This window comes from Pseudomonas sp. Irchel 3A18, assembly GCF_900187465.1.
Taxonomy (GTDB): Bacteria; Pseudomonadota; Gammaproteobacteria; order Pseudomonadales; family Pseudomonadaceae; genus Aquipseudomonas; species Aquipseudomonas cichorii.
In genome coordinates this window covers 653,569-696,139 of sequence record NZ_FYDI01000001.1, presented here as the reverse complement: position 1 = coordinate 696,139, position 42,571 = coordinate 653,569, and the positions used below count along the sequence as shown (strand labels likewise).

Below are 42,571 nucleotides of genomic sequence, written 5' to 3'. Positions count from 1 at the left end.
CGTTGCGCAATGCACCAGGCTTGCGTTCGATGAGTGGGATGTAGTGCTGCCAGTCAAAACTGACCTGATCTCGATCAAAGAGGCGCTCGTGACTGGCGATCACCGTTTCGTCGGCAATGACCACGATCCGCGAAGGGTACAAACGGCTGCTGACCCACTGGCCGACTCTCTCACATGGCACTGAATAGCGATTTCGCGCCACGCTGATCAGACAGGTGCTGGAGACCCGCACGGTACGCTCGACGTAGCCATCAAATACCGTCGGCATTGGCATCATTTCGACCTGCTCCAGCTCCAAGACCTCGGCCACCGTCAGCCCGTTGTACTGCGGATGCACCAGTTCGCTCCAGAGCGACCGGCAACGTTGGCCGAGCCAGACATTCAGCTCCTCAAAGGTATGGAACATGCAATTTTGAGCATCGAGCCAGATTCGCCTCCGGCTGTCCTGCACGTTCTTTTCGACGATGCCTTTCTCCCAGCCAGAGGCCACGTTGCAGAAGTCCGGATCGAACAGATAGTGCGCGCACATCACGGAAAACCGGGCGTTGACCGTGCGGCCTTTACCTTTGTTGACCTTGTCGACAGCCGTTTTCATGTTGTCGTAGATGCCGCGACGTGGCACGCCACCCAACGCTCCAAACGAGCGCGTATGGGCATCAAATAGCATCTCGTGGCCTTGGCTGGGGTACGCAACCAACCAGAATGCGCGGCTGGCGCACAGCTTCATGTGGGAGACCTGGACACGTCGAAAAAGACCACCGATCAGCAGACCTTCTTCGCTCCAGTCAAATTGAAAGGCCTCACCGAGGGCAAAAGTCAGCGGTACAAAAGCGCGTACAGACTTGCCTTGCTCGCACCGCCAAGAGCGGACAAACGCCGTGAGCTGGCTGTAACCGCCGTCATAACCCTCGGCCTTGATCTGCTCAAAAAGTGCCTTGGCGCTCCTACGGTTGTGTTTTGGCCGGAACGAATCAGCCTTGAGCGCCTGCTCTAAGGTCTCGTGAAAAGGGTTGAGCTTATTGAAGGATGCGCACCGTTGGTACGCTGGTTGATTGGCTTCGGGCGCTCTGACCCATTTTCGGATGGTGTTTCTCGACAGCCCGGTACGCTTGGCTATCTGATGCAGCGAGAGCTTGTCGCGGAAGTACATCCGCCGGATTTTTCCCAACATTTCCATGCTGATCACCCTGTGTTCTCCTGCTCAAAAAGTGAGCAGAAGCAGTTGAACACCTGGGTCAGTTTTCAGTCGGCAGAACAGCCTCTACTGGGTCAGTTTTCGGTCAGCGGCAACATCCTGCCCCACTTACCGGCTCGACAAGACGTCCCCATCGGTACTTTCCTGCCGACTCGCCTGCCCCAACGCCGCCCACGCGAACGCTGAAGACGCGAGCAGGACCACCACGCCCAGAGCAAACGGACTCCACCAGCCCAGGCTGTCGAACAACGTGCCTCCAAACCCTGCACCGGCAGTGATCGCCATCTGAATGGTAGCGACCATCAGGCCGCCGCCCGCCTCGGCATCGTCCGGCAGGGTCTTGCTCAGCCACAGCCCCCATGCCACAGGCGCCGGCGTGGCAACCAGGCCCCATACCGCGAGCAGGATTCCCACTGCCCACATTGAACTGCCCATCTCGACCAGCAGTGCAGCGAGAACAGCCATCGTCAGTGGAATGGCGATGAGGTAGGCATACATGCGGGTTTGCAGCAGTGTGCCAATCAAGTAAGTGCCGACGACGCCGCTCGCCCCCAGCAATAGAAGCATGAACGACAGTGTCGTAACGCTCACGCCGGTGATGACTTCCAGAAACGGGCGCAGGTAAGTGAAGACCGCGAACTGCCCCATGAACAGCAGCATGATTGCCAGCATCCCGAGCGCAACCTGGGGATTACCCAGCAGGCGGAAAGGGTTGCTGGAACGAGTCGTCGCCTCACTGCGCATCGCGGGAATGCTCAGCCATTGCCAGATGAAGGCAAGCACGGCCAATGGCACCACGAGGAAAAACGAGCCCCTCCACCCGATGAATTGCCCCAGATAACTGCCCAATGGTGCAGCAACAGTGGCCGCCAGTGCGTTGCCGCCATTGATGAGGGCCAGGCCTTTTGCAACGGAGTCCTTGGGCACCAGTCGCATGACGGTCGCGGTCGACATGGACCAGAAACCGCCAATTGCGATACCCAGCAGAGCACGCCCGGTCATGAAGAGCATGCCGTTGTGAGCCCAGGTAACAATTGCGCCTGAAATCACCAGCAGCAGGCTGAAGCCCAGCAGTACTTTGCGGCGATCGAACCGACCGGTCAGCGGCGTATTCAAGAGGCTGGTAAGGACGGCAAAAAAGCCGGAAATAGAGATCGCCTGACCTGCCTGGCCCTGGCTGATCCCGAGATCCTGGGCAATCGGCGTAAGAAGGCTGACCGGCATGAATTCCGATGCAATCAGTACAACGACACAGAGCGCCATTGAAAATACGGCTCCCCATGCAGGAGGATGGCCGGAAGTCGTTTGTTGATCTGGACGGGTTTCCAGTGTGTTCATATGTCTCTACCTGTAAAGCTGATGCATGTCGAGCACGCCCCAAAATGTGGAGCCCAGCTTAAGGCAGGTGGATTAGAATGATTAGTCGACGTAATTTCCATGCAATCATGAGAAAAGCTCAACAATGAGCGCACCCAAAGTCAATGACTTACAGCTATTCCTTGCCGTAGCTCGCGACCAGAGCTTTACCAAGGCCGCTGCGAAACTCGGCGTCACTCCTTCTGCCCTGAGCCATACCATCAGGGCACTTGAGGAAAGACTGGGCATCCGTTTGCTGGCTCGCACCACTCGCAACGTGGCGCCGACTGAAGCCGGCGAAAAGCTGATGCAGTCCATAGGGCCGTTGTTTGATCAGATAGTCGCGGAGGTCGAAAGAGTCACCGAGCTGCGTGACAAGCCTGCCGGTACAATCCGGATAACCTGCTCCGATGATGCGGCCGAGAGCATTTTAAGGCCCATGCTTGCCGACTTTCTTGCGGCGTATCCGGATGTTCAGGTGGAGATCGGTATCGATTACGGCTTCACCAATATCGTGACCGACCGCTTCGATGCCGGTATCCGGCTGGGTGAATCCATCAGCAAAGACATGATTGCCGTGCGCCTGGGCCCTGACTGGCGACTTGCCGTGGTGGGCTCACCGCTCTACTTTAAAAAGCATGTTGCCCCTACCCAACCCCAGGACCTTACGCAACATAACTGCATCAATATTCGCCACTCGGCAAATGGCAGTTGCTATGCATGGGAATTTGAAAAAGGTCAGCGAAAACTCACTATCCGGGTCAGCGGCCAATTGACCGCCAACAGCATGATCCACGTGTTGAACGGCGCTCTGGATGGCCTCGGCCTGGCCTATGTTCCCGACTTCATGGCCAAGCCTTACCTGGCAAGCGGTCAGTTGAAAGAAGTGCTGGCTGACTGGAGCCCTTATTTTCAGGGCTTTCACCTGTATTACCCCAACCGCCGCCAGGCATCTTCGGCGTTTACAGCCTTTGTAGACGCGGTCAGGTATCAGGGTTGATTCAGTCGACGCGGTTCCACCAGGGCTCGAAGGACTGAGCCCTGCCGTCGACATGAACGGGCTGACCGATCATCGGTGTCCACAGGGCATAGCCGCGCCCTTCACTGGCTGCAGTCAGGCGCCGGAAAGGATCATTCCAGTCATGGGACGCGAGGGAGAAGCGTCCCACATGCCCGGGAGTCAATACGCGGGTGCCCAGATCGACAGCAGCTTGAGCAGCCTCTTCGGGGTTCATGTGCAGGTTCGCCCAGCGCGGGTCGTACTGGCCGCTGTCGAGGGACACCCAGTCGAACGGCCCGAAGCGCTTGCCAATCTCGGCAAAGTGGCGTCCATAGCCGGAGTCACCGCTGAAGAACAGCCGACGCTGCGGTGATTCCAGCACAAACCCTGCCCACAACGCCTGATTGCGGGTCAATGTGCGTCCGGAGTAATGCCTGGCAGGCGTGGCATGCAACCGCAGGTCCATGCCGACTTCATGACGCTCATACCAGTCCAGCTCGTGAATCCTGGCAGCGTCATAACCCCAGGACTCGAAATGTGCTCCGATTCCCAACCCGGTAACCACCTGTTTGACCAGCGGCTTGAGGGCAAGAACCGTCGGGTAATCGATGTGATCGTAATGGTCGTGGGTGATCAGGAGCACATCGATCCATGGCATGTCCTGCGCCGAATAGATAGTCGTGCCGTCAAACGCCGTCACGAATCCGGGCAACGGAGCAGCATGGTCGCTGAATACCGGGTCGATCAGGATGCGCTTGCCGTTCAGTTGCACATACCACGAGGAATGACCGAGCCAGATCACCAGATCATCCTGCGGATTCAGGGAGCGCAGATCTGTTTTCTGGGTGGGAATGCTCTGAGTTGGACGTGGCTTGCCCTTTTCCGCGAAAAAGTTGTCGATGCGAATCGACAACTGGGTAGCGCCATTGGTCAGGAAAGGCGTGTCCTCCTGATTCTGAAAAGCACCGTTCACGTAGTTCGGTGATGCCTGGATACGGGCAAGCCGCTCTCCCTGCGGCAACTGGCCGAAAACCGGCTGACGCATATAGAAGAAGACCGCTGCAACCAGCACGGCAACGATAGCCGTGAGCACAGCCAATGTTCGCAACAGGATTTTTCTCATCTTGGCTCTGGCCACATTCAAAAATTGCCCGCGATGTTAGGGGGAGAACGAGTATCCAACTAGACCCGCATTACTTGATACGGTTATGAATGAAGTTCAGCAATGACGCTCGACAGAAGGCTGTGCAACCTATGGTCAGAAGCACTCGCAAATGGCTATGCTGCGTCCATGAACACCTCGCCCCCGATCCGCAACCCATGCCCGCCCGGCGCTTGTAACTGCGAGCGTGAACGGCTGGACGCTCCCGATGCCGATCGGCGCATTCTACTTCTGACACGTGAGGAAGAAAAACGCCTGCTTGAGCGGCTGGAGCGTATCGAAAGCCTAAGTGACCTTGAGCGCTTGCAGGGCAAGATTCACGACCAGTTGGGTATCAGCGTAGAGATCGCACCGGGTTTCAATGAGGTGCGTACCATGCGTGGTATCAGCATCTCTGTCACCGAAAAGACCGGCCTGTGCCGCAAGACCCGCCAGTCGATTCCGGCGGCCATTCGCCGTGGCCTGGAAAATCGCCCGGAAATCGCCTGGGAACTGCTCAACGCCCATGACTTGTTGCGTGATGCCTGAGCTATGATGCCGGCTCATACCAATAAGGAAGAATCGTTGTGCCGCTCGAAATTCGCCCTGCCCGCCCCGACGACGCCAGCCAGATCCTTGCCTTCATCACTGAACTGGCCATCTATGAACGCGCCCGCCATGAAGTGATTGCCACTGTCGAAGACATTCATCGCTCGCTGTTCGCCGAGAATGCACCTGCCAAGGCCCTGATCTGCCTGTATGACGACAAGCCGGTCGGTTTTGCCGTCTATTTCTACAGTTACTCCACCTGGCTGGGCCGCAACGGTATCTACCTTGAAGACCTGTATGTCTCGCCGGAAAACCGCAGCATCGGTGCCGGACGTACCTTGTTGCGTCATATCGCCCGTGAAGCCGTCGCCAATGGGTGCGGACGCTTCGAGTGGAGCGTGCTGGACTGGAATGAACCGGCCATCAAGTTCTACAAGGCACTGGGTGCGGCACCTCAGGACGAGTGGGTGCGGTATCGCATGGAAGGCGACGCGCTGCTGAGTTTTGCCAAGGGTGACGAATAACCCCCGTCATCACGCTTGAAGCAGGCCCGACGCAATGTCGGGCTTTTCAATGGAATACAGGCTCATGCCCGAGCTATGGCGGCTTGTTGCAATCAATGCAGCGAATCGGCATCATTTGATAATAATTTTCATTAGCCTTCGTAACATGATCCCGACCTCCCCCGATGCCCGACGCTTGAGCGTGCGTAATCGTGTTCTGCAACAGTTGTTCGGCGACCATCATGGCTGGTTGCAGGAGCGATTGCGTGCACGTCTGGGTTGTCATCACGATGCGGCGGACATGGCGGCCGAAACCTTCGCCCAAGTGGTCGCCCTGCCCGAGCCTCAGGCCATTCGTGAACCACGGGCGCTGCTGACCACCATTGCCAAGCGGCTGGTCTTTGCCTCATGGCGACGCCGGGATCTGGAGCGGGCTTATCTGGAAGTGCTGGCCCAGCAGCCTCAGGGCTACGAACCGTCTGCCGAAGAACAGGTACAGGCGCTGGAAGCCTTGAGCACCCTCGATCAGATACTGGATGGCCTGTCGCCCATGGGCCGCAGCGCCTTTCTCTATAGCCAGCTAGACGGCATGACCTATGCCGAAATCGGCCGTACTCTGGGTATCTCTGCGCCACGGGTTCATCAATACGTCGTCAAGGCATTGGGGCTTTGCTACCTGGCACTGGAGCAACGATGAGCACTCAGCGACTGTCACCCTCTGTCGCCGAAGCCATCGAGTGGCTGGCCCTGCAACGCTCCGGCAGCATCAGCAACACCCAACGCCAGCGCTTTCAGCAATGGCTCCAGAGCAGTCAGGAAAACCGCGATGCCTGGGCTCAGCTTGAGCAGCGTGTCGGACAGGCATTCACCGGGCTTCCGCCATTGTCGCGTCAGGTCTTGAGCCAGTCCGGGCAAACCCGCCGTCAATGGCTGCGCGGCGCATTGGGGCTGACCGGTTTGGGCATCGGCGGCTGGTGGCTGCAACGCAACGGGCTGCTGCCATGGAGTCGCGGGGATCTTTACACCGGGCTGGCCGAACGTCGTCCCTTCTCTCTGGAAGATGGCAGCCAGATTTTGCTCAATGCCAAAAGCCGTGTGGATATGGCCTTCGATGAGCGGCAGCGCACCCTCATTCTGCATGAGGGTGCTCTCAGTATTCAGGTCGCCTTCGACCCGCAACGTCCCTTGGTCATTCGCACCCTCTTCGGGGAAGCCAGAGCATTGGGCACACGCTTCACAGTCAGCCTGCACGAACAGGGTACGCATGTCTGGGTGCAGGAATCCCGCGTGCAACTCACGACGCCCGACGGTGCGACTCAAACGCTTGGTCCGGGCCAGGGCGCTCGACTACATGCTGGGCGCACTCACCCTCTGGACCCACGCCTGTCGAGCGAAAACGCCTGGAAAGATGGCTTGCTGGAAGTTCATGACCAGTCACTGGCCGATGTCATCGAAGCCTTGCAGAGCTATCACCCCGGCCTGCTACGCATCGAGCCGGATGCCGCAGCGCTGCGGGTCACCGGCGTCTTCACGCTGGATGACAGTGGCCAAACCTTGCGTTCATTGCAGGAAGTGCTGCCGGTCAAAGTCGAAAAACGCTTCGGCTGGTGGACGCACATCAGCCTGCGCTGAAAATATTTTTCATACCCCCTTAATTTCCAGGCCGCTCGCGTCACATAGCTGGCATCGACTACCCAAACGGGAAATGCTGCCATGCACCGACCACTGCGCTTGACCCTGACACCGCTGGCATTTGCCCTGGCGTTCACCACCCTGGAGAGCGCGGCCGATGGCGCTGCCCAGCCCTCGACCGCCCGCCAGCAACTCATGGATCTGGACCTGCCAGCCGGCCCTCTGGATGCAACCCTGACCAGCATCGCTCGCCAGAGCGGGCGCAACATTGCGTTTAACGCAACGCTGACTCGCGGCCTGACAGCCGCGCCATTACGCGGTCGCTACAGCGTCGAGCAGGCGGTGAGCGAGGTGCTGCGAGGTTTGCCCCTGCAATTGAGCATCACCCCCAGCGGCACCTTGAGCATTGAGCGGCGCCCCGAGACTTCGGCCATGGAACTCTCGGATATCACGGTGAGTGCGGCCAGCCATGAACAAGACGCCTGGGGACCGGCTCACAGCTGGGTCGCACAACGCAGTGCAACCGTGAGCAAGACCGACACCTCCCTGCTGGAGATTCCCCAGTCGGTGTCGGTGATTACCCGTGAAGAAATGCAGTCGCGCAAACACGACAGCCTTGCCGACGCCCTCAACTACAACACCAGTGTGATCAGCCAGCCGAACGGCTACAGCCGCGTGGCCGACGACTACCGCATGCGCGGTTTCGATATCGGCCCACGCACAGGCGGCGTAATGCGCGACGGCATGAAAATGCAGAGCACCCAGTTTGAAGGGGGTCAGGAACCTTACGGGCTGGAACGTGTGGAAGTGCTCAAGGGCGCATCCTCCGTACTGTATGGCCAACTGGCGCCCGGCGGGCTGATCAACGCCATCAGCAAGCGTCCCACGCTCGACCCGTTGCATGAAATCAATCTGGAATACGGCAATCATGATCGACAGCAACTCTCCACCGATCACAGTGGCCGCATCGATGACGAAGGCCGTTTCAGCTATCGGCTGACTGCCCTGGTGCGCGACAGCGGCACCCAGTACGACGCCATCGACGATGACAAGCACTACATCGCCCCCGCGCTGACCTGGCAGATCAACGACGACAGCCGCCTGACCCTGCTCGCCAGTCATCAGCGCACACAGACCAGCCTGACGCCGCCCATGCGCTATGACATCACCACCTTTAGCTCAACGCCGGGCTACAAAGTGCCCTATGACCTGTTTGCGGGCGAGCCGGATTTCGACGATTACGATGGCACCTTGCAGACCTTCGGCTATCTGTTCGAGCAGCGCCTGAACGACAACCTGCAATTGCGTCACGCGGCCCGCTACTTCGAGTCCCGCACCGACTATGACTACATCACCCTGAACAACAGCCGGATCAGCGGCGCGAATCTGTCGAGCCTGTCGCGCACTTACAACTCACGCGAAGACATTGCCACCGGCTGGACCTCTGACACCAGCCTGCAACTGGATCTGGAAAACGGGCGCTGGAAACATACCCTGCTGGGCGGCCTGGACTACTACCGCAAGACCTACGACAGCCACCGCTTCAGCGGCAGCGCACCGGCGCTGGACCTTGCCAACCCGGTCTATGGCAACCTGCCTGCCGTGAACCGTAACATCGACAGTGGCTCCGACCTGCACAGCCATCAACTCGGCATTTACCTGCAGGAACAGCTGAAACTCGATGACCGCTGGCTTCTGATGATCGGCATGCGCCAGGACTGGGCTGACAACAGCACCCGCAACTACCGCAACGACTCGCGCAGCAGCACCGACGACAGCAAGGCCACTGGGCGCATCGGGCTGGTCTATCTGGCCGAAAACGGTCTGGCGCCTTATATCAGCTATAGCCAGTCCTTCCTGCCCTCTTCCGGCACCGATGCCAATGGCGATGCCTTCCTGCCCACCGAAGGCGAGCAATATGAAATCGGTATCCGCTACCAGCCTCCAGGTCGCGAGATGATGATCAGCGCGGCGGTCTATCAGTTGACCCAGAGCAACGTCATCACCTCCATTGCAGGCTCGGACTTCGACGAGCAGACCGGCAAGGAACGCAGCACCGGTTTTGAAGTGGAAGCCAAGGCTCAACTGACGCCACAACTGGCCATGAACGCCGCCTATGCCTATACCGACGCCCATATCATCGAGGACAACGATGAAGTGCTCGAAGGGTCGCGCATCGAAGGCACGCCTTATCACAATGCCTCGCTGTGGCTGGATTACCGTTTCGCCTCGGCGGGCCTGAAGGGCCTGTCAGTGGGCAGCGGCGTGCGCTATGTCGGCACCACCCACACCACGCCCAGCGTCACGGATCGCAAGATCCCGGCCTACGCCTTGTTCGATGCACGAATCAGCTATGACCTGGACGACAACTGGCAAGTCAGCGCCAAGGCACAGAACCTCACCAACGAGAAATACCTGTACTGCGCCAACTCATGCCGCTATGGCGATACCCGTAGTGTGGTGGGGGCGGTCAGTTATCGGTGGTAAGTCTTCGCGAAACCCCTAACGCTCGACCAACATCAGCCATTGACGCTTTCCAGCTTCAATGATTTGATGCGCGCCAGTTTCAGGTGTCCCATGCCGCCGTGCATGGGATTAAACGGGAAGCCGGTGCGTCACTCTCTGTGATCAGTCCGGCGCTGCCCCCGCAACGGTAAGCGAGCGAAGCATTCGAAATACCACTGTGCCAAGGCATGGGAAGGTGAATGTTTCATGACCCTCGCAAGCCCGGAGACCGGCCTGCAACCTTGTTTGGCAAACCCGCGGTGGGCGGGCGCAGGCCGGTCTTCGCGGGCTTTTTGCGCCTGCGATTCCCTATGCGTTGTTCCCTCCGGGATTCATTCATTCCTGATTGGCTGGAATCGCATGTCCCGTTCTTTTCTGCTTCAATCCCTGAGCCTGCTTCCCTGTCTGGCGCTTTCGTCCCATGCATTGGCCGCTGACTCACAAACCCTGGCACTGCCCTCGGTCGCAATCACTGGCAGCGCCGATACGCCAGTAACCGATCTGGCAACCCCGACACCCAGCGGTTCGCGCCTGAACCTTACGGCGCTGGAAACACCCGCCAGCACCAGTAGCCTCGACAGCCAGACCCTCGAAAGCCGCAATAACCTGACCGTTCAAGATGCAGTCAGCCGCTCGCCGGGCATCACCAGCATCGCAACGCCCGGTGATGGCAATACAGCGCTATCCGCTCGCGGCTTCACCGGGCATTCCTCGGTCATGACCCTGTTCGACGGCTCGCGCCTGTACACCGGCGCCGGCACTCAGACCTTCCCGGTCGATCCGTTCATGGTCGAGCGTATCGACGTGATCCGTGGCCCGGCTTCGGTGCTTTATGGCGAAGGCGCAACCGGAGCCGTTATCAACGTGGTACCGAAAAAGCCTTTCGAGGGCGAAATCCGCAATCGCCTGCGCCTGGGCTACGGCTCCAATGACCGCCAGCAACTGGGCCTCGACAGCGGCGGCTCGCTGAGCGATACCCTGAGCTATCGCCTTACCCTGAACCAGCAGGAAAGCAATGGCTGGGTCGATAACGGCAATTCCCGCAGCCTGGCCATGAGCGCAGCCCTGCGCTGGCAAGCCACCGACGACCTGAGCTTCACCCTCGCCCACGAACGTGGCGACAGCGAGCCGATGAACTACTTCGGCACACCGCTGATCGATGGCCGATACCGCGACAGCCTGCGCGACAAAAACTACAACCTGCGCAATGCCGTGCAACGCTACAACGATGAATGGACCCGCCTGAACACCGACTGGGCCATCAACGATAACGTCAGCGCCAGCAACCAGCTCTACTACATCAAGAGCCGCCGCCACTGGCGCAACGCCGAAGTCTATAGCTGGAGCAGCGCTCAGGGTCAGTTGTTGCGTGGCGACTACCTGGAGATCAAGCACGACCAGGAGCAGATCGGCGACCGCCAGAGTTTCACGTTCAACCATTCGCTGTTCGGCCTGGACAGCCGCACGGTGATTGGAGCCGAGTACAACAGAATCCGCTTCGACGTCAGCAACAACTCGCCTTACAACGATGTCGGCGGCGACTTCATCGATCCATGGAGCCCGGCATCCGGCGACTTCCAGAGCCAGTCGGCATTCCGGCCACTGGCCGAAAGCACCACGCGCACTTTTGCCGTGTTCGCCGAAAACCGCCTGCAACTGTCCGAGCGCTGGTCGCTGGTGACCGGCGTGCGCCGCGACCAGAACCACATCGACCGCTATGACCAGCGTGCCGACAGCCGTAGCGACCGGAGCCTCACCGGCGGCAACTGGCGCGCCGGGCTGGTGTTCGCTGTGACCAATCAACTGTCCCTGTATGGCCAGTACTCCACCAGTGAAGACGGCGTCAGCAACCTTATCAGCATGAACCCGACCCAGCAGCAGATGGACCTGACCGAAGCGAAACAGACCGAGTTCGGCCTCAAGCAGCAGTTCTGGGATGGACGTGGCGAATGGACCCTGGCGGCCTATCACATCGTCAAGAAAAAACTCCTGGCCATCGACCCGGTGACCCGCCTGACCCAACAGGTCGGCCAACAGTCATCTGACGGCCTGGAAGCTTCTCTGGAACTGGCCCTTGCCAATGACTGGCACGTGTCGGCCAACGCCTCGGTGGTACGTGCCGAGTACGATGATTTCGATGAGACGGTTTCTGGGCAGGTCGTGTCCCGCGCCGGCAATCGCCCCACCGACGTCCCGCGCCGCACCGCCAATCTGTGGCTGAACAAGGCGCTGAACGAAACGCTGGATGCCGGCATGGGCCTGCGCTATGTAGACGAGCGTTATGCCAACACCGCCAATACCACCTCAGTGCCAGGCTACACGGTGCTGGACGCCAATCTGGGCTGGCAGGTGCAGCGCGATGTGCGTCTGGGCCTGCAACTGAACAACCTGCTCGACCGCCGCTACGCCGCGTCGCAGTACAACAACGGGCAGCAGTGGCTGATGGGCGAACCTCGCTCCTTCTTCGTCACGGCTGATTACAGCTTCTGATCCAGTTGGCGGCAAGCATACAACCTGTCGCCAGCCAACCCGGAAATCGAGCATGTCCACCCTGAATATCAACCGCCTGAACTGGACTGCGCCACAGGGCCAGGGCCAACACTGGCAGCTTGAAGGCATCGACCTGCACATCGGGCAAGGCGAATTCGTCGGGCTGATCGGCCCCAATGGCAGTGGCAAGACCAGTCTGTTGCGCTGCGCCTACCGTTTCAACGAACCGGACAGCGGCTCGCTGCACCTCGACGGGCAGGATATCTGGCAACAGACACCCCGCTGGAGCGCTCAGCGCATGGCCGTGATGATGCAAGAATTTCCTCAGGAGTTCGGCCTGACCGTGCAGGATGTCGTGGCCATGGGGCGTACACCTCATCAGGGCTGGTTCGACGGCGAAAGCGCCGAAGACCTTGCCCTGATCGACAAGACCTTGAATCAGGTGGGCTTGCAAGGGCTCAGCGAACACTCGTTCGTGTCATTGTCGGGCGGCGAAAAACAGCGCGCATTGCTGGCCCGCGCACTGGTGCAACAGCCCGGTCTGCTGATCCTCGACGAGCCCACCAACCATCTTGATCCGCGCTACCAACTGGAGCTGCTGCACTCTTTGCGGCGACTGAAACTCAGCACGCTGGCCAGCTTTCATGACCTCAATCTGGCTGCGGCGTTCTGCGACCGGCTGTATGTCATCGAGCACGGCCAGATCGTTGCCAGTGGCACGCCGACCGAGGTTCTGACCGAACAACGACTGCTGCACGTATTCGGCGTCCACGCACTGGTGGATACCCATCCACTGGCACCTCATCCACGCATTACCTGGATCAGCCCATCATGACCCGAGCCCTGGCCTGCCTGATGCTGCTTGCCGCCCTGCCACTGGCCGCTGCTGCCGATAATTTCCCCCTGACCGTGCAGAGTTGCGGGCGCGAGGTGACGTTCGATCATCCACCACAGCGGGCAGTCAGCCATGACATCAACCTGACCGGCATGCTGCTCGCCCTCGGCCTGCGCCCCCGCATGGTTGGCTACACCGGCATCACCGGCTGGAAAACCCTCGACCCGGCCCTGCGCGAGGCGCTGGACGGTCTGCCCGAGCTGGCAGAGCGTTACCCGTCGGTGGAAAACCTGCTGGATGCCAATGCCGACTTTTTCTTTGCAGGCTGGAGCTACGGCATGCGCGTCGGAGGCCCGGTGACGCCACACACACTGCAACCGTTCGGCATTCCCGTGTATGAACTAAGCGAATCCTGTTCGCGGATCATGACTCAGCGCGAAGCCAGCCTGGAGGATCTGTACCGCGACCTGCATAACCTGGGGCGAATCTTCGATGTCCAGCAACGCGCCGATGCCGTAGTCGAGGGCCTGCAACAACGGGTCGCGCAGACAACGGCCCGACTGGGACAGGTCCGGCAACGCCCGCGAGTGTTCCTGTATGACAGTGGCGAAGACAGGCCCGCGACCTCAGGAAAACTGGGGATGCCACACGCCTTGATCGAAACGGCTGGCGGGCAGAACGTCATGGACGATATCGCCGCCAGCTGGACTCAGGTCAGTTGGGAAAGCGTGGTGGAGCGCAACCCGCAGGTGATCGTGATCGTCGATTATGGGCCGACCTCCTGGCAGCACAAGCGCGACTTCCTTTTACAGAACGCAGCCTTGAGCAGTGTCGAAGCCATCCGTCAGAAACGATTCGTGGTACTGCCCTATGTCGCCGTGACGCCTTCGGTCGATAACGCTGAAGCCATCGAAAAACTGGCCGCTGCGCTGCATCCCGAACGGTTCGACGGAGCCCGGCAGTGAAGCCTGTACGCAGCGTGGCCGGTTATCGCTGGCTGATCGGCACCCTGTTCGTTCTGCTGGCGCTGTCGTGCCTGATATCACTGGGCTTCGGTCCGGCGCGAGTGCCCTTGGCCAAGGTACTGGGCATTGTTTTGCAACAGGTCGGCTTCGATGCCGTGGTGGACTGGAGCAAGGGCCAGGCACAGATCATCTGGCTGATCCGCGCCCCCCGGGTATTGCTCGGTGCGCTGGTGGGCGCGGGGCTGGCACTGGTCGGTACGGCACTCCAGGCGGTGACCCGCAATCCGCTGGCTGACCCGCACCTGCTGGGCGTCAGTTCCGGCGCTGCTCTTGGGGCAGTGGTCGCGGTGTTGTATCTGGGTGAGTTCATTGGCGTATTCAGCCTGCCGCTGGCCGCCTTCATCGGCGCACTGGGCAGCATGCTGCTGGTCCTGGCCGTCGCCAGCAGGCACGGACGTCTGGAAAGCGAGCGCCTGTTGCTGGCTGGGGTCGCGGTGTCATTCGTACTGATGGCCCTGGTCAATCTGCTGCTCTACACCGGCGATCAGCATGCCGCCAACTCCGTGATGTTCTGGATGCTCGGCGGCCTTGGGCTGGCGCGCTGGGAGTTGCTATGGCTGCCGGTCGCTTGCGTATCGGGTGGTTTCATCGTGCTGCTAAGCCTGAGCCGTGCCCTCAATGCCTTGATGAGTGGCGAACAGACTGCCGTGAGCCTGGGGTTCAATACCCGGCATGTGCGCTGGCAGGTGTTTGTCAGCACTTCGTTGCTGACCGGCGTACTGGTGTCGCTCTCCGGTGCCATCGGTTTCGTCGGCCTGATGTTGCCGCACATGGCGCGTCGTCTGGTCGGAGCCGAGCACCGCAGGCTGCTGCCGGTCAGCGCCCTGCTTGGGGCGCTGTTCATGATCTGGGTGGACGTCGCAGCCCGCACGCTGATTGCGCCACAGGACCTGCCCATCGGCATCGCCACGGCGGCCATTGGCGGTGTGTTTTTCATATTGCTGATACGTCGATAGGGGTTGAGCAAACGCCTTCTCTCCCCTCACCAGATCATGCGTTTCATGCTTCAATAGCCCGGCAGCAGAGAACAGGCAGCTACCTCTGTTCAGATTTACTGAACAGAGGTCATGTGGTGTACATGCGGGATTGCCCGCGCAAGGTTGTGACCTTCATGAATACACGATTCGTTGAAACCTTCATCCTGTTGGCCCATGTGGGCAGTGTTCGTCAGGTTGCAAAGCAGATGCACACCACACCGGGTGCTATCTCCATGCGTGTGCGCAAGCTGGAAGCCGAACTGGGTATTGTGCTCTTCAACTGGGACCACAAGACCCTTCAGATAACGCCTCAAGGCGCCAGCCTGCTGCCTCATGCCGAGCGTCTGGTGGAAGCCACACAGGCCTTTCAACGTGCGGCCAGCTCTCCAGCGAAAGAACAAGGCCGAATCCGGATTGCGGTAATCGAGACAGTCGTTCACACATTTCTACCGGACTTCATGAAACTCATGAGCCGGACAATGCCCGATGTCACCATAGACCTGTCCGTTGAACTGACTTCAAACTCGAAAGAGCAGTTGATGCGACGTGAAGTCGACCTGATCATCCGGGTCATCGCCGATGACGGCGACAATCCGTTTGCGATTACCAAACCGATTGCAGAGCTGCCCATTCATTGGGTTGCACGCCCACGTGCTGTGCCGACACGGGATATGGTGCGTAAAGTGCTGAGCAAGCAAATGCTGACGCAGATGCGAGGCTCGGCCCCCTATGAGTCCGCCGTTACCATCGCGCAACAGTTGGCATCGGAGCACGGGGTATTGGCCAGTGAACTGCGCATATCCGGTTCCCCTTCCCTGGCAGCGCTGGTATCGCTGGTGAAAGAAGGTGTAGGCGTGGCGATCATGCCGGGCATTCTGGTCAAGAACAGCCTGCAACATGGCGAACTGCAAGAACTCCCGCTGCCCAGCCCGCCCTCGTTCAAGATCGCGACATCCCATATGAAAAATGCGCCTGCGCTGGTATCAGGGGTCGCAGACATCGTGCACAAGGTCTGCCGCACGTACTGTAAACGCCAGGGGGAACACTGGATCATCAGTCACGGCTAAATCACCTGTTCAGTTAAATTGAACAGGCATGGCGATTATTGTTGGATAGACACTGCCTGCAAGCTGTTCAAAGAATGACTCCCCTACTTCGTAATGCTGGAGCCTTCACGATGAGCACGCCCTGGACCAACCCCGCCGAGTTTCGCGCAGCCGTCAGAGCTGGCCTTCATACTGGCCCCACCGCAGACGTCTGCCCTGGCTACACCCAGGGAAACCTGGCCATTCTGCCTCGTGAATACGCAGACGAGTTCTTGCGATTCGCCTGCCTCAACCCGAAGTCCTGCCCGATTATCGGCATGACCGAACCGGGAGACAGCCGGGTTCCTGAACTGGGCGGCGTGGATTTGATGGCCGACGTCCCGGCTTATTGCGTATTCCGCGACGGTGAACAGGTTGATGAAGTGTCGGATCTCAAAGGGCTGTGGAACGATGATCTGGTAGGTTTTGTCATTGGCTGCTCCTTCTCCTTTGAAGGCGCGCTTCTAGATGCAGGCGTACCGATTCGCCACATCGAACAGGGCTCCAATGTCCCGATGTACGTTTCCAATATTGCCAATGGCAAGGCAGGACGTTTCGGCGGGACCACCGTGGTCAGCATGCGTCCGATGACTCCGGCACAGGCCATCCGGGCGGTGCAGGTCACTTCCCGCTTCCCGAGTGTCCATGGAGCGCCTGTTCACTTGGGTGACCCGTCCCAGATCGGCATCCGCGATGTCGATTCGCCCGACTTCGGCGAACGCTCGATTATCCGCCCAGGCGAAATCCCGGTGTTCTGGGCCTGCGGCGTAACCCCCCAACAAGCGATCCGCAGCGCACGCCCCTCATTCGCCATCACCCACAAACCTGGGCATATGGTGGTGACCGATATTCTCAATAGTCATCTTGCGGTGTTTTAAGAATGACGTACTTGCAGGAGGCAGCTTGCTGGCGATAGGGCCTGTTGCAGTTTGACAACACCGCAGTAGTAGCGAATTCATTCGCGAAGGGCCAGCACATCCGACAGAGATATGTCGTTTGATATGCCGTTTTCGCGAATAAATTCGCTTGTGCCAGCTTTAGAGGATATCCAGCGGATAAGTCACAATCACCCGATGCTCATCGCTGTCACGCTGGGAGGCGACTTCGCTGCGCAGCGAGGCATGTCGCAACTGGACGCCTAGCTTCTTCAGCGGGCCGGATTGCACCACGTAGCCCAGGGTCAGGTTGCGTTCCCATTCTTTCTGGTCGCCATTGGCCGTGCGAATGTTCGAGCCGCTTTCGTACATGCCCATGAAAGTCAGGCCCGGAACGCCCACCTGAGCGAAGTCGTAGCCATAGCGAACCTGCCAGGTGCTTTCGCCGGCACGCTGGAATTTGCCGATCATGGATTCGGTCATGAAGTACGCCGTAGAGCCATCGCCCTGGTTGAGCCATACAGCATCGCTGTCGCCGCTGACCTGCTGGAAACCGGCCGCAATGGTGTGGCCGCTGACCAGATAGGTGAACAGCGCGCTGGACAGGCGGCTGTCTACCTTGCCTTTCACCACACCGCCGCCGTAATAGCCGTTGGTGTAGAACGCCGGATCATTGCCATTGGCGCCATCGGACTTGTTATCGAAATAGCGCAGGTCGGAACGCAAGGTGCCCGGCCCGACAGCAATATCGTATTTCACACCCAGGAAGTTCTGTTTGTAGAAGTCTTCCAGATGGCCGTAGTAATACTGCAAGGTCAGGTCTTTAGTGACTTTGTAATCGACACCACCGTAATAGAACTTGTTGACGAACTCGCCAGTACGGGCGTTGTTCGCGCCAGGAATGGACATGCCCATCTGGTTGCTCGACCCGCGCCCTTTTACATGTTCCAGCTGGCCCAATGTAAAGGTGAAGTTATCGATATCCCTGGACTGAACCTGGCCACCATTGAAAGTCTGTTGCAACATGCGATCGGTGGACATCACTACCGGCAACATCGGCACCAGCGTGCCGTAACGGAACTCGGTCTTGGAAACCAGTGCCTTGGCGGTCAGGCCAACACTGCCGAATTCATCGACGGCACGACCATCGCCGTCGGTAGGGAACACGTTACCGTTGAACGCTGAACTGGTCGGGTTGTAATGACGGCCCTTGCCGGAGTCCAGACGAAAACCGGCCATGCCCAATGCGTCGACACCAAACCCTACAAGCCCCTGGGTATAACCGGAACGAAAATCGAGAATGAAACCTTGCCCCCACTCCTGGGTGTAGTTCGGGTTGTCCGCCCCGCTGCGGTTATCGGCATTACTGAAGAAGTTACGGGCCAGCACACTGGCCTTGCTGTCCTCTACAAAACCGGCACTGAATGCCTGTTGGGCCATGACCATACCGCAAATACCAGCCACCAGACGGGGCGAGCGATTGATAAGCTCCATCGAAATATCCTTTGCTGTAAGTAAGTGGTGTAAGCAGTCAGGAGTAGGCAGTTAAGTTTTATTGTTTTGAGGAGCAACGAGAGTCGGCGCGGTGACTAACTTGACCGCGGGCAAGCGATACAGAACCAGTAATGCAATTACCCCAAGGCCTGCGCACATCAGCAGCCCGATCCCCACCGAGCGTGCCAATGCCTCACGGGCCAGTTCCAGCAGGTGCCAGGCTTCGCCCGAATCATCAGAAGTCGATGTCAGCAACACTTGTGGATTGATATAACGGGCAATCGAACTTTCCTGGCCAGCCGCCAGAAACGCACGGTTCAGATGAGTGACATACAGCAAGTTGACCAACACCCCCATGACCGCAGTGCCCAGCAGGCCGCCGACCAGTCGCAGTGACTGGATCAGGGCCGTGGCAATGCCCAGGAACTGCCGCTCGGCCAGGGTTTGTGTGAACACGGTCAGGTTGAGCAGGATGAACCCAAGCCCTACTCCGGCCAGCAGGATCAGCATCAGCAAGGTATTGAACGATGCACTGCGCCCCGCCAGCGCCAGGCCGGTACAGGCCAGCAACAAGGCAAGAAAACCGGCCAGCGGCAGCAGGTTCGGATTGCTCAAGCGGGTCACGATGCGGCTGTTGACGATGGCACCCAGGGTGATGCTCAAGGCCAGTGGTGTAATCAGCAGGCCGGCGTCTTTCGGGGAGTAGCCGTAACTGCCTTGCAGCAGCAGCGGCAGATAGAACAGCAGGCTGAACATGATCGCCCCGGCCAGCACCGACAGTAGAAACAGGGTGCGCATGCTCGATACGGCGAACATTGCCGGTGGCAACAGCGCCGACGTGCAGCGCCGCTCCCAGAACCAGAGCGTCGCCCCGCAAAGCAGGCAGATCAAGGCCAGGGACGCGCTAAGCAAGGTACTCGAATGCCCCATCCATTCAACGCCCAATTGCAGGCTGCCCAGTGCGACCGCAATCAACAAAGCGCCGAACCAGTCCAGGCGAATGCCCTGGGTCTGCACGGGCCGGTAATACGGCAGGTAACGCCAGGCGAAGAACAGCGCGATACACCCCAGCGGCAGATTGAGATAGAACACCGAACGCCAGCCATAAGCCTCCGTCAGCAAACCACCCAGACCGGGACCGATGGCGTTGACCACACTGAACAGCGCGCTGAGCATCATCTGCCAGCGCAGCCGCTGCCGGGTATCCGGGAACAGCTCAGGAATACAGGCGAATGCCGTACCGATCAGCATCCCTCCTCCGACACCCTGCAACGCCCGACCAATCACCAGCACCCGCATGTCGGTGGCCATCGCACAGATCAGTGAAGCCAGGGTAAAGACGATGGTCGCGGCAATCACGAAAGGCTTGCGTCCGAAGTAATCGCCCAACCGACCGAACACTGGAATGGTCACGATCGAGGTCAGCAGATAACCGGTGGCGACCCAGGCATAGAGTTCAAAGCCCTGTAGTTCGGCGACGATGCTGGGCAACGCATTGCCGATCACCGTCTGATCGAGCGCCGAGAGCATCAGCACCAGCGAGATGCCGAGCATCGCCAACAGCGCTTGCCTGAAGCTCAAGGCACTTACCTGAGTCGTCATCGATGCGCCTCAGACCAATGCCGCAACGGCAGTGGCGATTCGCGAGCAACCCTGCTCAAGGGTTTCCAGCGCCGTGGCAATGGACATGCGAAAGAACGGTGCCAGACCATAGGCTGTACCGGCAACCACCGCCACGCCCTGGCTTTCCAGCAGGTACATCACCACGTCAGTGTCGGTTTCCAGAAGCTTGCCATCGGGCGCGCGCTTGCCGATCAAGGCCCCGCAGTTCACATAGAGATAGAATGCGCCGTCGGGCTTGAGGCAGCTCAGGCCATCAATGGCATTGATCAGTTCCAGGCAGCGATCACGACGCTGCTGATAGACCTTCACGCTCTCTTTGACGAAAGACTGATCACCGCTCAAAGCCGCCACCGCAGCCGCCTGGCTGACAGAACTGGCATTGCTGGTCGACTGCGACTGCAAGGTGGCCATGGCGTTGATCACATCGGCAGGCCCGGCCGCATAGCCAATCCGCCAGCCGGTCATGGCGTAGGTCTTGGAGACACCATTGATGACCAGCACCCGGTCACGCAACTGGGGCTCGACGCACAGGATGTGCGCGTTATCCGCCCCCTCGAAACGAATGTGCTCATAGATGTCGTCGGTCATCAGCAGCACATCGGGGAACTCCAGCAGCACGTCGGCCAGCGCGCGCAGTTCCTGGGCGCTGTAGCTGGCCCCGGTCGGATTGCTCGGTGAGTTGAGCAGCAACCAGCGGGTACGCTCGGTGATCGCGCCACGCAGTTGTTCGGCGGTGAGTTTGAAGCCGTTTTCTTCCGGGCAGGCCAGGGTCACCGGCTCACCTTCACAGGCCAGCACCATATCCGGGTAGGACACCCAGTAAGGCGCAGGAATCAATACCTCATCGCCTGCGCCAAGGGTCGCGGCGAAGGCATTGAAGATGGCACTCTTGGCTCCGCTGGTCACCACGATCTGCGAAGCCGGGTAATCCAGACTGTTTTCCCTGGCGAGTTTGGCGGCAATGGCCTGACGCAGCTCCAGTGTGCCGACGTTCGCCGTGTAGCGGGTTTCACCCCGTTCAATGGCAGCGCTGGCAGCCTCACGGATGTGTCTGGGGGTATCGAAGTCGGGCTCGCCGACGACCAGATTGATGATCGACTTGCCCTGGCGACGCAGCTCATTGGCACGGTCGGAAGCCGCGCTGCTTGGCGAAGGTTTGATGCGTTGCACGCGGGCGGCGATGCGGGAGGCGTTCAAGGTCGTAATCCTCGGAGGTGACATTCGAGGCTCTACGTTACGAGTCGGAATCGTTGAGCGGATAAGACCGTTTCGTTCTGGTTTGATAGGAAGTCCTTATGACCGCTTGCAGACCGGCAACGCACCAAAATGAAACAGCCTCGGGACTGTTGCGCCTCACGCAGGCAGAACCGGCTGCTGATCAGCACGCCATAGCAAAGGCTTATAGATAGCGTCCAGCCTGCTGCGCGGCATGGCCTGTCTTTTGCTATGACCCATGGGATGTCAGCCCCAGCATGAGTCCGTCTTTTGAATCTCCGTCGTCTGAAATATTTCGTGAAAATCGTCGACATCGGCAGCCTGACACAGGCCGCCGATGTCCTGCACATTGCGCAACCCGCCCTCAGCCAACAGTTGGCAACCCTGGAAGCCGAGCTGCATCAGCAATTGTTGATCCGCACCAAACGCGGCGTGACGCCCACCGAGGCGGGCAAGGTGCTTTACGGTCATGCGCAGCACATTCTGCGGCAGTGCGAGCAGGCCATCAGTGACGTGAACGACACCGGACACGCCTTGTCCGGACAGGTTTCGGTCGGGCTGGCACCGGGCACGGCAGCGTCCACCCTCGCCCTGCCGCTGCTGCGCCGGGTTCGCGAGCGCTATCCGGGGATTCTGCTGTACCTCAATGAAAACTTCGGCACCACCCTCAGCGAACTGATCATGAATGGCCGCATGGACATGGCGGTCTTGTATGGCGGGCGCGAAGTGCATGGCCTGAGCTTCGTCCCCCTGCTGCGGGAAAACCTGTATCTGGTCAGCGCAGACGAACACCTGGGCGAACGTGATGAAATCGCCCTGGCAGAACTGGCAACCATGGACATGCTGCTGCCGCGCCCCTACAACATCATGCGCAAACTGGTCGACGAAGCGTTTCTGAGCATCAGCCTCAGCGCCCGAGTGGTGGCTGAAGTGGAGTCCTCGGCCACCCTGACTGCCGCCGTGGCAGAGCGCTTCGGCTCGACGATTCTTCCCGAGTCGGCCGCCAAGGTGCTGGTGGTCGCCACAGGTGCCCGCATGCTGCGCATTGTCGAACCCGGCATTCAGGCACCGTTGGCGTTGTGCCTGTCCGGTCACCTGCCATTGTCGGTGCCTGCTCAGGCAGTGAAAGCCATCCTCCTGGAGCTGGTGGCAGAACTGCGTAACCAGACCGATCCCGGGTCATAAGCGAGCCTTATCACCCCACAGCCAAACCGTCTTGGCGGTCCTGCGCGGCCCTCGTTAGATTGAAATTCATTCAATACGGCAAGCGGCATAGGTAAAGGCAAGGGTATGGATCAAGAACGTATCAAGGCACTGATCGGGTTGCTGGCAGAGTCCGACCTGATTGAGCTCAGCCTGACGGAAGGTGACAGCACCCTGCGTCTGTTCAAGGAGGCCGCGGGCAATATCGTGCAGGCACCTTCGCTATCCGCCAGGGCGACAATCGGCAAGGCCGCCAGCGTACCGGCACCGGCCATGCAGGCCGTCGCTCCTGCGCCCGCCAAAGGCGAGGTCAAGGCCAGCCTCTATGGCGTCTTGCACCTGACTCCGGCAGTCGGTGAAGCGCCCTTTGTACAGGTCGGCGATAGCGTGGAAGCAGGACAGACTCTGGCGGTCATTGAAGCCATGAAGATGTTCCATCCGCTCAAGGCCAGCCGCTCGGGCATCGTCGAAGCGATCCTCGTGGACGGTGGCACGGAAGTCGAAGCCGGCCAACCCTTGTTCCGTATCGATTGATCCCGACGCACATTTTTCAGGTATCTCGAATGTTCGATAAAGTGCTGATCGCCAACCGTGGCGAAATTGCCCTGCGTATCCAGCGCGCTTGCCGTGGCCTGGGTCTGAAAACCGTCGCGGTCTACTCCGAAGCCGACCGTCATGCGCAGTACGTCACCCAGGCCGATGAAGCGCTGTGCATCGGCCCTGCTGCGCCCACCCAGAGTTATCTGAATCAGACCGCCCTGCTCTTCGCCGCCAAGGTCAGTGGCGCACAGGCCATTCATCCCGGTTATGGCTTTCTGTCGGAAAACGCCGCCTTTGCCGAACGTATCGAAGCCGCCGGCCTGACCTTTATCGGCCCCAGCGCCGAGTGCATTCGCACCATGGGCGACAAGGTTTCTGCCAAGCGGGCCATGCGCGAAGCCGGTGTGCCTTGTGTGCCGGGACCGGACTCAAGCATGCCCAGCGACCCACAAAGCATTCTCGCCGTCGCCCGGGAAATCGGTTATCCGGTGATCGTCAAAGCCGCTGGCGGTGGCGGCGGGCGTGGCATGCGTGTGGTGCAACAGGAACCGGAACTGCTGGAGGCGATTGCCCTGACCCGTGAAGAAGCGCGTCTGGCATTCGGCAATCCCGAACTCTATATCGAGAAGTTTCTCGGCCATCCGCGCCACGTCGAAATTCAGGTGCTGTGCGATGCCTACGGTCATGCCGTGTGGCTCGGCAGCCGCGACTGCTCCTTGCAGCGTCGCCATCAAAAGGTGCTTGAAGAAGCCCCGGCGCCCGGCATCGACCCGCAATTGATTGCCCATGTGGGCGAGCGCTGCGTCAAGGCCTGCCAGCAGATCGGCTATCGCGGCGTCGGCACCTTCGAGTTCCTTTATGAAGACGGCCAGTTCTTCTTCATCGAAATGAACACCCGCTTACAGGTCGAGCATCCCGTCACCGAGATGACCACCGGCATCGATATCGTCCAGCAGCAGTTGCGCATGGCCCGAGGTGAGCGCCTGGCGTTGCGCCAGGCCGATATCGTCGCCCAAGGCCATTCGCTGGAATGCCGGATCAACGCCGAAGACCCGCTCAGTTTCATGCCCACGCCAGGGCAAGTCACCCGCTGGGAAGTGCCGGGCGGTTTTGGCGTCAGGGTGGATTCCCATGTCACCACCGGCTACCGCGTACCGCCCTATTACGACTCCATGGTCGCCAAGGTCATCAGTCACGGCGCCACGCGGGAAGAAGCCATGGCCCGCATGCGCCTGGCCCTCAGCGAGCTTCATGTGGAAGGCATTTCCACCAATATTCCCCTGCACCGGGAAATCCTCGACGACCCGGCATTCTGTGCAGGCGGCGTCGATATTCATCACCTGGAGCACTGGCTGCAACAACGGAGCCCACAATGAGCATCGCGCACACGGACACAGGTCCGACCATCAGCCTGCTGGGCACCACAGCCCTGTTGTTTGAAGCACCGGGCAGCCTCGATCTTGCCCCGCAACAACGCATCTGGGCCATGGCTCGCGTGACCGCACAGTGGCCGGAAATCAGCGAATCGGTGCCGGGCATGAACAACCTGATGCTGACCTTCAGCACCCCGCCACGGCACCTGAATGCCCTGACCGAACGCCTGCTGGAAGCCTGGCAAACCTGCGAGCCGCTGCCGTTGGAAGGCCGCATCATTGAATTGCCGGTGACCTACGGCGGCGAACACGGCCCGCACATGAGCGACGTGATTGCCCATACCGGGCTGGACATCGAAACCATCGCTCATCTGCACAGCGAACCGCTGTATCCGGTCTATGCCTTGGGCAGCCACCCTGGTTACTGCTATCTGGGCGGCATGGACCCACGCATTGCCACGCCACGGCGCAAGGTTCCGGTGCTCAGCATCGGCGCTGGCTCGGTGTCCATCGGCGGCATACAGACCGGCGTTTCCGCCTCTGCCGGCCCCAGCGGCTGGAACACCATCGGCCGTACCGAAATGTCTTTCTTCGACCCCGAGCAATCGCCACCGGCACTCTTGCAGCCGGGCGACCTGCTGCGCTTTCGCATCGAGAGGATCATTCGATGATCGAGATTCTATCCGCCACCGCCCTGGCCACTGTCCAGGATCTGGGCCGCATCGGCAGCCTGGGTTACGGCGTCGGCACATCCGGGGCCATGGACACACTGGCCGTGGCGACCGGCAATATTCTGCTGGGCAATGCCGATGACGCAGCGGCCATCGAGATTCCGGTGTTCCCTTTCGAGGTCCGCCTGCTGGAAGACTGCGCCTTTGCCGTGACCGGCGCAGCCTGTGCCTTGAGCCTGGACGGCGTCGCCTTCCCGCCGAACTGGGTGATGCAGGGCCATAAGGGCCAGACGCTGCTCATCGACCACCCCACGGCAGGTTGCCGCGCCTATCTGTGTCTGGCTGGCGGCGTCGATGTGCCGGTGGTGCTCAACTCGCGAAGCACTCAACTGCGAGGCGAGTTCGGCGGTTTTCAGGGCCGTGCCTTGCAGCAAGGCGACCGTTTGCATGCCTGCTCGCCGGGCATCAGCACACGGGCCACGGATTTCGGTGTACTCAACCCTGCCCATGCCTTGCCGTTGAGCGTGGACGGCGTACCCGCCATGCGCGTTCTGCCTGCGGCGGAATACCAGGCATTCAAGGCGGATTCCCGAGCGTCATTCTGGAGCGACGACTGGAAGATCACATCCCAGAGCAATCGTTATGGCTATCGCCTTGAGGGCACGCCGGTCTTGCCCGAGCACGCCATGGAAGTGCGCTCCCACGGCATCGTACCGGGCGTGATTCAGGTACCTCACGGCGGCCAGCCGATCATCCAGATGCGTGATGCACAGCCCAGTGGCGGCTACCCGAAATTCGGCACGGTGATCGAAGCCGATCTGTGGCGTCTGGGCCAGGCAGCCATCGGCAGCCGGATTCGCTTTATCGAATGCAGTTACGACGAGGCCCTGGATGCCCTTGAGCAGAATCAGGCCTATCTCGCCGAAGTGCGACGTCTTGTGACCCTGCATGACCTGGCCCGACGCTGAGGAAATGAACATGAACATTGAAGAGATTCGTCAACTGGCGGCTGATCTGGCCCATGCAGGTTTGTCGGGCGCAGAGATCGAGAAGCCGGGGTTCAAGCTGAGCCTCAAGCGCGGCGTTGCCCATCAGGCATCCTCCTCGCCTGCTTCGGTCGACATGGCAGAAACCGGATTGAATGCAGACGCCCCCGAAATCAAGTCCAGCGGCATCGGCCACTTGCTGGATGCCCACCCGGACAACGGCATCGTACTGGCACCGCCTGGCAGTGAAGTGCAGGTTGGCCAACTGGTCGCACTGCTGGCCGTCGGCAATCTGATTCTGCCAGTCCGTAGTCAGCACGCAGGCAAGGTTTCCAGCCTGCTGGTGCCCAGCGGCACAACGGTCGGTTACGGCCAGCCGCTGATACGTCTTTCTCCCAATGCCACAGAAGCGGAGCAACCATGAAGATCGACCTGAATGCAGACATGGGCGAAGGCTTCGGCGCCTGGCGCATGGGCGAAGACGAAGCCCTGATGGAGATCATTTCCTCGGCCAACGTCGCCTGTGGTTTTCATGCCGGTGACCCTCTGATCATGGATAACACGGCGCGACTGGCCAAAGCCCGAGGCATCGATCTGGGAGCCCATGTGGGTTTCCCCGACCTGATGGGCTTTGGTCGTCGCCAGATGAACATCGATATCAATGAATTGAGCACTTACGTGACCTACCAACTGGGCGCTCTGGCGGCAATGGCCAGGGTCGCTGGCCATCGCATGACCCACATGAGCTTTCATGGCGCACTGGGCAATATGGTTGCCGCCGATGCGGAGATGGCTACGCACCTGATTCGCAGCGTGGCGGCGTTCGACCCCGGGATCATCATCAGTTCGTCCAGCAGCCGCGCCATCGAAAGCGCCGCCAGCCAGTGCAACCTGCGGGTGGCGACAACCTTCCTCGCCGACCGCGCTTACGACGATGACTGTCTGCTGGTGCGACGCAAGATCGCCAACTCGGTCATCAAAGACCCCGCGACGGTACTGCAACGGGTTCGACAACTGCTGGAAGACAGCACCGTGACCAGCATCACCGGCAAGGTCATCAAGGTCAGCGCCTGCTCGATATTGCTGCACGGCGATACACCCGGCGCGGTTGAGCTGGCGCATACGGTGCGCCATGAAATCGAATCGGCGGGCGGGCAGATCGTGCCGATTTCGCAGCTTGTGGCGTAGCCGTCGCGGCCAAGGCCCCTCCCACATGAGCCGTACAATCCTTGTGTGAGGCTGCAAGAAACGAATCATAAGAGACGCTTATAGCCACACAGCCAATCCGTCTTGGTCGCCGGGGTTTGTGCTGGATAGAGTCGATGCATGAGCAACACACAGCATTCAGAGGTCAACGCAATGCCATTTTCCGATTACAAAACCGCGCTGGTCACGGGCGCATCTTCCGGCATCGGTGCCGCTGTGGTTGAGCGTCTGTGCCAGGAAGGTATCGAAGTTCACGCGCTGGCCCGCAGCGCCGACAAGCTGGCCGATCTTTCAGCACGCACCGGCTGCATCGCACACGCCATCGATGTCACCGATCTGGCCGGGCTGACGGCACTGTTCGGGCAATACAACTTCGACATTCTGGTCAACAACGCCGGCGTCGACCGTCCGGGCTCGATCCTCAAGGCTGACGCCGAGGGCATCGACTTCCTGATCGACGTCAACCTGCGTGCCGTGCTGCATCTGGCACGCCTGGCCTTGCCAGGCATGGTCGAACGCGACAGTGGCCATATCATCAATATCAGCTCGATTGCCGCAGCTTATAACTTTGGCGGCAACTCGACCTACCACGCCACCAAGGCGGCGGTGAGCATGCTTTCTCGCCAGTTGCGCATCGATGCCTTCGGCAAGCGTGTGCGGGTCACCGAGATCTGTCCGGGCCGGGTCGCCACCGACATCTTCGCCCACGTCCATGGCGACTCCGAAGAAACCTACAAGCGCTTCGTCGAAGGTTTCGAGCTACCCGTCGCCGCCGATATCGCCAATGCCATCGCCTTCGCGATTGCCGCGCCGGTGTCCATGAACATCGGCCATATGGAAATCACCCCGACGCTGCAAGTGCCTGGCGGCCTGTCCACTGCACGCCCACAGGACTATCAGGGCTGAAAGCGTCACCCCCGAGAACAGAACGGATCAATCCGTCACATGCTCCCTGGCCGGGCCGGACGCCCGGCATTTTTTCTGCCCCTACCCATGCTGATAGGGATTGACCATGAAGCAAGACTTCGATTTAGCCCCGATCCTGCAAGGCGAATACGCCGAGCTGATCCTCAAGGGCATCGAAATGACGCTGCAACTGGCTTTGTTCGCCTGGTGTCTGGCCATGGCCCTCGCGCTTGTGCTGGTGACCGTGCGTCTGACCGGTAACAAATACGCCAATCGTCTGGTAGCGGCCTATGTCTCCTACCACCGCAACGTGCCGACACTGGTGCAGTTGATGCTCTGGTATTTCGGCATCCCGACCCTGCTGTCCAGCTCCACACAAATCTGGCTGGCAGGTTACAACACCGAATACCTGTTCTCGATCATTGCCCTTGGCCTGTGCCAGGCCGCGTATTTCAGCGAAGACATCCGCAGCGGCCTGCGCGCCATTCCTGCCGGGCAGACCGAGGCTTCTCGGGCGCTGGGCATGGGCTATGTGCGCTCGATGCGTTACGTGATCCTGCCTCAGGGCGTGCGCAACTGCCTGCCATCGCTGATCAACCATACGGTGCTGTTGTTCAAGAACACCAGTCTGGCCATGGCCATCGGCGTCATGGAGCTGACTTACGCAACGCGAGAAGTCGAGAACTACACCTTCCGCACCTTTGAAGCCTTTCTGGTGGCTTCGGTGGTGTACCTGGCCTTTTCGCTGCTGCTGATGGCCCTCGGTGCCCTGCTGGCCAAGCGATTCAACAAAGCTTTGGCGAGGTAAGCGACCATGTTCGATATCTTCACGATTATGCAGCAGAACTGGACGCTGTTCCTGATCGGCCAATACCCCCACGGTCCTTTGGGCGGCCTGGCGAGCACCCTGATCCTGGCGGTTCTGGCGCTGCTGTTCGCCTTCCCCCTCGGCCTGTTGCTGGCACTGGCAAGGACGTCGCCCTGGAAAGCACTGCGCTGGCTCTCGACCGTCTGGGTCTATGTGCTGCGCGGCATTCCGCTGCTGATGGTGATCTTCTGGACCTACTTCCTGGTGCCCTTGATCATCGGCCACAACATCACCGGCTTCACCACCATGCTCTGCACCTTGGTCATCTACCAGAGTGCCTATCTGTGCGAAATCATTCGCGGCAGCATTCAGGCGTTGCCGAACGGCCAGTACGAGGCTTCCCGCGCTCTGGGCATGGGCTACATGCGTACCACGGTCTGGGTGATCCTGCCTCAGGCGCTTTATAACGCGCTGCCCAGCCTGCTCAGCCAGTTCATTTCCATCATCAAGGAAACCTCGCTGGGCTATGTGATCAACGTTCAGGAAATAACCTTCGCCGCCAATCAGGTGAACAACCAGTTACTGACCAAGCCCTTCCAGGTGTTCTTCATTCTGGCGGTCATTTACTACCTGCTGTGCTTTGGCCTGACCCATCTGGCCGACTGGCTGGAACGTCGCATCGCCCGCAAGCGCCAGGGCACCACCGTTGCTGCCGTTACCGACAGCCCTTTGCCTAACCCTATCAATCAAGAGGGCTGACTCATGCGTCCAATGATCATGTTTTCCAACGTCAACAAGTGGTACGGCGAGTACCAGGCCCTGACCAATCTCACCGCCCAGGTGAATACCGGTGAAGTCGTGGTGCTGTGCGGCCCTTCCGGCTCGGGCAAGTCGACGCTGATTCGTACCGTCAACCGCCTGGAAGACATTCAGGAAGGCCAGATCCTGTTCGACGGACAGGACGTGAACGGCACCGACGCCAACGTGAACCGGCTGCGCAGCCGGGTGGGCTTCGTATTCCAGAGCTTCAACCTGTTTCCGCATTTGTCGGTGCTGGACAACATCATCCTGTCGCCCACCAAGACCCTCGGCCTCAAGGGCTCGGCAGCAAAACAGCGGGCGATGCAACTGCTGGAGCGTGTCGGCCTGGCGCACAAGGCCGGCGCCTATCCCGCGCAATTGTCCGGCGGCCAACAGCAGCGCGTGGCGATTGCACGTGCGCTGGCCATGGAGCCACCGGTCATGTTGTTCGACGAACCCACCAGTGCCCTGGACCCGGAAATGGTCGGCGAAGTGTTGAGCGTGATGAAGGGCCTGGCAAAGGACGGCATGACCATGATGTGCGTGACCCACGAAATGAACTTCGCCCGCGAAGTCGCAGACACCATCTGGTTCATGGATGCCGGACAGATTCTGGAAAAAAGCGACCCGGAAAGCTTTTTCAGCCAGCCCCGACACCCGCGCGCGCAGCGTTTCATCGCTGACTTGCGTGCTCATTGATTGGCAAGAACGATTTGTAAGAACTGCCGCTGGACCGATTACTGATTCTTAATCTTCTGGAGTTCCCCATGCGTATCAAGCATCTGTTCGCCGCTGTAGCGTTGAGTCCCTTGGCAGTAACCCTGGCCCATGCCGATCAATTGAGCGACATCATGGCCAGGCAATCCCTGAGCTGCGGCGTGTATGCCGACGTGCCGCCCTTCTCCGCGCCGGACCCGAAAACCCGTGAGCTGGTAGGCATGGACGTCGATCTGTGTACCGCACTGGCGAAAAAACTGGGCGTGAAACTGGAGCTCAAGCCGATGTCGGTGGAAGCACGGATTCCAGAAGTGAAGATGGGCCGCGTCGATGTGCTGTTCGCCAACCTGGCCTACACCCAGACCCGCGCCGATCAGATCCAGTTCAGCGACCCCTACTACATCGCCAAGGAAACACTGGTAGTGCATGCGGTCAATGCTGACAAGGACAAGGCCTTCTTCAAGGGCAAGCGCATCAGCTCCACCAAAGGCTCCACTTCCGAGCAGTCGATCCGTATCGCTGGCGCAGTGCCGGTGACCTTCCAGGACACCGGCTCGGCCTATATGGCCCTGCAACAGAACAAGGTTCTGGGCCTGGTCACCAACACCATGACCGCCATCAAGCTGGTCAACCAGGCCAAGGCCTCAGGGGTGGAGCTGGCAATCGTCAAAGAACCGATGGCGCTGGAGCCGATTGGTGCCGGTATGCGCAAAGGTGAGCCCGCTTTCCTGGCCAAGGTCAACGAATCCCTGAAAGCCATGGACGACGCAGGCGAAATCGACGCCATCTGGGACCGCTGGATAGGCCCGAACACCGAATACAAGATGGTGCGCGAAGACAAGGTACAAAGCCTGAGCAGCCTGAAGTTCGATCCATTGCCTTGATCGACGCATAAGTCCCAAACGCCCTGCTTTTGCAGGGCGTTTCTTTTTCGGGTTCTGTTATGAAACAAGAGCCTGTAGCATCCGGTTGCATGTAAAACCGGAGACAGACAAAGATGGCACATTCGCTTCAATATCAAGTGTCAGACTCCATTCGCGGTATCGAGACCGAAGTCGGCCGACTGCTTGATCTGGTGACCATGCTCAAGGAAGCAGGCAATGAAGACCTGGCCGCAAAAGTCAGCCTGCAGGCACACAGACTGCTTGAGGTGGCTGTGGCGTTGAGGATGGCTTTGGCGGGGTGAGTCATGCGAGGTTAACCACCGCAATAACAGCCAAAAACGCCCTATCGCTGCACACTTCCTCCCCCAGCAATACGCCTTCGACCCGCCAAAACTGCGCGAACAGACCGGCTGATGATTTGTCATCGCGACCCGGAAACCTTTTGTATAAAAATTGACGTAAACATCACTTTGCCATTACTGTTGCGCCTTGCGGCAGCGTCATTGCTTAGCCAACGGATTGAATTACAAGGGAATGTAAAGCATGCAGGCTGCGCTGCTTCGTACGGGCAAAAGTGACGAATTCATCGCTGTAGGCGAAACCGGGCAACCTGTTTACAAAGCAGCCCTACAGTTGATCGCAGCCCTCACCCGCAAAGATCCCTCCCTGGCCAGATTTCTTGCCGTGCCCAAAAGCAACGAGCAAGGCAGCGTGATCGACTGGTACAGCCCGGTCCCCGGCGACGTGGTGCCCTGGAGTTCGGCAAGCGAAGACGAGCGCGACGACGCCAGGGCACAACTGCTCCGATTCAAGGACGCCATCGCAGGCATGAGCAAAGCCTTGGTTCAGGCCGCCAACAAGGATGAGCAAAGAGACCAGATCATCTTTGGAAAATTGCTGGGGCTGATTCCTCATGCACCTGCCGAAGACTACCTGTATCTGGTCCAGACAACTCGCACTGATACCAACGGCGTTAACGAACCCTGCATACAGCCGGTGCTGACTTTCTGGGGTTTCGTACAGAGCGAAGCCGACCGGTATCATGACCCGCTATATTTTCTGGCCCAGAGTCCAATCGTCCCAGACATCTCCTCCTCACCAAGTCCGGCATCTGCTGCAGATGTGACGAAACCGCAGATTACAACCACATCCGTTACATCTGGCCAGCCTAATCCATTGCTTCGTACGGGCAAAAGTGACGAACTCATAGCAATGGGTGAAACCGGGCAGGCGGTATACAAATCTGCCTTGCAGCTCATTTCAGCACTCGCCCGTAAAGATCCCTCCCTGGCCAGATTCCTTGCCGTGCCAAAAAGCAACGAACAGGGCAGTGTGATCGACTGGTATAGCCCGGTTCCAGGCGATGTGGTGCCCTGGAGTTCGGCCAGCGAAGACGAGCGCGACGCCGCACGGGCCCAACTGTCCCGTTTCAAGGAAAACATCGCCGCGATGAGTCAGGCGCTTGTGCAGGCGGGTAAAAAGGACGGGCAAAGCGACCAGGCCATCTTTGGCAAACTGCTGGGACTGGTTTCGCATGCACCAGACGAAAGCTATGTGTATCTGGTCAAGACAACACGCACCAATGCCAGCGGCGATAACGAGTCCTACATGCAGCCGGTGCTGACTTTCTGGGGTTTCGTAAAAACCGAAACTGATCGTAACCGTGAGCCACTGTACTTTTTGACACAACAGCGAAAGGTTTATGTTCCATCACCCGAGTCGACACCTTCTGTAAACCCAGCCACACCCCAGATGACAGCCACTCCTGTTGTGCTGCGCCCTTGGTGGCGTCGCTTCTGGTGGTTATGGCCACTGCTGCTCTTGTTGCTGGCCTTGCTGTTATTCGGCCTGCTTCGCGGTTGCTTGCCAACGGCTACGTTGCCTATCGGCGGCCTTTCAGTACCGCCTGCAGGTATCGCCACAAACACCATCAGTGCAAGTAGCCAGCCAGTAGAGGGCATGGCGCTCAATGGTTCGACACTGTCAGCCAGCAGGGGCACTGTCAGCCCCACTCAGCCTCAGACACAGACGACAGAACCAGCAGCGATAGCGCCTGGGCCGACAGCACAGTCTCAAGTCAGCGAAACCGCTGCAACCGAATCCGAAGCCGCACCTGAACAGCCAGCAGAACAACCGACAGCCGAAGCCCAGACACCGCAATCCGGAACGCCTGGCGAACCCTTAAGCATTCCGCAGGACACAGGCGAAGGCCCGGCCTCCTTCCTCAACGGCAACTACCGTGCAGGTGCAGGCATTATGGATGCCAAGACTTCCAGACCCTTGCGCCTCCAGTATGCCTTCGAGAAAGGCAAGGGCAACGTCACTATCCGCCGTCCTGACGGCGTGTCCTGCACAGGTGCGGTCGATGCCGCCATGAATGGCGGAAGCCTGGGCATCAACAGTCAGGATCAGGCCAACTGCACCGACGGCAGTCGCTATGACATGCCACAAGTGTCCTGCAAACCGGGTGCCCAAAGCATCGCGGATTGCCAGGGCAACTACGGCAACACTCAATTCCCCATGTCCATGCGGCGCGAATAAAGGCTGGACCCATGCTGCCAGAACTGACTCAATTTGAAGAAACCGTCCACTTGATCAATGACAGCGGGCTCCAGTTCATGGACTTCGCGGTCAAGCTTGATCTGCGTAACGAGCCCGCCGGGCGCTTTGCAAGGATGGGCAACACCCTGATCGCACGCCTGTTGCAGAATCAGGAAAGCAAACAGTACTTCCACTTCGGCCCGGTGGGCACGGCCAGCCAGTCTGGCGAAAGGCTGGCACAGTCACAGGCTCAGGAACGCCTGATCAGTGAGGTCGACGACGAAGATCTGACCCTGAGCATGCAGACCAGCCTCAGGCTGCTCGATGGATTATGGTTGCCCGTCCCCTTCTTTCGTTTCCTGCCACCAGAGCGTTATGACGAAGGCCCGACCAACTGGGCAAGGGCGCGTCTGGTCGAGCTTGAGCAAGCGGATGTAGACGGCAACACTCACCGCCTGACCCTGGCGTTCGACACCCGCGCCATGGCCTCGGCAGCAGGCATGCAGTACCTGGCGCCGACCCGTGACGACATCAATGCTGGTTCATCTTTCCGTCTGGCGTGCCATGCACGCCAGAGCCGCTGGTTTCTGGACCAGAAATGGGTGCAGGACTGGCTGGCGGAAATCTATCGCGAAGGCAACAAACATCGCCCCGGCGAAGACGTCGACGAGGAACTGGTCGAGCAGCGCCACATTGGTCACTACCTGAACTTGCTGAGCCTGATGGCCCGGCCAATTCCCGAGCAGCGTACCAGCGAGCCCGCACGCATCGAGGTACCGGAGGTCAAGCTCACCGCCAACGGCGTCGACTCCATCGACCCGCCCATTCCAGTAGATCTGGTGCTGGACGTCGGCAACTCACGCACCTGCGGCATCCTGATCGAGAATCACGGGCAATCCGGCGACGGGATGAAGCACAACTACATCCTGCAGATCCGTGACCTCGTACGCTCAGAGCGGGTTTACAACCAACCCTTTGAAAGCCGGATCGAGTTTTCCCAGGCCGCCTTCGGCAAGGAAAACTTTTCGGTACAAAGCGGTCGCCATGACGCTTTCCAGTGGCCGACCATCGCCCGCGTCGGAGTTGAAGCCGGACGTTTGTCCGCACGTCGCCGTGGTACCGAAGGCTCGACCGGTCTGTCGAGCCCCAAGCGTTATCTCTGGGATGAAAACGCCTACACCCACGGTTGGCGCTTCAACAACTCTTACGTACAGACCGACAACGAGCCCAAAGCCACTGCTGCGCCCTTCTCACACAAGATCACCAAGCTCGGCCAGGCGTTCTACAAGCTCAAGAACGAGGATGATCGCCTGCCCGCGTTCTCCCCGCAGTATTCTCGCAGTTCGCTGATGACGTTCATGCTCGCAGAGGTACTGACTCAGGCCTTGTCACAGATCAACAGCCCGGCGCAGCGGACCCGCATGGGCCACACCCAGCGGCCACGCCAGTTGTCCAGCATCACCCTGACCGTGCCGCCGGGCATGCCGCAAGTCGAGCGCAGTCTGCTCAATGACCGTCTACTGCAAGCCCTGGCGCTGGTCTGGAAATGCATGGGCTGGCACGAAGGCGACCTCGACCCGAGCAAGGCCAAAGGCCTGAATTCACCGGTACCGGCGCCACGAGTCCCATTGCCACGAGTAAAAGTGGAATGGGATGAAGCCACCTGTGGCCAACTGGTTTACCTGTACACCGAAATCCGCGAAAACTTTGCCGGTCATGCCCAGGAGTTCTTCGACACCCTCGCACGCCCGGACAAGGCCAATCGGGAGCAGATCACCCTGGCCAGCATCGATATCGGTGGCGGCACTACCGATCTGGTCATCACCGATTACGCGCTGGAGCGTGGTGCCGAGCATGCAAGCGGCAGTAACGTATCGATCATCCCCGAGCAGCGCTTTCGGGACAGCTTCAAGGTCGCCGGTGATGACATCCTGCTGGATATCATTCAGCGTTTCGTACTGCCGCCGCTGGAACAGGCACTCAAGGACTTCGGCGTGGTATCGCCACGCTCGCTGCTTTCGCGCTTGTGCGGCGATGAAAGTACCAGTGCTCAGGACGCCATTCTGCGCCAGCAACTGAACCTGCAAGTGTTCGTTCCCCTGGGCCTGCGCCTGCTCAAGGACTACGAGGCATACGACCCGGAATTGCCAAGCCCGGTCCATGACTACAGCTTCGCCGAGCTGCTGGAAAAAGACGCGATCAGCGAACGTATCCATGAATACGTGGCAGGTGGCGTACGCCGTATCGATGGTGGCCGTGACGGCTTCGACCTGGGCAAGGTCGTGCTGCGCATCGACTTGCCTGCCATTCATCAGGCCTTCCTCAAAGGCCAGATCAACCTGAGCAAGATTCTCGATGCCCTGTGCGAAGTGGTGTTCCAGTACCCTTGCGACGCACTGCTGCTGACCGGTCGACCATCGCGCCTGCCGGGCGTACAGGCTTACATACGCCGCAAGGTGCCGCTGCCACCGGGACGCATCGTGCCCATGAACGGTTATCGCACCGGCGGCTGGTACCCGTTCCACCGCAATGGCCAGATCGACGACCCCAAGAGCACGGCTGCCGTGGGTGCCATGCTGTGCCTGCTCAGCGAACAGCGCAAAGTGTCGAACTTCTATTTCAGCGTTGGCCGTCTCAAGCCGTACTCGACCATGCGCCATATCGGCAAGCTGGACGAAAACAATCTGGTCATCGACCACGACATGCTCTACCGGGACGTGATCAAGAGCGACGCCCAGGGCAATGAGTTCCTGCAACTGCACGAACCGCAACTGGAAGGTCCACAACTGCGGGTACTGGGCAAGACCCGTCTGGGTTATCGCCAGTTGAATGCAGAACGTTGGGTCGCGGCACCGCTGTACCTGATCGAACTCACCGAGCGCGGCACTCGCAAACTGGTGGGCAAACCCACAACCGACGGTAAAGAAGCCTGCCTGCTGTTGCGCTTTCGCGTAGAAAGCGCCGACGCAGATCGCAGCGACGCCGACATCATCGCCGAGACACTGATGATCGACGACAACATCGAAAGCAACGTCCTGGATCAATCCTTCGACCGTAAGGACGTAAGGCTGCAGCTCTACACCATGTTGAGCGCTGAAGGCGGTGCCTCCAACTATTGGCTCGACAGCGGGAGCGTGAGTCCGAAATGACTACTCTGACCACCGAACAGATTCAACTCGCACTCGCATGGACATCGGTACACAAGGGCGCTGGCCTGGCCCTGGACTGGGTGGAAGAAGTGGCGGGCAAAGTCGAGGAAGTGGCGGCCAAGGCTGTCCCGCTCAATCGCGACCTGCACCGTGCCCGCAATCTGGCACGCAGTCTGGGTCGAGTCTCCACCACCCCCATGGGCATAGGTTTCTTCGGTTTGTCCCAGGCAGGCAAGAGCTACCTGATTTCGGCTCTGGCCGCAGACAGCAAGGGCCAGCTTCTGACCCAGTTCGGCACCCAGTCACTGGACTTCATCAAGCATGTAAATCCAGTGGGCGGCGGCAAGGAAGCCACCGGTCTGGTCACCCGCTTTACCCGCCGTGCCGAGCCCGGCAAGGACCCTCAGTTTCCGGTGGAGTTGCGGCTGTTCCGCGAGATCGAGATCGCCATTATTCTGGCCAATGCCTGGTTCGAGGACTTCGATCATCAGCGCCTGAACAGCCAGATAACCGACTCGCACATCGACGCTTTGCTGCAACGTTTTGAAGATCACGCGGCGACCGAGCCGACGCCGGGGGTCAACAGCGATGACGTCGTGCTGCTCTGGGACTATCTGGAACACAACTACCCCAACGCCGTGCGCCCACTGAATGCCCGCTACTGGCCACGGGTAGTCAAGCTGGCTCCAAGGCTGTCGGTTCGCGAACGCGCCCAGTTGTTCTCCCTGTTGTGGGGCGGCATCAACAAGATGACCGAAACCTACGAGCAACTGGCAGCCGCCCTGCACCGCCTGGGTCTGGCCGAAACGGTCTTCGCACCGATCACTGCGTTGGTCAGCGAGCGTGACGGGCAGATGATCCAGACCAACAGCATCATCAACGTGGACATCCTCAGCCGCCTGGGCGGTAGCGGGGACAGCGCACTGGAAGTCCGTCCGGCCCATGAAGGCAACCTGCGTGCGCCGGTATCGGTAAGCAGGGCCGAACTGGCGGCACTTACCAACGAGCTGATTTTCCGCCTGGACAACGAACCGGCCAACGCCATCGTCAACAGCGTCGATCTGCTGGACTTCCCCGGCTACCGCAGCCGCCAGAAACTGATGAGCATCGACGAAGCCAGCGAAGTGGACAGCAGTGGCGCAACCAACAATCCGGTTGCAAAGCTGCTGCTGCGCGGCAAGGTCGCCTACCTGTTCGAGCGCTACACCAATGAACAGGAAATGAACGCGCTGGTCATGTGCACCAGCAGCTTCAAGCAGAGCGAAGTGGTCAGCGTGGGGCCAGTGCTCAAGAGCTGGATCGACAAGACCCAGGGCACCAGCGCCCAACAGCGGGATGGTCGTGCCAGCGGGTTGATCTGGGCCTTGACCATGTGTGACGGCTTCATCGGCGGCGCGCTGAACGGCGAGACAGTGCAGTTCCCCGAGTCCTGCGACAACATGCTCAAACTGACCATGATCGAGCGCTTCGGCAACGAAGAGTGGATGAAACAGTGGGGTAACACACCGTTCAAGAACACCTATCTGGTACGCAAGCCACGCTTCAAGACGAGCTTCATCGACCTGGCGACAAGTGGCGAAGAACTCGGCTTCAACGAATCATCCAAGGCCGCCTTGCAGGCCTTGCAGGAAGCCTTCAGCAATAACGAACTGGTCAAGCGCCACGTCGCCGAACCGCTGGATGCCTGGCAGGCGATGCTCAAGATCAACGATGGCGGCATGAGCCGCTTCAGTACCGCCTTCACGCCCGTGGCCGACATCAACTTCAAGTTGCAGCGCATCAAAGAGCAACTGGATGACTTGATGGTGAAATTGCTGCCGCGCCTTGAGGAGTACTACGAAGCCGGTGGCGAGGATGAACGGGCCAAGAAAAAAGCCATCGCCAACCTGATCGTCCGCCCCTTCGCCACCACCAAGCACGGTAAATACGTACTGGGTGAACTGCTTGCCTACATGGCAGTGCCGGAAGACCAGTTGCGTGACCTCTACCTGAACGGTGACTTCGACAGCCCGTCTATCGAAACCACAGAAGCGGCCCCCGCCAACAGCGCCCCGGAAGTGGAATACGACATTTTCGGTGACGCCGTTACCCCGGCAGCAGAAGCGCCGCCTGTCGCAGCAGCCGCGCCGCAATACCAGAGCCATGAACACCGCTTTGCCCGCGCCGCATTCAATCTGTGGGCAACGCACTTGCGTGGCCTCAGCCGTCGCCAGCATTTGCTCGACCTGCTGGAGTTGCCGTCCGAAGCCATTGCCTTGCTGGTCAAGGAGCTGGTGGTCTGCGCCGAACGCCTGGACCTGCCCTTGCAGCTCAGCCAAGCCCTGCTCAAGCGTGCCCAGAGCGGCGTGCGCAGGGAAAATCTGGTTCAGCGACAGGTGCTGACTGCACAACTGCTGCTCAACGACTTTGCCGCCTGGTTCGGTCATACCGCACAGCCAGCCAGTCAGCGGCCTGCCGGCCTTCTGGGCGCAAAGCAGCCGCTGTTCTCCTTCTATCAGAAGGAAATGCCAGGGCGTTTCCCGCTTCTGGCAGCGCAAGCAGACGACCAAAGCGTGATCTTTGCCGACGACTGGATTTCCGGCATTGCCATTCACACACAGAACAATGTGGGCCATCGCAAGGGCAAAGAAATCACGCCTGAGCAGAACGAAGCCCTGGGCCGGGTCATCCAGGCCTTCAAAACGAGATAACTCATGTCCATCACGATCAAACTCACTCCCTTGGCAACCCCCGCTCCAGGGCGCGCCTTTCTTCAAGTACGTGGCTGGGAACATGATGCTGGCAACCTGGAGTTCGCCATTCAGCGCAATCAGGATGACTACTACCTGCAACACGACCAGCAATGGGGCAATGCACCCTGCTGGTTTGCTCAGCATTTCGTGGAAGATGCCGATGGCGACTCGATCAGCTATCAGGCTGGCCCGGAAATCGTCGACCCCTTGCTGCTGAGTTCAGCCACTGGTGTATTCAACTTTCGCCTGCGCAGCCCGGATGGCAGCGCCGAAGATGAAAACCCGATGCGCCTTGCTCCCGGCTTGAACTCATCCCTTGCAGTGAGTGCAACCGGTGTCGGCGCAGCGCAAACCACTGTCAGCCTCGCGCAGCCACAGGTAATACCGCAACCGGCTCTCGAACCTGAGGAAGTACAACCGCTGCCCGAACCCGTCGCGGAGCCAACACCACCGGCACCGCCCGAAGCACCACAACCGACCAAAAGCCGTCTGCCCCTGCTGCTGATCGGCCTCCTGGTCTTGTTGGCTATCGCGGCAGGTCTGTGGTTCTGGCTCAAACAGCCAGTTGCTCCCGAGCCCGTTGTCGTTCCGACGACTCCAACGGTCATCGCAGAACCTGTGCCTGCCTCGGCAGTAGCCGCAGCGCCGTGCAGTGTCGAAGCATTGAGCCGCGAAACCGAACTGAACTTTGTCCAGGGCTGCATCAAGCAGGCACCGGACAGCGCGGCGCTGCTCAAGGTCATCGAGCTGGCCAAGGCCAACAAACAATGCGGTGTCGCGCAGCGGCTGTACGCCAATCGCGCCCAGGCTGGCAATGTCGAAGTGGCTCAAGCCTATGCCCGCGAGTATGACCCCAAGTACCTGCAACCCAGTGCCTGCTTCGCCACCCCGGACAATGCCACTGCCGCTTACTGGTACGAGACCATCCTCAGCTATCAGGCCGACAACGCCGAAGCCGCACAACGTCTGAAGGAACTCAAGCCGTGAGCCTGCGCAATGCTTCCCTGACTCTCGCCGCCTGCCTGTGTTTGAGCAGCGGTTACACTTTGGCCGCCGACAAACCGCTGCTGCAGGAAGGCAAGAAAACCCTGTTCCAGCGCGTACTCACAACGCCCGGATGCCACTTGAGCACAGCCGCCGGTGGCGCTCCCGGCGCGGAGCAACCGGCGTTCAGCCGCTTCTATGTCTATGAGCATGCCACCACTGGTAATGCTGAATGGCTGAAGGTCGGCCCTGACAGTTTCGGCAAGACCAGCGGCTGGTTGCCTGCTGCCTGCACCGTGGACTGGAAGATGCAGTTGACCCTGGCCTTCACCAACCCGGCCAACCGCGACCGGTTGATGTTTTTCAAGGAGCGCAAGACCCTTGAAGGCATCCTTGATGCGCCGGACCCGGTAAGCCATGTTGCCCCGCTGCGGGCCAAGCTCAAGCAGAACACGCTTGCGCCGGGCGTACTGGCCCAGGAGCCGGAATACTTCATCGACATGCAAAAGCAGTTCTATCTGCTGCCGGTCCTCAGTGGCGAAGAAGTCATGACCGAGGCAGGCTTTCGCACCCGTATTCTCAATGTCGCCTCGGTCAGCAAGGCTGATTCGGCAAATCTCGGGCAAGCGGGCCAGACCGGTGCAGCACAGGGTCAGGGGCAGCAGCCTGTAGACGCCGCCAGCCAGCTCAAGGAGTTCAGCGCCGCAGTAGTGTTCGTGATCGATTCGACCATATCCATGGACCCTTACATCGAGCGTACTCGCGAAGCCATCAGCAAGGTCTATGCGCAGATTGCCAAGGAAAACCTTGGCCGCCAGGTGAAGTTCGGTCTGGTCGCATTCCGCTCCAGCACCCAGGCAGTACCGGGCCTGGAATACGTCACCAAGATGTACGCCGACCCCAATACCGTGAAAGACGGTGATGACTTCCTGGCCAAGGCCGCCGATCTCAAACAGGCGAAAGTGTCGAGCAAAAGCTTCGACGAAGACTCGTATGCCGGTGTCATGCAAGCCATTGAGCAGGTGGACTGGAGCCCCTTCGGCGCTCGCTATGTAGTGCTGATTACCGATGCTGGCGCTCTGGAGGGAGACGACAAACTGTCCAAGACAGGGCTGAATGCTGAACAGGTGCGCATCGAAGCCAGTAACCCCGGCGTGGCCATCTATACCCTGCACTTGAAAACCGCTGCCGGCGTCAAGGACCACGCCAAGGCCGAGGCCCAGTATCAGGCACTCTCCACCTACACCGGCACCAACACCTCGTTGTACTACCCGGTCGATGCCGGCGACCTGAATACCTTTGGCAGCAAGGTCGATACCCTGGCCAGCGCCATTACCAGCCAGGTGAAAGCCGCCTACATGGGCAACGATGCCATTGGCAGCGCCATGAACGCCAAGGCCACCCCCGCCGAACAGAAAATGCTCGACGATGCGGCGCTGATCGGTCATGCCATGCGCCTGGCCTATCTGGGTGAGAAAACCGGCACTCAGGCACCGCCGGTCTTCCAGGCATGGATCGCCGACCGTGACCCGATCAAGCAGAACGTCCCGACCACTGATGTGCGGGTGCT

Annotated in this window: 36 protein-coding genes, 1 pseudogene and 1 riboswitch (1 of these 38 cut by a window edge); of the genes and pseudogenes, 31 read left to right on the top strand and 6 right to left on the bottom strand. The window is 59.6% G+C overall.

What is annotated here, in order from left to right; genetic code table 11:
- Together istA and CKW23_RS02960 are read right to left on the bottom strand one after the other, a co-directional pair.
- Positions 1-1,177 (bottom strand): IS21-like element ISPsy20 family transposase (istA, locus tag CKW23_RS02970; RefSeq protein ID WP_143498880.1); only part of this gene is annotated, 1,177 nt, incomplete at its 3' end.
- A 126-nt stretch (positions 1,178-1,303) separates the two neighbouring features.
- Positions 1,304-2,533, bottom strand: a complete 1,230-nt coding sequence (locus CKW23_RS02960) for an MFS transporter (protein ID WP_025260401.1) — start codon at positions 2,531-2,533, stop codon at positions 1,304-1,306.
- A gap of 124 nt (positions 2,534-2,657) precedes the next feature.
- On the opposite strand from CKW23_RS02960, the gene CKW23_RS02955 reads away from it, so the two are divergent.
- On the top strand, positions 2,658-3,551 hold the full coding sequence (locus CKW23_RS02955; RefSeq protein ID WP_025260402.1) for a LysR family transcriptional regulator: 894 nt from the start codon (positions 2,658-2,660) through the stop codon (positions 3,549-3,551).
- A 1-nt stretch (position 3,552) separates the two neighbouring features.
- Here the strand turns inward: CKW23_RS02955 and CKW23_RS02950 are convergent, their stop codons facing one another.
- Positions 3,553-4,674 carry an MBL fold metallo-hydrolase gene (locus tag CKW23_RS02950; protein WP_025260403.1) on the bottom strand — a complete coding sequence of 374 codons (1,122 nt, stop codon included), beginning with the start codon at positions 4,672-4,674 and terminating at the stop codon, positions 3,553-3,555.
- A 168-nt stretch (positions 4,675-4,842) separates the two neighbouring features.
- Between CKW23_RS02950 and CKW23_RS02945 the strand changes: the two genes are divergently transcribed.
- The 11 genes from CKW23_RS02945 (at position 4,843) to CKW23_RS02895 (ending at position 17,171) form a co-directional block, all read left to right on the top strand.
- Entirely contained in the window at positions 4,843-5,241 is a 399-nt protein-coding gene (locus CKW23_RS02945) for a hypothetical protein (protein ID WP_095067019.1), read from the top strand.
- Between the two features lie 38 nt (positions 5,242-5,279).
- The gene (locus CKW23_RS02940) at positions 5,280-5,765 is read left to right on the top strand and encodes a GNAT family N-acetyltransferase (RefSeq protein ID WP_095067002.1); all 486 of its coding nucleotides are present in this window, start codon (positions 5,280-5,282) and stop codon (positions 5,763-5,765) included.
- Positions 5,766-5,910: 145 nt separating this feature from the next.
- Positions 5,911-6,441 carry a sigma-70 family RNA polymerase sigma factor gene (locus CKW23_RS02935; protein WP_095067001.1) on the top strand — a complete coding sequence of 177 codons (531 nt, stop codon included), beginning with the start codon at positions 5,911-5,913 and terminating at the stop codon, positions 6,439-6,441.
- Positions 6,438-7,376 carry a FecR family protein gene (locus tag CKW23_RS02930; protein WP_095067000.1) on the top strand — a complete coding sequence of 313 codons (939 nt, stop codon included), beginning with the start codon at positions 6,438-6,440 and terminating at the stop codon, positions 7,374-7,376. Before CKW23_RS02935 ends, CKW23_RS02930 begins: the two co-directional genes overlap by 4 nt.
- A gap of 81 nt (positions 7,377-7,457) precedes the next feature.
- Positions 7,458-9,863 (top strand): TonB-dependent siderophore receptor, encoded by a 2,406-nt coding sequence (locus CKW23_RS02925; protein ID WP_095066999.1) that lies wholly within the window; start codon positions 7,458-7,460, stop codon positions 9,861-9,863.
- A 64-nt stretch (positions 9,864-9,927) separates the two neighbouring features.
- A riboswitch (cobalamin riboswitch) is annotated at positions 9,928-10,134 on the top strand.
- Between the two features lie 107 nt (positions 10,135-10,241).
- Positions 10,242-12,371, top strand: coding sequence for a TonB-dependent siderophore receptor (locus CKW23_RS02920; RefSeq protein WP_095066998.1), 2,130 nt, complete (start codon positions 10,242-10,244; stop codon positions 12,369-12,371).
- Between the two features lie 52 nt (positions 12,372-12,423).
- Entirely contained in the window at positions 12,424-13,206 is a 783-nt protein-coding gene (locus CKW23_RS02915) for an ABC transporter ATP-binding protein (protein WP_025260409.1), read from the top strand.
- On the top strand, positions 13,203-14,171 hold the full coding sequence (locus CKW23_RS02910) for an ABC transporter substrate-binding protein (RefSeq protein WP_095066997.1): 969 nt from the start codon (positions 13,203-13,205) through the stop codon (positions 14,169-14,171). Before CKW23_RS02915 ends, CKW23_RS02910 begins: the two co-directional genes overlap by 4 nt.
- A gap of 14 nt (positions 14,172-14,185) precedes the next feature.
- Complete coding sequence (locus CKW23_RS02905; RefSeq protein WP_025260411.1) at positions 14,186-15,187, top strand: iron ABC transporter permease; 1,002 nt, start codon at positions 14,186-14,188, stop codon at positions 15,185-15,187.
- 155 nt (positions 15,188-15,342) lie between these two features.
- The gene (locus CKW23_RS02900; RefSeq protein ID WP_025260412.1) at positions 15,343-16,275 is read left to right on the top strand and encodes a LysR family transcriptional regulator; all 933 of its coding nucleotides are present in this window, start codon (positions 15,343-15,345) and stop codon (positions 16,273-16,275) included.
- Between the two features lie 110 nt (positions 16,276-16,385).
- Positions 16,386-17,171 (top strand): putative hydro-lyase, encoded by a 786-nt coding sequence (locus tag CKW23_RS02895; RefSeq protein ID WP_025260413.1) that lies wholly within the window; start codon positions 16,386-16,388, stop codon positions 17,169-17,171.
- A gap of 159 nt (positions 17,172-17,330) precedes the next feature.
- On the opposite strand, the gene CKW23_RS02890 is transcribed toward CKW23_RS02895, so the two are convergent.
- From CKW23_RS02890 to CKW23_RS02880, 3 genes are read right to left on the bottom strand one after another with little or no spacing between them, the layout of a single operon-like run.
- Positions 17,331-18,662 (bottom strand): OprD family porin, encoded by a 1,332-nt coding sequence (locus CKW23_RS02890; RefSeq protein WP_025260414.1) that lies wholly within the window; start codon positions 18,660-18,662, stop codon positions 17,331-17,333.
- 51 nt (positions 18,663-18,713) lie between these two features.
- Positions 18,714-20,264: an MFS transporter gene (locus CKW23_RS02885; RefSeq protein WP_025260415.1), complete on the bottom strand. Its 1,551-nt coding sequence runs from the start codon at positions 20,262-20,264 to the stop codon at positions 18,714-18,716.
- A gap of 9 nt (positions 20,265-20,273) precedes the next feature.
- Positions 20,274-21,482 carry an aspartate transaminase gene (locus tag CKW23_RS02880; protein WP_025260416.1) on the bottom strand — a complete coding sequence of 403 codons (1,209 nt, stop codon included), beginning with the start codon at positions 21,480-21,482 and terminating at the stop codon, positions 20,274-20,276.
- A 288-nt stretch (positions 21,483-21,770) separates the two neighbouring features.
- Here CKW23_RS02880 and nac point away from each other — a divergent pair, with 288 nt between their 5' ends.
- From nac to CKW23_RS02785, 19 genes and pseudogenes are all read left to right on the top strand, one after another.
- Positions 21,771-22,685, top strand: coding sequence for a nitrogen assimilation transcriptional regulator NAC (nac, locus tag CKW23_RS02875; protein WP_025260417.1), 915 nt, complete (start codon positions 21,771-21,773; stop codon positions 22,683-22,685).
- Positions 22,686-22,790: 105 nt separating this feature from the next.
- Entirely contained in the window at positions 22,791-23,237 is a 447-nt protein-coding gene (locus CKW23_RS02870; protein ID WP_095066996.1) for an acetyl-CoA carboxylase biotin carboxyl carrier protein subunit, read from the top strand.
- A 29-nt stretch (positions 23,238-23,266) separates the two neighbouring features.
- A complete protein-coding gene (accC, locus tag CKW23_RS02865) occupies positions 23,267-24,619 on the top strand; it encodes an acetyl-CoA carboxylase biotin carboxylase subunit (RefSeq protein WP_095066995.1) in 1,353 nt (450 codons plus the stop codon).
- Positions 24,616-25,287 carry a 5-oxoprolinase subunit PxpB gene (pxpB, locus tag CKW23_RS02860; RefSeq protein ID WP_095066994.1) on the top strand — a complete coding sequence of 224 codons (672 nt, stop codon included), beginning with the start codon at positions 24,616-24,618 and terminating at the stop codon, positions 25,285-25,287. The genes accC and pxpB overlap by 4 nt, the downstream gene beginning before the upstream one ends.
- The gene (locus tag CKW23_RS02855; RefSeq protein WP_095066993.1) at positions 25,284-26,255 is read left to right on the top strand and encodes a biotin-dependent carboxyltransferase family protein; all 972 of its coding nucleotides are present in this window, start codon (positions 25,284-25,286) and stop codon (positions 26,253-26,255) included. Before pxpB ends, CKW23_RS02855 begins: the two co-directional genes overlap by 4 nt.
- 10 nt (positions 26,256-26,265) lie before the next feature.
- Positions 26,266-26,697, top strand: a complete 432-nt coding sequence (locus CKW23_RS02850; RefSeq protein ID WP_095067018.1) for an acetyl-CoA carboxylase biotin carboxyl carrier protein subunit — start codon at positions 26,266-26,268, stop codon at positions 26,695-26,697.
- Positions 26,694-27,461: a LamB/YcsF family protein gene (locus tag CKW23_RS02845; RefSeq protein ID WP_095066992.1), complete on the top strand. Its 768-nt coding sequence runs from the start codon at positions 26,694-26,696 to the stop codon at positions 27,459-27,461. Before CKW23_RS02850 ends, CKW23_RS02845 begins: the two co-directional genes overlap by 4 nt.
- Positions 27,462-27,632: 171 nt before the next feature.
- Positions 27,633-28,385, top strand: a complete 753-nt coding sequence (locus CKW23_RS02840; protein ID WP_095067017.1) for an SDR family oxidoreductase — start codon at positions 27,633-27,635, stop codon at positions 28,383-28,385.
- Positions 28,386-28,491: 106 nt separating this feature from the next.
- Positions 28,492-29,193 (top strand): amino acid ABC transporter permease, encoded by a 702-nt coding sequence (locus tag CKW23_RS02835; RefSeq protein ID WP_095066991.1) that lies wholly within the window; start codon positions 28,492-28,494, stop codon positions 29,191-29,193.
- A gap of 6 nt (positions 29,194-29,199) precedes the next feature.
- Complete coding sequence (locus CKW23_RS02830) at positions 29,200-29,952, top strand: amino acid ABC transporter permease (RefSeq protein WP_095066990.1); 753 nt, start codon at positions 29,200-29,202, stop codon at positions 29,950-29,952.
- 12 nt (positions 29,953-29,964) lie between these two features.
- Positions 29,965-30,693: an amino acid ABC transporter ATP-binding protein gene (locus CKW23_RS02825; protein WP_177434620.1), complete on the top strand. Its 729-nt coding sequence runs from the start codon at positions 29,965-29,967 to the stop codon at positions 30,691-30,693.
- A gap of 68 nt (positions 30,694-30,761) precedes the next feature.
- On the top strand, positions 30,762-31,595 hold the full coding sequence (locus CKW23_RS02820) for an ABC transporter substrate-binding protein (protein WP_095066988.1): 834 nt from the start codon (positions 30,762-30,764) through the stop codon (positions 31,593-31,595).
- A 113-nt stretch (positions 31,596-31,708) separates the two neighbouring features.
- Positions 31,709-31,897, top strand: coding sequence for a hypothetical protein (locus tag CKW23_RS02815; RefSeq protein WP_025260429.1), 189 nt, complete (start codon positions 31,709-31,711; stop codon positions 31,895-31,897).
- A gap of 241 nt (positions 31,898-32,138) precedes the next feature.
- Positions 32,139-32,729: pseudogene (locus tag CKW23_RS27125) on the top strand (SrfA family protein); the annotation flags it as partial.
- Positions 32,730-32,807: 78 nt separating this feature from the next.
- A complete protein-coding gene (locus tag CKW23_RS02805; RefSeq protein WP_051427784.1) occupies positions 32,808-34,136 on the top strand; it encodes an SrfA family protein in 1,329 nt (442 codons plus the stop codon).
- An 11-nt stretch (positions 34,137-34,147) separates the two neighbouring features.
- Positions 34,148-37,285 (top strand): virulence factor SrfB, encoded by a 3,138-nt coding sequence (locus CKW23_RS02800; RefSeq protein WP_025260431.1) that lies wholly within the window; start codon positions 34,148-34,150, stop codon positions 37,283-37,285.
- Positions 37,282-39,975, top strand: coding sequence for a putative virulence factor (locus tag CKW23_RS02795; protein WP_095066987.1), 2,694 nt, complete (start codon positions 37,282-37,284; stop codon positions 39,973-39,975). Before CKW23_RS02800 ends, CKW23_RS02795 begins: the two co-directional genes overlap by 4 nt.
- Positions 39,976-39,978: 3 nt before the next feature.
- The gene (locus tag CKW23_RS02790) at positions 39,979-41,004 is read left to right on the top strand and encodes a hypothetical protein (RefSeq protein ID WP_095066986.1); all 1,026 of its coding nucleotides are present in this window, start codon (positions 39,979-39,981) and stop codon (positions 41,002-41,004) included.
- 2 nt (positions 41,005-41,006) lie between these two features.
- On the top strand, positions 41,007-42,571 hold the 5' portion of the coding sequence (locus CKW23_RS02785) for a vWA domain-containing protein (RefSeq protein ID WP_371856544.1). The gene runs 415 nt beyond the window's last position; the window shows 1,565 of its 1,980 coding nt (coding positions 1-1,565); its start codon is at positions 41,007-41,009; the stop codon falls past the right edge of the window.

Coding starts and splice junctions, on each gene's coding strand:
- CKW23_RS02920 (WP_095066998.1), top strand. CDS start 10,242: ATGTCCCGTTCTTTTCTGCTTCAATCCCTGAGCCTGCTTCCCTGTCTG.
- CKW23_RS02840 (WP_095067017.1), top strand. CDS start 27,633: ATGCCATTTTCCGATTACAAAACCGCGCTGGTCACGGGCGCATCTTCC.
- CKW23_RS02950 (WP_025260403.1), bottom strand. CDS start 4,674: ATGAGAAAAATCCTGTTGCGAACATTGGCTGTGCTCACGGCTATCGTT.
- CKW23_RS02935 (WP_095067001.1), top strand. CDS start 5,911: ATGATCCCGACCTCCCCCGATGCCCGACGCTTGAGCGTGCGTAATCGT.
- pxpB (WP_095066994.1), top strand. CDS start 24,616: ATGAGCATCGCGCACACGGACACAGGTCCGACCATCAGCCTGCTGGGC.
- CKW23_RS02830 (WP_095066990.1), top strand. CDS start 29,200: ATGTTCGATATCTTCACGATTATGCAGCAGAACTGGACGCTGTTCCTG.
- CKW23_RS02890 (WP_025260414.1), bottom strand. CDS start 18,662: ATGGAGCTTATCAATCGCTCGCCCCGTCTGGTGGCTGGTATTTGCGGT.
- CKW23_RS02900 (WP_025260412.1), top strand. CDS start 15,343: ATGAATACACGATTCGTTGAAACCTTCATCCTGTTGGCCCATGTGGGC.
- CKW23_RS02925 (WP_095066999.1), top strand. CDS start 7,458: ATGCACCGACCACTGCGCTTGACCCTGACACCGCTGGCATTTGCCCTG.
- CKW23_RS02790 (WP_095066986.1), top strand. CDS start 39,979: ATGTCCATCACGATCAAACTCACTCCCTTGGCAACCCCCGCTCCAGGG.
- CKW23_RS02855 (WP_095066993.1), top strand. CDS start 25,284: ATGATCGAGATTCTATCCGCCACCGCCCTGGCCACTGTCCAGGATCTG.
- CKW23_RS02825 (WP_177434620.1), top strand. CDS start 29,965: ATGATCATGTTTTCCAACGTCAACAAGTGGTACGGCGAGTACCAGGCC.
- CKW23_RS02870 (WP_095066996.1), top strand. CDS start 22,791: ATGGATCAAGAACGTATCAAGGCACTGATCGGGTTGCTGGCAGAGTCC.
- CKW23_RS02960 (WP_025260401.1), bottom strand. CDS start 2,533: ATGAACACACTGGAAACCCGTCCAGATCAACAAACGACTTCCGGCCAT.
- CKW23_RS02945 (WP_095067019.1), top strand. CDS start 4,843: ATGAACACCTCGCCCCCGATCCGCAACCCATGCCCGCCCGGCGCTTGT.
- CKW23_RS02815 (WP_025260429.1), top strand. CDS start 31,709: ATGGCACATTCGCTTCAATATCAAGTGTCAGACTCCATTCGCGGTATC.
- CKW23_RS02845 (WP_095066992.1), top strand. CDS start 26,694: ATGAAGATCGACCTGAATGCAGACATGGGCGAAGGCTTCGGCGCCTGG.
- CKW23_RS02895 (WP_025260413.1), top strand. CDS start 16,386: ATGAGCACGCCCTGGACCAACCCCGCCGAGTTTCGCGCAGCCGTCAGA.
- CKW23_RS02930 (WP_095067000.1), top strand. CDS start 6,438: ATGAGCACTCAGCGACTGTCACCCTCTGTCGCCGAAGCCATCGAGTGG.
- CKW23_RS02885 (WP_025260415.1), bottom strand. CDS start 20,264: ATGACGACTCAGGTAAGTGCCTTGAGCTTCAGGCAAGCGCTGTTGGCG.
- CKW23_RS02795 (WP_095066987.1), top strand. CDS start 37,282: ATGACTACTCTGACCACCGAACAGATTCAACTCGCACTCGCATGGACA.
- CKW23_RS02800 (WP_025260431.1), top strand. CDS start 34,148: ATGCTGCCAGAACTGACTCAATTTGAAGAAACCGTCCACTTGATCAAT.
- CKW23_RS02805 (WP_051427784.1), top strand. CDS start 32,808: ATGGGTGAAACCGGGCAGGCGGTATACAAATCTGCCTTGCAGCTCATT.
- CKW23_RS02820 (WP_095066988.1), top strand. CDS start 30,762: ATGCGTATCAAGCATCTGTTCGCCGCTGTAGCGTTGAGTCCCTTGGCA.
- accC (WP_095066995.1), top strand. CDS start 23,267: ATGTTCGATAAAGTGCTGATCGCCAACCGTGGCGAAATTGCCCTGCGT.
- CKW23_RS02835 (WP_095066991.1), top strand. CDS start 28,492: ATGAAGCAAGACTTCGATTTAGCCCCGATCCTGCAAGGCGAATACGCC.
- CKW23_RS02915 (WP_025260409.1), top strand. CDS start 12,424: ATGTCCACCCTGAATATCAACCGCCTGAACTGGACTGCGCCACAGGGC.
- CKW23_RS02910 (WP_095066997.1), top strand. CDS start 13,203: ATGACCCGAGCCCTGGCCTGCCTGATGCTGCTTGCCGCCCTGCCACTG.
- CKW23_RS02955 (WP_025260402.1), top strand. CDS start 2,658: ATGAGCGCACCCAAAGTCAATGACTTACAGCTATTCCTTGCCGTAGCT.
- CKW23_RS02850 (WP_095067018.1), top strand. CDS start 26,266: ATGAACATTGAAGAGATTCGTCAACTGGCGGCTGATCTGGCCCATGCA.